This is a genomic window from Streptomyces sp. NPDC058001 (assembly GCF_042886315.1).
Taxonomy (GTDB): domain Bacteria; phylum Actinomycetota; class Actinomycetes; order Streptomycetales; family Streptomycetaceae; genus Streptomyces.
This window is the reverse complement of sequence record NZ_JBHVQT010000017.1, coordinates 1-57,346: the sequence shown is the minus strand read 5'-3', so window position 1 is coordinate 57,346 and position 57,346 is coordinate 1. Positions and strand designations below refer to the sequence as shown.

54 protein-coding genes and 1 tRNA gene (1 of these 55 cut by a window edge) are annotated in these 57,346 nt (G+C 70.2%); 38 read left to right on the top strand and 17 right to left on the bottom strand.

The genetic code is table 11. The annotated features are described in order from the left end of the window. On the bottom strand, positions 1–392 hold the 5' end (the start) of the coding sequence (locus tag ACFVT5_RS36270; RefSeq protein ID WP_389897127.1) for an alpha/beta fold hydrolase. Its footprint begins 451 nt before the window's first position; only the first 392 of its 843 coding nucleotides appear in the window; its start codon is at positions 390–392; the stop codon falls past the left edge of the window. A 156-nt stretch (positions 393–548) separates the two neighbouring features. Here ACFVT5_RS36270 and ACFVT5_RS36265 point away from each other — a divergent pair, with 156 nt between their 5' ends. Together ACFVT5_RS36265 and ACFVT5_RS36260 are read left to right on the top strand one after the other, a co-directional pair. Further along, positions 549–704, top strand: coding sequence for a hypothetical protein (locus ACFVT5_RS36265; RefSeq protein WP_389897124.1), 156 nt, complete (start codon positions 549–551; stop codon positions 702–704). A 57-nt stretch (positions 705–761) separates the two neighbouring features. Beyond that, positions 762–1,256, top strand: coding sequence for a zinc ribbon domain-containing protein (locus tag ACFVT5_RS36260; protein ID WP_389897122.1), 495 nt, complete (start codon positions 762–764; stop codon positions 1,254–1,256). 38 nt (positions 1,257–1,294) lie between these two features. Here the strand turns inward: ACFVT5_RS36260 and ACFVT5_RS36255 are convergent, their stop codons facing one another. Continuing rightward, the gene (locus ACFVT5_RS36255; protein WP_389897438.1) at positions 1,295–1,741 is read right to left on the bottom strand and encodes an anthrone oxygenase family protein; all 447 of its coding nucleotides are present in this window, start codon (positions 1,739–1,741) and stop codon (positions 1,295–1,297) included. Positions 1,742–1,861: 120 nt separating this feature from the next. On the opposite strand from ACFVT5_RS36255, the gene ACFVT5_RS36250 reads away from it, so the two are divergent. Together ACFVT5_RS36250 and ACFVT5_RS36245 are read left to right on the top strand one after the other, a co-directional pair. Beyond that, positions 1,862–2,437, top strand: coding sequence for a TetR/AcrR family transcriptional regulator (locus tag ACFVT5_RS36250; RefSeq protein WP_389897120.1), 576 nt, complete (start codon positions 1,862–1,864; stop codon positions 2,435–2,437). A gap of 115 nt (positions 2,438–2,552) precedes the next feature. Next, positions 2,553–3,248 carry a DUF2238 domain-containing protein gene (locus ACFVT5_RS36245; protein ID WP_389897435.1) on the top strand — a complete coding sequence of 232 codons (696 nt, stop codon included), beginning with the start codon at positions 2,553–2,555 and terminating at the stop codon, positions 3,246–3,248. Between the two features lie 524 nt (positions 3,249–3,772). Here the strand turns inward: ACFVT5_RS36245 and ACFVT5_RS36240 are convergent. Then, positions 3,773–3,857, bottom strand: a tRNA-Leu gene (locus tag ACFVT5_RS36240). A gap of 181 nt (positions 3,858–4,038) precedes the next feature. On the opposite strand from ACFVT5_RS36240, the gene ACFVT5_RS36235 reads away from it, so the two are divergent. The 3 genes from ACFVT5_RS36235 to ACFVT5_RS36225 all read left to right on the top strand — a co-directional run bounded on the left by ACFVT5_RS36235 (position 4,039) and on the right by ACFVT5_RS36225 (position 6,815). Further along, the gene (locus tag ACFVT5_RS36235; RefSeq protein WP_389897118.1) at positions 4,039–5,385 is read left to right on the top strand and encodes a M20/M25/M40 family metallo-hydrolase; all 1,347 of its coding nucleotides are present in this window, start codon (positions 4,039–4,041) and stop codon (positions 5,383–5,385) included. Positions 5,386–5,567: 182 nt separating this feature from the next. Beyond that, positions 5,568–5,801 carry a chaplin ChpH gene (gene chpH, locus ACFVT5_RS36230; RefSeq protein WP_389897116.1) on the top strand — a complete coding sequence of 78 codons (234 nt, stop codon included), beginning with the start codon at positions 5,568–5,570 and terminating at the stop codon, positions 5,799–5,801. Between the two features lie 204 nt (positions 5,802–6,005). Next, positions 6,006–6,815: a chaplin gene (locus ACFVT5_RS36225; RefSeq protein WP_389897113.1), complete on the top strand. Its 810-nt coding sequence runs from the start codon at positions 6,006–6,008 to the stop codon at positions 6,813–6,815. Positions 6,816–6,910: 95 nt separating this feature from the next. Here ACFVT5_RS36225 and ACFVT5_RS36220 read toward each other — a convergent pair whose 3' ends face one another. Beyond that, entirely contained in the window at positions 6,911–7,099 is a 189-nt protein-coding gene (locus tag ACFVT5_RS36220) for a DUF5703 family protein (RefSeq protein ID WP_389897110.1), read from the bottom strand. A 47-nt stretch (positions 7,100–7,146) separates the two neighbouring features. Between ACFVT5_RS36220 and ACFVT5_RS36215 the strand changes: the two genes are divergently transcribed. Next, the gene (locus ACFVT5_RS36215) at positions 7,147–7,905 is read left to right on the top strand and encodes a hypothetical protein (protein ID WP_389897108.1); all 759 of its coding nucleotides are present in this window, start codon (positions 7,147–7,149) and stop codon (positions 7,903–7,905) included. A 92-nt stretch (positions 7,906–7,997) separates the two neighbouring features. Here the strand turns inward: ACFVT5_RS36215 and ACFVT5_RS36210 are convergent, their stop codons facing one another. Further along, complete coding sequence (locus ACFVT5_RS36210; RefSeq protein WP_389897105.1) at positions 7,998–10,403, bottom strand: helix-hairpin-helix domain-containing protein; 2,406 nt, start codon at positions 10,401–10,403, stop codon at positions 7,998–8,000. Further along, positions 10,400–11,383: an aldo/keto reductase gene (locus ACFVT5_RS36205; protein WP_389897102.1), complete on the bottom strand. Its 984-nt coding sequence runs from the start codon at positions 11,381–11,383 to the stop codon at positions 10,400–10,402. The genes ACFVT5_RS36210 and ACFVT5_RS36205 overlap by 4 nt, the downstream gene beginning before the upstream one ends. A 174-nt stretch (positions 11,384–11,557) precedes the next feature. On the opposite strand from ACFVT5_RS36205, the gene ACFVT5_RS36200 reads away from it, so the two are divergent. Together ACFVT5_RS36200 and ACFVT5_RS36195 are read left to right on the top strand one after the other, a co-directional pair. Beyond that, positions 11,558–12,613, top strand: a complete 1,056-nt coding sequence (locus ACFVT5_RS36200) for an LLM class F420-dependent oxidoreductase (RefSeq protein ID WP_389897100.1) — start codon at positions 11,558–11,560, stop codon at positions 12,611–12,613. Between the two features lie 237 nt (positions 12,614–12,850). Continuing rightward, positions 12,851–13,639, top strand: coding sequence for a ferritin-like domain-containing protein (locus ACFVT5_RS36195; RefSeq protein WP_389897098.1), 789 nt, complete (start codon positions 12,851–12,853; stop codon positions 13,637–13,639). Positions 13,640–13,701: 62 nt separating this feature from the next. Here ACFVT5_RS36195 and corA read toward each other — a convergent pair whose 3' ends face one another. Beyond that, on the bottom strand, positions 13,702–14,700 hold the full coding sequence (gene corA / locus ACFVT5_RS36190) for a magnesium/cobalt transporter CorA (RefSeq protein WP_389897095.1): 999 nt from the start codon (positions 14,698–14,700) through the stop codon (positions 13,702–13,704). A 95-nt stretch (positions 14,701–14,795) separates the two neighbouring features. On the opposite strand from corA, the gene ACFVT5_RS36185 reads away from it, so the two are divergent. The 5 genes from ACFVT5_RS36185 to ACFVT5_RS36165 all read left to right on the top strand — a co-directional run bounded on the left by ACFVT5_RS36185 (position 14,796) and on the right by ACFVT5_RS36165 (position 19,488). Beyond that, positions 14,796–15,491: a histidine phosphatase family protein gene (locus ACFVT5_RS36185; protein WP_389897092.1), complete on the top strand. Its 696-nt coding sequence runs from the start codon at positions 14,796–14,798 to the stop codon at positions 15,489–15,491. A 101-nt stretch (positions 15,492–15,592) separates the two neighbouring features. After that, complete coding sequence (locus ACFVT5_RS36180; protein ID WP_389897090.1) at positions 15,593–16,183, top strand: DUF3090 domain-containing protein; 591 nt, start codon at positions 15,593–15,595, stop codon at positions 16,181–16,183. Beyond that, on the top strand, positions 16,147–16,965 hold the full coding sequence (locus ACFVT5_RS36175; RefSeq protein ID WP_389897088.1) for an SCO1664 family protein: 819 nt from the start codon (positions 16,147–16,149) through the stop codon (positions 16,963–16,965). Before ACFVT5_RS36180 ends, ACFVT5_RS36175 begins: the two co-directional genes overlap by 37 nt. A 167-nt stretch (positions 16,966–17,132) precedes the next feature. Then, positions 17,133–18,362, top strand: a complete 1,230-nt coding sequence (mshC, locus tag ACFVT5_RS36170; RefSeq protein ID WP_389897086.1) for a cysteine--1-D-myo-inosityl 2-amino-2-deoxy-alpha-D-glucopyranoside ligase — start codon at positions 17,133–17,135, stop codon at positions 18,360–18,362. A gap of 163 nt (positions 18,363–18,525) precedes the next feature. Next, complete coding sequence (locus ACFVT5_RS36165) at positions 18,526–19,488, top strand: SMP-30/gluconolactonase/LRE family protein (protein WP_389897084.1); 963 nt, start codon at positions 18,526–18,528, stop codon at positions 19,486–19,488. A 23-nt stretch (positions 19,489–19,511) separates the two neighbouring features. Here the strand turns inward: ACFVT5_RS36165 and ACFVT5_RS36160 are convergent, their stop codons facing one another. From ACFVT5_RS36160 to ACFVT5_RS36135, 6 genes are all read right to left on the bottom strand, one after another. Then, positions 19,512–20,555 carry a PAC2 family protein gene (locus ACFVT5_RS36160; RefSeq protein WP_389897082.1) on the bottom strand — a complete coding sequence of 348 codons (1,044 nt, stop codon included), beginning with the start codon at positions 20,553–20,555 and terminating at the stop codon, positions 19,512–19,514. A gap of 216 nt (positions 20,556–20,771) precedes the next feature. Further along, a complete protein-coding gene (locus ACFVT5_RS36155) occupies positions 20,772–21,443 on the bottom strand; it encodes a FadR/GntR family transcriptional regulator (protein WP_389897080.1) in 672 nt (223 codons plus the stop codon). Between the two features lie 144 nt (positions 21,444–21,587). Then, a complete protein-coding gene (locus ACFVT5_RS36150) occupies positions 21,588–23,210 on the bottom strand; it encodes an FAD-dependent oxidoreductase (RefSeq protein ID WP_389897078.1) in 1,623 nt (540 codons plus the stop codon). A gap of 49 nt (positions 23,211–23,259) precedes the next feature. Continuing rightward, complete coding sequence (gene glpK, locus ACFVT5_RS36145; protein WP_389897076.1) at positions 23,260–24,840, bottom strand: glycerol kinase GlpK; 1,581 nt, start codon at positions 24,838–24,840, stop codon at positions 23,260–23,262. Between the two features lie 54 nt (positions 24,841–24,894). After that, positions 24,895–25,695: an MIP/aquaporin family protein gene (locus ACFVT5_RS36140; protein WP_389897074.1), complete on the bottom strand. Its 801-nt coding sequence runs from the start codon at positions 25,693–25,695 to the stop codon at positions 24,895–24,897. 294 nt (positions 25,696–25,989) lie between these two features. Then, positions 25,990–26,757, bottom strand: coding sequence for an IclR family transcriptional regulator (locus ACFVT5_RS36135; RefSeq protein ID WP_389897072.1), 768 nt, complete (start codon positions 26,755–26,757; stop codon positions 25,990–25,992). A gap of 312 nt (positions 26,758–27,069) precedes the next feature. Between ACFVT5_RS36135 and metH the strand changes: the two genes are divergently transcribed. From metH to ACFVT5_RS36115, 4 genes are all read left to right on the top strand, one after another. Then, on the top strand, positions 27,070–30,666 hold the full coding sequence (metH, locus tag ACFVT5_RS36130) for a methionine synthase (RefSeq protein WP_389897070.1): 3,597 nt from the start codon (positions 27,070–27,072) through the stop codon (positions 30,664–30,666). A 249-nt stretch (positions 30,667–30,915) separates the two neighbouring features. After that, complete coding sequence (locus ACFVT5_RS36125) at positions 30,916–31,614, top strand: HAD family hydrolase (protein ID WP_389897066.1); 699 nt, start codon at positions 30,916–30,918, stop codon at positions 31,612–31,614. A 382-nt stretch (positions 31,615–31,996) separates the two neighbouring features. Next, positions 31,997–33,601: an ABC transporter substrate-binding protein gene (locus ACFVT5_RS36120; protein WP_389897063.1), complete on the top strand. Its 1,605-nt coding sequence runs from the start codon at positions 31,997–31,999 to the stop codon at positions 33,599–33,601. Between the two features lie 26 nt (positions 33,602–33,627). Then, a complete protein-coding gene (locus ACFVT5_RS36115) occupies positions 33,628–35,205 on the top strand; it encodes an ABC transporter substrate-binding protein (protein ID WP_389897061.1) in 1,578 nt (525 codons plus the stop codon). A 117-nt stretch (positions 35,206–35,322) separates the two neighbouring features. On the opposite strand, the gene ACFVT5_RS36110 is transcribed toward ACFVT5_RS36115, so the two are convergent. Further along, a complete protein-coding gene (locus tag ACFVT5_RS36110) occupies positions 35,323–35,994 on the bottom strand; it encodes a response regulator (RefSeq protein WP_389897058.1) in 672 nt (223 codons plus the stop codon). A 14-nt stretch (positions 35,995–36,008) separates the two neighbouring features. Next, positions 36,009–36,947, bottom strand: a complete 939-nt coding sequence (locus ACFVT5_RS36105; RefSeq protein ID WP_389897055.1) for a RecB family exonuclease — start codon at positions 36,945–36,947, stop codon at positions 36,009–36,011. A 109-nt stretch (positions 36,948–37,056) separates the two neighbouring features. On the opposite strand from ACFVT5_RS36105, the gene ACFVT5_RS36100 reads away from it, so the two are divergent. From ACFVT5_RS36100 to ACFVT5_RS36090, 3 genes are all read left to right on the top strand, one after another. Beyond that, complete coding sequence (locus ACFVT5_RS36100; RefSeq protein WP_389897052.1) at positions 37,057–38,640, top strand: site-2 protease family protein; 1,584 nt, start codon at positions 37,057–37,059, stop codon at positions 38,638–38,640. Between the two features lie 79 nt (positions 38,641–38,719). Further along, positions 38,720–39,625 carry a tRNA (adenine-N1)-methyltransferase gene (locus ACFVT5_RS36095; RefSeq protein ID WP_389897049.1) on the top strand — a complete coding sequence of 302 codons (906 nt, stop codon included), beginning with the start codon at positions 38,720–38,722 and terminating at the stop codon, positions 39,623–39,625. A 450-nt stretch (positions 39,626–40,075) separates the two neighbouring features. After that, positions 40,076–40,654 carry a hypothetical protein gene (locus ACFVT5_RS36090; RefSeq protein ID WP_389897046.1) on the top strand — a complete coding sequence of 193 codons (579 nt, stop codon included), beginning with the start codon at positions 40,076–40,078 and terminating at the stop codon, positions 40,652–40,654. Between the two features lie 58 nt (positions 40,655–40,712). Here ACFVT5_RS36090 and ACFVT5_RS36085 read toward each other — a convergent pair whose 3' ends face one another. Continuing rightward, complete coding sequence (locus ACFVT5_RS36085) at positions 40,713–41,021, bottom strand: ferredoxin (protein WP_389897043.1); 309 nt, start codon at positions 41,019–41,021, stop codon at positions 40,713–40,715. Between the two features lie 434 nt (positions 41,022–41,455). On the opposite strand from ACFVT5_RS36085, the gene arc reads away from it, so the two are divergent. From arc to prcA, 6 genes are all read left to right on the top strand, one after another. Beyond that, positions 41,456–43,222, top strand: coding sequence for a proteasome ATPase (gene arc / locus ACFVT5_RS36080; protein WP_389897041.1), 1,767 nt, complete (start codon positions 41,456–41,458; stop codon positions 43,220–43,222). Positions 43,223–43,465: 243 nt separating this feature from the next. Continuing rightward, complete coding sequence (dop, locus tag ACFVT5_RS36075) at positions 43,466–44,977, top strand: depupylase/deamidase Dop (protein ID WP_389897039.1); 1,512 nt, start codon at positions 43,466–43,468, stop codon at positions 44,975–44,977. A 145-nt stretch (positions 44,978–45,122) separates the two neighbouring features. After that, a complete protein-coding gene (locus tag ACFVT5_RS36070; RefSeq protein WP_389897037.1) occupies positions 45,123–45,341 on the top strand; it encodes a ubiquitin-like protein Pup in 219 nt (72 codons plus the stop codon). A gap of 42 nt (positions 45,342–45,383) precedes the next feature. Next, on the top strand, positions 45,384–45,932 hold the full coding sequence (locus ACFVT5_RS36065) for an endonuclease VII domain-containing protein (RefSeq protein ID WP_389897034.1): 549 nt from the start codon (positions 45,384–45,386) through the stop codon (positions 45,930–45,932). Beyond that, on the top strand, positions 45,884–46,726 hold the full coding sequence (gene prcB, locus ACFVT5_RS36060; RefSeq protein ID WP_389897032.1) for a proteasome subunit beta: 843 nt from the start codon (positions 45,884–45,886) through the stop codon (positions 46,724–46,726). The genes ACFVT5_RS36065 and prcB overlap by 49 nt, the downstream gene beginning before the upstream one ends. Before the next feature lie 58 nt (positions 46,727–46,784). Further along, positions 46,785–47,585 carry a proteasome subunit alpha gene (gene prcA, locus ACFVT5_RS36055; RefSeq protein ID WP_389897030.1) on the top strand — a complete coding sequence of 267 codons (801 nt, stop codon included), beginning with the start codon at positions 46,785–46,787 and terminating at the stop codon, positions 47,583–47,585. A 66-nt stretch (positions 47,586–47,651) separates the two neighbouring features. On the opposite strand, the gene ACFVT5_RS36050 is transcribed toward prcA, so the two are convergent. Beyond that, positions 47,652–48,701: a LacI family DNA-binding transcriptional regulator gene (locus ACFVT5_RS36050; RefSeq protein WP_389897027.1), complete on the bottom strand. Its 1,050-nt coding sequence runs from the start codon at positions 48,699–48,701 to the stop codon at positions 47,652–47,654. 137 nt (positions 48,702–48,838) lie between these two features. On the opposite strand from ACFVT5_RS36050, the gene ACFVT5_RS36045 reads away from it, so the two are divergent. From ACFVT5_RS36045 to tatC, 10 genes are all read left to right on the top strand, one after another. Beyond that, positions 48,839–50,098, top strand: coding sequence for an MFS transporter (locus ACFVT5_RS36045; protein WP_389897024.1), 1,260 nt, complete (start codon positions 48,839–48,841; stop codon positions 50,096–50,098). Positions 50,099–50,107: 9 nt separating this feature from the next. After that, positions 50,108–51,469, top strand: a complete 1,362-nt coding sequence (pafA, locus tag ACFVT5_RS36040) for a Pup--protein ligase (RefSeq protein ID WP_389897022.1) — start codon at positions 50,108–50,110, stop codon at positions 51,467–51,469. 126 nt (positions 51,470–51,595) lie between these two features. Then, the gene (locus ACFVT5_RS36035) at positions 51,596–52,594 is read left to right on the top strand and encodes an FKBP-type peptidyl-prolyl cis-trans isomerase (protein ID WP_389897020.1); all 999 of its coding nucleotides are present in this window, start codon (positions 51,596–51,598) and stop codon (positions 52,592–52,594) included. A gap of 57 nt (positions 52,595–52,651) precedes the next feature. Then, entirely contained in the window at positions 52,652–53,026 is a 375-nt protein-coding gene (locus ACFVT5_RS36030) for an FKBP-type peptidyl-prolyl cis-trans isomerase (protein WP_389897018.1), read from the top strand. Positions 53,027–53,162: 136 nt separating this feature from the next. Continuing rightward, positions 53,163–54,116, top strand: coding sequence for a helix-turn-helix transcriptional regulator (locus ACFVT5_RS36025; RefSeq protein WP_389897016.1), 954 nt, complete (start codon positions 53,163–53,165; stop codon positions 54,114–54,116). Between the two features lie 78 nt (positions 54,117–54,194). Beyond that, positions 54,195–55,208 (top strand): helix-turn-helix transcriptional regulator, encoded by a 1,014-nt coding sequence (locus tag ACFVT5_RS36020; RefSeq protein WP_389897432.1) that lies wholly within the window; start codon positions 54,195–54,197, stop codon positions 55,206–55,208. 53 nt (positions 55,209–55,261) lie between these two features. Next, positions 55,262–55,504: a hypothetical protein gene (locus tag ACFVT5_RS36015; protein WP_389897014.1), complete on the top strand. Its 243-nt coding sequence runs from the start codon at positions 55,262–55,264 to the stop codon at positions 55,502–55,504. Between the two features lie 9 nt (positions 55,505–55,513). Then, complete coding sequence (locus tag ACFVT5_RS36010) at positions 55,514–55,711, top strand: hypothetical protein (RefSeq protein WP_389897012.1); 198 nt, start codon at positions 55,514–55,516, stop codon at positions 55,709–55,711. A 228-nt stretch (positions 55,712–55,939) separates the two neighbouring features. Beyond that, complete coding sequence (tatA, locus tag ACFVT5_RS36005; RefSeq protein ID WP_389897011.1) at positions 55,940–56,227, top strand: Sec-independent protein translocase subunit TatA; 288 nt, start codon at positions 55,940–55,942, stop codon at positions 56,225–56,227. 47 nt (positions 56,228–56,274) lie between these two features. Continuing rightward, positions 56,275–57,231: a twin-arginine translocase subunit TatC gene (gene tatC / locus ACFVT5_RS36000; protein ID WP_389897009.1), complete on the top strand. Its 957-nt coding sequence runs from the start codon at positions 56,275–56,277 to the stop codon at positions 57,229–57,231. Positions 57,232–57,346 lie beyond the last annotated feature (115 nt).

Below are 57,346 nucleotides of genomic sequence, written 5' to 3'. Positions count from 1 at the left end.
GCGACGTCGGGAAGCAGTTCCAGCAGCGGAGGCTCGTGCGCGACGAGCGTACGTACCCGCCCGGGATGCCGTGCGACCAGCGCCAGCCCGGTCACCGCGCCGCCGCTGCTGCCGAACACGTCGGCGGACTCCGCTCCGAGCGCGCCCAGGATCGCGGCGGCGTCGTCCGCGCGCAGTTCGGGGGTCGAGTCCTGCTCGGGGTCGTCGAGGGTGCTGCCCGAGATGCCCCGCGGGTCGTGCGTGACGACGGTGTAGTCGCTCGCGAGCGCGTCGGCCAGCGGCGCGAACGACCCGGCGTCCATGGGCGCTCCGATGATGAACAGCAGCGGTCCCGCGCCCCGGACTTCGTAGTGCAGGCGCGCGCCCGGGACGGCGAGAGTGTGGGTGGTCATGACGGTCGTCCTTCCTGAGAGGTCGTCCGCGATCACGGAGACGCGATCACGGGGACGGAAGGGGGGACTCCCGCCGACGGGAAAACTCATCGGGCACCGACGCCGTCGTCGCCCCTGGCCCGGCTCTTCGCGCTGTCCTCGGTCTCCGGCCTGATCGTGCTCGTGGGCAGCGCGGGCACCGGCTCATTCCTGGACACCGGCCTTCTCCCGGCCGTGCCCTGGCTCGCCCTCGCCGTGGTCCCCCTCGCGTCGATCGCCCTGCTCCCGCGCGCCCCGCGCCGACAAGGCGGCATGCAGCAAGATGGCATGTAGCGAGGTGGGCGGGGATCGCCTGAGGGCCCGCCCGTCGTCCGTCCCAGGGAGGCACGGTTGTCCACACACGAGACGTCCCGGGTACTGGTGGACATCGACACATGTGTCGCCGGCGCGCGGGAGGCGGAGCGAGGTGCGCTGTGGCGGTTGGCGGAACAGGGCCGGCAGCTCGATGCCAACCTGGTGAGGCTGCCCGCGGGTGCCGAGGTGACCGGGCACGCCGAAACCGAACTGGACGTGCTGCTGGTCGTCGTCGCGGGTGAGGGCCGGCTCGACAACGGGGTCGAATCGCAGGCCCTGAAACCGGGTGCCGTGGCGTGGCTACCGAGGACGAGCCACCGCGCTCTGGTCGCGGGGCCGGACGGTCTCGCCTATCTGACGGTGCACCGGCGGCGGTCTGGGCTGAGCATCGGCGGGAGCAGCGGGTCGGCGGGCGGTGCGGCGGAGGGTGGCGAGGCGGCGTGCGCCCTGGACCGGGTCTGCCCGGCCTGCGGCGCCCTGCGGGCGGAAGCCGGGGCCCGATTCTGCCCTCGGTGCGGCGAAGAGCTGTGACCCGGGGCTCGGGACCCGGTCGCCGAGCCGCCGGAGTGTCACAGCAGGGCGATGGTCAGCAGGACGAACGCCGAGACGATGACGCCGACGCGGACATAGTGCAGACGGTCCCAGCGGCCCAACTGCCGCCGCCAGTCGGCCGGGACGCTGTCCTGCGTCCACCGCGCGACCCGTGAGTTGATCGGCACCAGCAGGGCGATCGACATCAGCACGCTCAGGACGAGCAGGGCGGTGGCCGTCACGACGAGTCCGGCCCCCGCGTCGCCCCATGCCGTGGCCGCCCAGGTCGCGCCGAGTACCACCGAGCCGATGTACCAGAACGGCATCACCTTGCCGAGCATCCGGGCGCCGTCGCTACGGGCCGCGAGGCCGCCGTCGCCCGGTAGCCGATCGAGTATCGGGTTGATGAACGCCGCCACCGCGAATTCCACGCCGACGAGCAGGCCGACGACCACGACCGTGAAGACGGCCAGTGTGTCGGCCAGTGTGTTCTGCATGGTGCCTCCCGAGGTCCTGGCGCTTTCGCGTTTTGCTAGCGCCGCTAGCGATTGATTCGATGCTAGACATGCCGATGCCCGATTGTCTAGCGGTGCTAGGGTCCAGGTATGTCGGTACAGGAACGCAAGGAGCGTGAGCGGGCCCACCGCCACCAGTTGATCGTCGCCACGGCACGTGAACTCGCCGAGTCCCACGGCTGGGACGCCGTGACCACGCGCCGCCTCGCCGAGCGCATCGAGTACAGCCAACCTGTGCTCTACAGCCACTTCCGCGGCAAACGGGAGATCGTCGGGGCGGTGGCCCTGGAGGGGTTCGCCGAGTTGACGGCCGCGATGCGGGACGCGGTCGTGGGTCGGCCGGAGGGGCGGCCCGCGGTCGCCGCGCTCGCCGGGGCGTACCTCGACTTCGCCGAGCGCAACCCCGCGCTGTACGACGCGATGTTCCTCCTCGACACCGGCCTCCCGTTCGCCGACGCGGCGACACCGGCGCCGCTGCGCGAGTCGTTCGGCGTCCTCCTCGACACGCTCGGCCAAGTCGCGGGGGACGCCGAACCGGCCCTGTTCGTCGAGGTGTTCTGGTCGGCGCTGCACGGCCTGATCACGCTCACCCGCTCGGGCCGCCTGCCCCGCACCGAATCCCCCCACCGACTCGACCTCCTGCTGGACCGGCTGGTGGGCCCCTGAGCGGTACGACGGGTGCCGAACCGGTATGCCCCCGAAGGGAATTGAGTACCGGTACTCAGGTCCGTGCGGCGGGGCCGCCGACACCATGGCGGACATGCGATCGAAGCAGTCCGTCATGTCCGTCGCCCGGCCCGCCCCGGAGCCACGGTCCGCCCCCGCCCCCGCCGTCCAGACGCCCGCGCTCACCGCGCGGGTACGAGGCGCCCGTCGGCTTCCCCTCGTCCTGTGTGCCGTCGTCGTCGCGGGGCTCGTCCTGTCCGCGTGGCATCCGAAGGACCCGACCACCTGGCTGCTGGAGACCGTGTGGGTGCTGGTGGGCCTGCCCCTCGCCGTTCTGCTGCGCAAGCGGTTCCCGCTGAGCGATCTGCTGTGCTGCCTGCTGGCCGCGCACGCCCTGGTCCTCCTGGTGGGCGGCCACTACACGTACGCCGAGGTGCCGGTGGGGGACTGGGTGCGCGACGTGCTCGGTCTCGACCGCAACCCCTATGACCGCTTCGGCCACCTCATGCAGGGATTCGTCCCCGCCGTCCTCGTACGGGAGATGCTCGTCCGCACCTCACCGCTGCGCGGCAGCAGGTGGCTGGCCCCGCTGACCGTGTGCGCCTGTCTCGCCTTCAGTGCGGTCTTCGAACTCCTGGAGTGGCTGGCGGCCGTCTCGGGCGGACACGCGGCCGACGCGTTCCTGGCCACTCAGGGGGACGTCTGGGACACCCAATGGGACATGTTCTGCGCCCTGATCGGCGCGATCGTCTCCCTGACCCTCCTCAGCCGCCTGCACGACCGGCACCTGGACCGACTCCCGAAGCCGTGACGCCCGAGTACGCTGCGCGGCTCGACCCGGCAACGGAAACGGAAACGGTGCCGACCGGAGTTCGATCGGCATGCACGATTTCTTGCCAGCCATGACGGGTGGGAGTTCGGGGACCGGCGCCAGTTCTGCCGCTCCTCATCTCTCTGCGCCGGCCGCTCGTCACCTACCAGGTTCCCTGGACGGACAGGCGCCAGGAGTTGGAGGCAGTGTGGTGCGCTTCGGCGCCGGTGAGGGTACCGGCTCCAGGCAAGGCTGCGGTCAGCCCGGCCGGCCCCGGAGGTGTCTCGTCGCGGTGAACAGTCGTAGTGATCCCGCCCGGTGGTGAATCCAGCGAGGGCACGGTGGCCCACCGCCGCCGCGCCGTCCATATGCGCTGACGACCCTCCCGCACCGGGTCCGGCTGACCGCCCGTCAGAACACCGGCACCGAGCAAGATCCCGATCACGCAAAACAGCTCCCAGCGCGGACGAATCGCGCTGGGAGCTGTATGAATCTGACCTGGGTGTCCGTTGAAACACCCGAAGTGTCCGAGGGGGGACTTGAACCCCCACGCCCGATAAAGGGCACTAGCACCTCAAGCTAGCGCGTCTGCCATTCCGCCACCCGGACCGGTGGTGCGCCGTGGTCTCCCTCGGCGACGGGGAAACCATAGCAAAGAATCGGACGGCCCTGATCACCCCGCCCGCCGGGCGTAAACAGCGCATGACGGGCCGGGACCGGCCTTGGGCGCGGGCGGCCGGAGAGGGAGGATATGGGGAACCACCAGCGGCGTCAGCGGGAGGAAACCAACGTGAGTGAGTCGAGCAGGGCCGGCGAGTCCGGGCCCGTCTCCAGGTCCGTCTCCGGCGAGGACGAGGTCGTCGACCTCTGCCGCGAACTGATCCAGATCGACACCAGTAACTACGGCGACCACTCGGGACCCGGTGAGCGCAAGGCCGCCGAGTACATCGCCGAGAAGCTCGCCGAGGTCGGCCTGGAGCCGAAGATCTTCGAGTCCCATCCGGGCCGCGCCTCCACGGTCGCCCGGATCGAGGGCGAGGACCCCTCCCGCCCCGCACTCCTCATCCACGGCCACACCGATGTCGTACCGGCCAACGCGGCGGACTGGACGCACCACCCGTTCTCCGGCGAGATCGCCGACGGCTGTGTGTGGGGCCGGGGCGCCGTCGACATGAAGGACATGGACGCGATGACCCTCGCGGTCGTCCGCGACCGGCTGCGCAGCGGGCGCAAGCCCCCGCGGGACATCGTCCTCGCGTTCCTCGCCGACGAGGAGGCCGGCGGTCTGTACGGGGCGCGGCACCTGGTCAACACGGAGCCGGACCTGTTCGAGGGCGTCACCGAGGCGATCGGCGAGGTCGGCGGATTCTCCTTCACGGTCAACGAGAAGCTGCGGCTATACCTCGTGGAGACCGCGCAGAAGGGCATGCACTGGATGCGGCTCTCCGTCGAGGGCACGGCGGGCCACGGCTCCATGACCAACAACGACAACGCGATCACCGAGCTGTGCGAGGCCGTCGGGCGCCTCGGCCGCCACCAGTGGCCGGTACGCGTCACCAAGACCGTACGGTCCTTCCTGGACGAACTGTCGGACGCGCTCGGTACTCCGCTCGACCCGGAGGACATGGAGGCCACGCTCGCCAAGCTCGGCGGTATCGCCAAGATGGTCGGCGCCACCCTGCGCAACTCGGCCGCCCCGACGATGCTCGGCGCGGGCTACAAGGTGAACGTGATCCCCGGCGAGGCCACCGCCCATGTCGACGGCCGTTTCCTGCCGGGGTACGAGGAGGAGTTCCTCGCCGACCTCGACCGCATCCTCGGACCACGCGTCAAGCGGGAGGACGTACACGAGGACAAGGCCCTGGAGACCAGCTTCGACGGCGACCTCGTGGACGCCATGCAGACCGCCCTCCAGGCCGAGGACCCGATCGCACGCGCCGTGCCCTACATGCTCTCCGGCGGCACCGACGCCAAGTCCTTCGACGACCTCGGGATCCGCTGCTTCGGCTTCGCGCCGCTCAAGCTGCCGCCGGAGCTGGACTTCGCGGGCATGTTCCACGGCGTCGACGAGCGGGTGCCGGTCGACGGACTCCAGTTCGGTGTCCGGGTCCTCGACCGCTTCATCGACGCCTCCTGACGGGCGGACGCCCCTCGCCTGCCCCGAATAGTGAGCTGAAACGACACTCCAATAATCGCCAGTGTGTACGGGGTTGACTTGAAAGGGTGAATCCGACCATACGCTCGTAGCTCCATTACTCCTTCCTCGTTACAGGTAGTGCGGTCCGAGGTTTGGGACCGCATTGCCAACAAGGAGGAATAATGATCAAGAAGGTCGTCGCCGCAGCGGTTGCCACCGGTGGACTCGTGCTCGCGGGTGCGGGCATCGCCGCTGCCGACGCCGGTGCCCAGGGTGCCGCCGTGAAGTCTCCCGGTGTGCTCTCGGGCAACGTCATCCAGGCGCCCATCCACGTGCCGGTGAACGTCTGCGGCAACACGATTTCCGTGATCGGGCTGCTGAACCCCGCCTTCGGCAACGCGTGCGTCAACAAGTGACGCCGCGCCTCACTCGGTGAGGCTCTGGTCCTGGCCCCGGAGTGCGTGCCATGCACTCCGGGGTCGCCGGTTCTCCCCGCGGTTCTCCGCGTACGCGTGACGAGGCGCGTGCGCTTTCCGGAAGTGATTCGGAAGCGATCCGGACGTGATCCGGACGTGATCCGGAAGCGACAAGGCGACTAGGCGACAAGGCAGGGAAAGACATTGCGACAGGGCACCCGCAAGGGTCTGATCACCGTGGCGGCAGCGACGGGTGTGCTCGCCGTGACCGGTGGTTACGCCCACGCGGACTCCGGTGCGAGGGGCGCGACATCGGGCTCACCCGGCGTTCTGTCCGGGAACACCGTGCAGGTCCCGGTGCACGTCCCGGTGAACGCGTGCGGCAACACGGTCAACGTCGTCGGGCTCCTCAACCCGGCGATGGGCAACAAATGCGCCAACACCTCCGGCGGTCACCACAAGCCGTCCGGCGGCTCCCAGACGGGCGGTCACGCCAGTGACTCACCCGGCGTGGGCTCGGGCAACCACGTACAGGTCCCGATCGACGTCCCGGTGAACGTGTGCGGCAACACCGTCAGCGTCGTCGGCCTCGGCAACGCGGTCACGGGCAACGAGTGCGGCAACGGGGGCGGGGGTACGGGGCACCACCCTCCGGGGAAGCCCGGAAAGCCGGGGGAGCCTGGGGAGCCGGGTAAGCCCGGTAAGCCCGGTAAGCCCGGAGAGCCGGGGGAACCCGGTCACCCTGGAGAGCCCGGTGAGCCTGGGGAACCGGGCAACCCTGGAGAGCCCGGCACCCCCGGAGGGCCCGGCACCCCCGAGAAGCCCGCCGGACACGCCCCCACCGGGCCCGGCACCCCGAACCACCCCGGCACCCGTACCGTCACGCGGCCCCAGGCCACCGACCAGCTCGCGCACACCGGCAGCGGTCTCCCGCTCGGCGCCGCCGTGCCGCTCGCCGCGGGCGCGCTGCTCGGGGGCGCGGTGCTCTACCGCAAGGCCCGCGCGCAGGCGTGACGCGTGATGCTCGCGTGACGCACGCGCGCGGTCACCGTCGGTGAAAACGGAGGGGCCCCGCACCGCGGGGCCCGATCCGTTTCAGCCTCTTTCCGTCACCAGGTGGCGCGTGCCTGGCGGATGATCCGCCGGCGCAGTCGCACCCTGCGGCTGCCGTCTGGATCCAGTCTGAGACGGTCCAACTCCCAGTGTCCGTACTCCGCATGGTCGGTCAGCAGGCGCGTCGTGTCCTTGCGGGACACTCCGCGCGGGACGTACACGTCGACAAATTCGTATTCCGGCATCGCATCTATTGTGCGGGCACCGGCCCGGTACGGATAGCGTCTGCACTATGTCTGATGCTGCGCAGCCCACGGCTGCCGAGGTACGCGCCGCCGCCGAGGCGGTCAAGGCCGCGCTCGACCGCCACCTTGCGGCGGTCGAGCTGAGGTCGGGTGAGGACGACACGGCCGTCTACGAGGCGTTCAATGAGCTGGCTGTCGCGGCCGAGGAGTACGACGAACTCCTCTACGACCGCTACGACGAGGTCACCCCCTTCGAGATCCCGGGCACCGAGGACGCGCTGCCGCCTTACACGGGACCCGAGGAGCCGAACGCGCTCAGCGTGCTGATCCGCCGCGACTACGCGGTGGTGGAGCCGCAGCGGCTGCTGGCACAGGCACAGCGCGTGGAGGCGGCCGAGGCCGAGGGGGCGGGCCCGTCCGACGCCGCGGGCTCCACCGTGCACGGGGCGCTCGGTGTCCTCTTCGGCGAGTTCGAGCCGGACGAGATCGCCTCGCGACACAAGGAGTTCGGTCTGGAGGAGGGCGACTCGACGCTGTGGGTGACCGCGGCCGACGAGCCCGCCGAGCCGGGGGAGTGGCTGGAGAACCCCTTCGAGCAGGCCGACCCGCAGCATGTGGTGTGCCGCTTCGACGTCAGCGCGGTCTTCGACGACGAGTCCGACGACGACCTGGACACGGATCTCGACGCCGATCTCGACACCGATGCCGACCCGCGCCTGCGCGGAGACCTCGACGCGGGCATCGACTCCGAGGCCGACATCGAGGCCGACGACGAGGGCCTGGAGCGCCTCGACGCCGACCGCTGACCCCCGCCGCCGGCCGTGCCGGTGACACACGAGGTGCCCGTACCCCCAGGGGTACGGGCACCTCGTGCGCTGTACGGTCCGCTGTCCGCGCGCTACGGCGTCGTCGGCGGTACCTGCGTCCGCAGCAGCACCGGCAGCCGCGTCACCCGCGGTGCCGGCAGGGCCTCCGCCACCGCGCGCGGCAGCGCCTGCTCGACGCCGTGCACCACGGACAGATGCCGCTCACCGCGCCCGAAGGCGGTGTACACCCAGGGCCTGGTCAGCACCTGCGCCGCGTCACCGGGCAGCACCACGACCACGGCGGGCCACCGCTGCCCCACCGCCTGATGCGCGGTGAGCGCCCACCCCTGCCGCACCGACTGCTCGACCCGCTCCTTCGGTACGACGACGGGCCCGCCGTCGCACTCCAGATGCAGGCCGTCCGCGTCGGCCTTCACGACCCGCCCCGGAACCGCGCGGCCCGGCGCCGGGGCATACGCGACCCGGTCACCCGGGTCGAAGCCGCCGAACCGGCCCGGACCCGGGTTCAGCCGCTCCTTCAGCGCCGCGTTCAACGCGCGCGTGCCCGCCGCGCCCCCGTGCCCCGGGGTGATCACCTGGGTGTGCTCGGGGGGTACGCCGATGGCCCTCGGGACCGAGTCCGCGACGAGCTGGACCGTGCGGTGGACCGCCTCGCCCGCGTCCCGCACGGGGACGATCACGACCTCTTTGCCGGGGGCCGCGACCTGGTTCAGTTCGCCGATCCCGATGCCCGAGACCAGCTCGCCGATGGGCCCGGGGTCCGGGGTGCGGGAGGCGATCTGGGGGCAGACGCGGGCCGCGAGCAGATCGGCGAAGACCCGCCCCGGGCCCGCCGACCAGAGCACCGCCGGGTCGCCGCTCAGCACGAGGCGCGCGCCGTCCGGCAGCGACTCGACGAGCATCGCGGCGGTCTCGACGTCCAGTTGGGGCGCGTCGAGGACCACGAGCAGATCGGTCAGGAGCGCGCCTTCGGCGTCCCGGCCCGGTCCCTCGGCGCCCGACAGCAGCCCCGGCACGGTGGCGACCACATCGGCCGGTACGGAGCCGGAAACGGAACCCTCCGCCGCCCCGGACGCGGCCTCCAGGAGGGCCGCGAAGCGTCGCCTGCCGTCCGCCGTGTGCGTGGCCGCGAGGACCCGCAGGCCGAGGCCGCGTGCCGCCGTGACCAGCGCGGCGGGCTCGGCGCGGGACGCCTCGCCGCCGGTGTGCAGCACCAGCCCGTGCGCGCCGCAGGCCCGGATCAGCTCGGCGGCCGAACCGGAACCCCCGCGTGAGCCGGACCCCGATCCCGTACCGGAACCGGAAGCGGAGGCCGCCGACTCCCAGTCCGCGGTCTCCGAACCGCTCTCCTTGGACAGCGAGTTGACCACGCGCGCGAGGCCGTCGGCCAGGCTCTCCTCCGCCAGCGCGTAACGCTCCAGACCGACCAGGACCCGTACCGGACGCTCCGGCTCCGTCTCATCCGTCTCGTCCGCCCCGCCCGTCTCCTCCGTACCTTCGGCCGCCGCTCCGGTGTTTGGTGCGGCGCCCTGACTCGTGGCAGGCGCGCCCGGTTCGGAATCCAACGCGTCCTGGAACACCAGCACTTCGCCCTCCGCGACGGCGCTCTGCACGGCCGCCTCGGGGTCGGGCACCGAACGCCGGGTGAGCGCGGACGCGAGTGCGGTCGCCTCCAGCGCCGTGTGTCCGGTGAGCGCGGCCTGTTCCAGGAGCCAGACCGTGAGGGCACGGCCGCGCCGCTCGTCGTCCGGGCCGCACTCGGGGCCGAGCAGCGCGCGGGCGAACCCGTCGGCCTGCTCGGGCCGCACCCCCGGCACCCGCAGCAACTGCCAGGGGTCCTCGCGCACCAGGTCTTCCGCTTCCTCGCCGAGCGTCGCGGCGGTCGGCTCGGCCAGCGCCTCGGGGGCACCGCCCGCCGCCAGCACGGCCCGCACCGCGTCGACCGCCTCCGGTACGGGGGCGGCGGCGCCGGCGTGTGCCGCCGCGACGGGCCTCGGCGCGGGCGCGGGCGCCGGGGCGGGCCTGCGCGGGGCGGCCGTGGGCTCGGCGAAACTGGCCGCGGGCTTCTCGCCGCTCTCGACGGCGCGGACGGCAGCCAGCAGATCGGCGGCCGTGCCACTCAGTTTGGCGCCGCTGTCGATGGGGCCCTTCTTCTCGGCCTTCCGCTTCTCGATCCGCTCCAGCATCTCCCGCTGGGCGGCCAACTCGGCCTCGGCCTCGGACACTTCACCACCGGCCGCGCCCGCGTCACCGGCGCCTTCCGCAGCGGCGCCTTCGGACCCGTCGGCAGCCCCGGCAGCCGTGTCGTCCCCCTCGGTCTCCTCGGCTCCTGTGACCTCCGCGCTCTCCTGCGCCCCTTCCGCTCCTGCCGGCTTCGCCGTCCCCTCGGTCTTCTCGAACTCGCCGGACGCGTCGGCCCCCTCGGCCCCCGGGCCGGTCGGCTCCGGTCCCTCAGCGGCAGCGGACTCCGTACTCACAGCGTGCTCCAGTCCTGGTCGGGGTAGTGGTGCACGGGCGCCGACACATCGTCGAGCGCACCGCAGATCTCGTCAGGAAGACTAAGGCTCTCCACTGACAACGCGGCCGTGAGCTGCTGCGCGGTGCGCGCGCCCACGATCGGGGCCACGACACCGGGCCGGTCGCGCACCCACGCCAGGGCCACCTGGAGCGGGGTCGCCGCGAGACCGTCGGCCGCGGTCGCCACGGCGTCCACGATCCGGCTCGCCGCGTCGTCCAGATACGGCGCCACGAACGGCGCCATGTGCTCGGACGCGCCCCGCGAGTCGGCAGGCGTGGCGTGCCGGTACTTGCCGGTCAGCACCCCGCGTCCCAGCGGCGACGACGGCAGCAGTCCGACACCGAGGTCCAGCGCGGCGGGCAACACCTCGCGCTCGATGCCCCGCTGGAGCAGCGAGTACTCCATCTGCGTACTGGCGAGCGGGGAGCGCACACCGGTTCCGGCGAGCTGCCAGGTGGCCGCCTTCGCGAGCTGCCAGCCGCAGAAGTTGGACACGCCCGCATACCGCGCGCGTCCGCTGCTGATCGCGATGTCGAGGGCCTGGAGCGTCTCGTCCAGCGGGGTCGCCAGGTCGAAGGCGTGCAGCTGCCAGAGGTCGACGTGGTCCGTGCCGAGCCGGGCGAGTGAGGCGTCGAGCGCGCTCAGCAGATGGCCGCGTGAGCCGTCGAACCTGCGGTCCGGGTCCGGCACGCTGCCCGCCTTGGTCGCGATGACCAGGTCACGGCGCGGCACGAGGCGTTCTATGAGCCGTCCCAGCAGATACTCCGCCTCGCCGCCGCCGTACACATCGGCCGTGTCGATGAGGCTGCCGCCCGCTTCCCAGAAGACCTTCAACAGGTCCGCGGCGTCGTTCTCGTCGGTGTCGCGGCCCCAGGTGAGGGTGCCGAGCCCGATCCGGGACACACGCAGGCCGGTACGGCCGAGATGCCTCTGCTCCATGGGCGCTGAGATTACTGGCCGGATGACCAAGGGCGCGGGGCCTGTGGACAACCCACGCCGAACCCGTGCGGGAACCCCCTGCACGGGTGGCGCCGTTCCCGCCCTGACGGATCCGGCGGGAGCGCGCTAGGGTCTGGCGCACAGGGACGTTACTGACGAGTAAGGGGATCGGCCATGCAGCTCGGGATCAACCTCGGCTACTGGGGCGCCGGGATGGACGCGGACAATCTCGCCGTCGCCAAGGAGGCCGACCGGCTCGGCTACGCGGTCTGCTGGGCCGCCGAGGCATACGGCTCCGACGCCGCGACCGTGCTGTCCTGGGTCGCCGCGCAGACCGAGCGCATCGACATCGGTTCCGCCATCTTCCAGATCCCGGCGCGTCAGCCCGCGATGACCGCGATGACCGCCGCGACCCTCGACTCGCTCTCCGGTGGCCGGTTCCGCCTCGGCATCGGCGTCTCGGGCCCGCAGGTCTCCGAGGGCTGGTACGGCGTCCGGTTCGACAAGCCACTCGCCCGCACGCGTGAGTACGTCGAGATCATCCGCAAGGCCATGACCCGCGAGCGCCTCTCGTACGACGGTGCGCACTGGACGCTGCCGCTGCCCGGCGGCCCCGGCAAGCCGCTGAAGCTGACCGTGCACCCGGAGCGCGAGCACATCCCGCTGTACATCGCCGCGATCGGCCCGAAGAACCTGGAGCAGACCGGTGAGATCGCCGACGGCGCCCTGCTGATCTTCCCGGCCGCCGAGCACCTGGAGGAGACCGCGCTGCGCCACCTCCGCGCGGGCCGCGAGAAGGCCGGCAAGACGCTGGAGGGCTTCGACGTCGTCCCGACGCTGCCGCTGGCCCTCGGCGACGACAAGGACGTCCCCGCGCTCGCCGACATGTTCCGCCCGTACACCGCCCTGTACGTCGGCGGTATGGGCAGCCGCAAGCAGAACTTCTACAACCAGCTGGCGCAGCGCATGGGCTATGAGCGGGAGGCCGCCGAGATCCAGGACAAGTACCTGGACGGCGACAAGAACGGCGCCGCCGCCGCCGTACCGCACGAGCTGATCGACTCGACGACGCTGCTCGGCTCGGTGGACCGCATCGCGGACCGGATGAAGGCGTACGCGGCGGCCGGGGTCACCACGCTCACACTGGCCCCTGCGGGCCTGACGCTTGACGACCGGATCGCGTCCCTGCGGGCGGGCTCCGACGCCCTGGAGCGTGCGGGCCTCGCCTGAGCGAGCGCGCGGGGAGTCGGCGGGTGCGCGGGGGGTTTCCGCGGCCGTGGTGGGGGCTCGGGGGTCTTCCCCGCCACGGCCGTCACGCAGAACAACGCGCCGGCGCCCGCGCGGTCACGCCTCCTCACGCGCGCGGCGCTTCGTTCATTTGGCGGAGCGCGCGCACAGTGCTGTTGCCGTCCCCCGTGACGCGCATTTGACTCGGTCCTTGCGGGACACCGCAGGGAGGTGGCAGTGATGCTTTCGGCAAAGAGCCTGTTCGAGGAGATCCTCCACGACGACGAGGCGTTCCGGCTGTTCTGTTCCATCGCGGCGAGCGGCGAGTCCCAGGGCGGCTGGGAGAACGGCCGTATCGCGGCGCTCGTCCCCGAGAGCGAGCGGGAACTGGCCCCCAAGGTGGCCCGGCATGGCGCCGACGAGGACAAGCACGGACGCATCTTCCGCGCACTGATGAAGAAGCGTGGCCTCACCCCTGTGGACGTCCCCCACGAGACCGACTACACGATGCTCCTGGAACAGCACGGCATCGGGCTCGCCCACGGCCGGCTGAGGCGCGAGCAGCAGCTCGGGGTGCCGGACATCGTCACGTACCTCGCGCACAGCCGGGTCACCGAACAGCGTGCGTCGGAGCAGATGGACCTGCTCCACAGGTACTTCGCCGACCACCCGGACATCGGCCGCGCGGTCAAGATGATCTCCCAGGACGAGGACAACCACCTCGCGTACTGCCACGAGGAACTACTGCGCCTCGCGTACGCCGGGCACGGGCGGACCATCCAGCGGACCCTGCGGACCTGCGCGCTCGCCGAGATCCGGATCTACCGCAATGTCAGCCTCGCCGTGATGGACCACATGGGACGCCTCCTGGGCTGGCCCCGGGCCAAGTCCGCGCTGCTCGCGGCCGGCATCCACGCGGTGTACGCGTACGAGCGGGCCGTCGGATGGCGGCGGATGGTGTCCCTGCGGATGCCCGAGCGGCGCGACGCGCTGGGCGGCCCGGCGCTGACGGCGGCCGAATTCGCGTGACCCCCCGATTCGCGTGACCTCCACGATGCGCGTGAGCCCGCGCGCGTGGGGCACGGCACTCCTCAGAGCCAGCCGTTCCGCTTGAAGAGGCGGTACAGGCCGATCTCCAGGACCACCATCAGCAGGATGACCGCCGGATACGACACCACCCAGTGCAGTTCGGGCATGTGGTCGAAGTTCATGCCGTAGATCCCCGCGATCATCGTGGGGACGGCGGCCATGGCTGCCCACCCGGAGATCTTCCGCATGTCGTCGTTCTGCCGGACGCTGATCTGCGCGAGATGCGCCGCCAGGATGTCCGACACCAGCCGGTCGAGGCCCTCGACCGATTCGTTGACCCGGCTCAGATGGTCGCTGACATCGCGGAAGAACGGCCGCGCGGTGTCGTTCACGAACGGCACCGGCGTCTCGAAGGGCCCCAGCCCCGCGAGCCGCCCCAGCGGCGCGGCCAGCGGCACCGTCGCCCGGCGGAACGCCAGGATCTGCCGCTTGAAGGTGTAGATCCGCGACGCCGTGGTCACGGAGCCGCCGCCGTCGGGCGAGAACACCTCCGCCTCCAGCTCCTCCAGGTCCGTCTGCAGCTCCGTGGCCACGTCCAGGTAGTGATCCACCACCGCGTCCGAGATCGCGTACAGGGCGGCGGTGGGGCCGTTCTTCAGCAGCCCGGGCTCCGCCTCCAGCCGGTCACGCACCACCCCGAGCGGCGCCCCCTCGCCGTGCCGGACGGTCACCACGAAGGAGTCGCCCAGGAAGAGCATCACCTCGCCGGAGGACACCGTGTCGCCCTCCGGCTCGTACACCACCGGCTTGAGCACCACGAACAGTGAGTCGTCGTAGACCTCCAGCTTCGGCCGCTGGTGCGCGTTCAGGGCGTCCTCGACCGCCAGCGGATGCAGCCCGAACTCCTCCCTGACGTGCTCGAACTCGGCGTGCGTCGGCTCGTGCAGCCCGAGCCAGAGAAACGCGTCACCGGTGGCACGCGCCTCGGACAGGGCGTCGGAGAAGTCGGCGGGCCCGTCGGTCCTGCGCCCGTCCCGGTAGATGGCACTGTCGACAATCACGCAGCGACGTGTTCCCGAAGCCCGCCGACGGCACACTTTCCGCCGGAGCAAGCCCGCCGACGGCACACCCCCCGCCGCCGCCTACCCTGGGCGTCATGCCCACGCTGATCCTCGTCCGGCACGGACGCTCCACCGCCAACACCGCGGGCCTGCTCGCCGGGTGGACGCCCGGCGTCGCCCTGGACGAGCGGGGCGCCGCCCAGGCCGCCGCGCTGCCCGCCCGGCTCGACGGCGTGCCCGTCGCGCAGGTCGTCACCAGCCCTCTGCAACGCTGCCAGGAGACCCTCGCGCCGCTCCTCACGGCCCGGCCCGGCCTCCCGGTGCACACCGACGACCGGATCGGCGAATGCGACTACGGCGACTGGTCGGGCCGCAAGCTCGCCGAGCTGAACGACGAGCCGCTGATGCAGGTCGTCCAGCAGCACCCGTCCGCCGCCGCCTTCCCCGGCGGTGAGTCGATGCGCGCGATGGCCACCCGCGCCGCCGAGGCGGTACGCGAGTGGAACGCGCGCGTGGCCGACGAGCACGGCGCCGACGCCACGTATCTGATGTGCTCGCACGGCGACATCATCAAGGCGCTCGTCGCCGACGCGCTCGGACTGCACCTCGACCTGTTCCAGCGGGTGTCCGTGGAACCGTGCTCCGTCACCGTCATCCACTACACGCGCGTGCGCCCCTTCCTCGTACGCCTCGGGGACACCGGGGACTTCGCCTCGCTGATGCCGCGCGAGAACCCGCCGGACGCCTCCGGCGGGGATGCCGCGGTGGGGGGTGGTGCGGGCGCACCGTGATCGTCGGCCGCAGTAGGGTGAAGCGGTCGGAGTAGGCCAGTTGCCGTCGCGGTCGCCTTCCGGCAGCCGATCCCGCCATCGATTCCCAAGGGAGACAGGACGTGTCCCGTCAGGTGTTCCTCTACGACCCTCCGGAGCGGTTCGTGGCCGGTACGGTCGGATTGCCCGGACGCCGTACGTTCTTCCTCCAGGCTTCCTCCGGTCCGCGGGTGACGAGTGTGGCCCTGGAGAAGACCCAAGTGGCCGCGCTGGCCGAGCGGATGGACGAACTCCTCGACGAGGTCGTCCGGCGCAGCGGCGGCAGCGCGGCGGTCCCCGCGGTGGTGCCGACCGAGGTGGCGGACACCGCGCCCCTGGACACACCCGTCGAGGAGGAGTTCCGCGTCGGCACCATGGCGCTGGCCTGGGACGGCGACGAACAGCGCATGATCGTCGAGGCCCAGGCGCTGGTCGAACTGGACGCCGAGTCCGACGAGGACCTCGCCGAGGCCGAGGAACGGCTCCTCCAGGACGAGGAGAACGGCCCCCCGATGCTCCGCGTCCGGCTCACCGGCGCCCAGGCGCGGGCCTTCGCCAAACGCGCCCTGGACGTCGTCAACGCGGGCCGCCCGCCGTGCCCCCTGTGCAGTCTGCCGCTCGACCCGGAAGGACACGTATGTCCGCGCCAGAACGGATACCGCCGCGGAGCGTGACCTCCACCGACCTGCTCACCCGCGGCGAGCTGACGGTACGCGGACGCATCCGCGAGGCGTCCAACGCGGTCCTGTTCTGCGCGGTCGTCCACGACGGCGAGCGGGCCGAGTGCGTGTACAAGCCGGTCGCCGGGGAGCGGCCCCTGTGGGACTTCCCCGACGGCACGCTCGCCCAGCGCGAGGTCGCCGCGTACGAGGTGTCCGAAGCGCTCGGTTGGGGGCTCGTACCGCCGACCGTGCTGCGCGACGGACCCTACGGCGAGGGCATGTGCCAGCGCTGGATCGAAGCGTCGCCCGACACCGAACTGCTGGCCCTGGTCGAGGGTGAGGAACCCGAACCCGGCTGGAAGGCCATCGGCTTCGCCGACGTCGGCGAGGGCCGCACCGCACTGCTCGTGCACGCCGACGACGCGCGGCTGCGCCGGCTCGCCGTCTTCGACGCCGTGATCAACAACGCGGACCGCAAAGGCGGCCATCTGCTGCCCGACGCGGACGGCCGTCTCTACGGCATCGACCACGGCGTCAGCTTCAACGCCGAGAACAAGCTGCGCACCCTGCTGTGGGGGTGGGCGGGGGAGTCGCTGACCCCGGAGGCCGTGGCGGCGCTCAAGGCGCTGCGCGCGGCCCTGGAGCCCGGCGCGCCGCTCGCCCTGCGACTGGCGGAGCTGATCACCCCGGTGGAGGTCGACGCCACCCTCGCGCGCGTGGCCGCCCTCCTCACCTCAGGGAAACACCCCGAACCGTCCGGCGAATGGCCGTCGATCCCGTGGCCGCCGGTATAGGTCGAGTGCGCGCCCCGAAGGGGCGCGGGGAACTGCGCGACCAGCCACGACGACGCGGCAGCCAAAAGACGGCGCATCACGGCTCGTACAGCAGAGCGCGAGCGTTCCGTGGCGTTCGGACCAGGTCCGGTTCGTATCCGGAAGCATCGTCCGGTTACGCTCATGACATGTATGCCTGGCCCGCTTCTGAGGTTCCCGCCCTGCCCGGACGGGGCCGCGACCTCCGGATCCACGACACCGCGACCGGGGGTCTCGTCACCCTCGACCCCGGTCCCGTCGCCCGTATCTACGTCTGTGGCATCACGCCCTACGACGCCACCCACATGGGACACGCGGCGACCTACAACGCGTTCGACCTCGTGCAACGCGTCTGGCTGGACACCAAGCGGCAGGTTCACTACGTGCAGAACGTGACCGACGTCGACGACCCGCTCCTGGAGCGCGCCGTCCGCGACGGCCTCGACTGGGTCGCGCTCGCCGAGCGTGAGACCGTCCTGTTCCGCGAGGACATGACGGCGCTACGGATGCTGCCGCCGCGCCACTACATCGGTGCCGTGGAGGCCATACCGGGCATCGTCCCGCTGGTGGAACGGCTCCGGGACGCGGGCGCCGCCTACGAACTCGAAGGCGACGTCTACTTCTCCGTGGAGGCCGACCCGCACTTCGGCTCGGTGTCCCACCTGGACGCCGCCGCGATGCGTCTGCTGTCCGCCGAGCGCGGCGGGGACCCGGACCGTACGGGCAAGAAGAATCCGCTCGACCCGATGCTGTGGATGTCCGCCCGTGACGGTGAACCGAGTTGGGACGGCGGCTCGCTCGGCCCCGGCCGGCCCGGCTGGCACATCGAGTGCGTCGCCATCGCCCTGGACCACCTCGGCATGGGCTTCGACGTGCAGGGCGGCGGCTCCGATCTCGCCTTCCCGCACCACGAGATGGGCGCCTCGCACGCCCAGGTGCTGACCGGCGAGTTCCCGATGGCCAAGGCGTACGTCCATGCCGGCATGGTCGCTCTGGACGGCGAGAAGATGTCCAAGTCCAAGGGCAACCTCGTCTTCGTGTCGGCGCTGCGCCGCGCCGGTGTCGACCCGGCGGCCATCCGGCTCGCGCTGCTCGCGCACCACTACCGGTCCGACTGGGAGTGGACGGACACCGTGCTGGACGACGCGGTCGCGCGCCTCGGACGCTGGCGTGCCGCCGTCTCCCGCCCGGACGGCCCCGACGCCGAGCCGCTGGTCGAGGAGGTACGCACCGCCCTCGCGCACGATCTCGACGCCCCGGCCGCACTCGCCGCCGTCGACCGCTGGGCCGCGCTCCAGGAGGAGCGGGGCGGCACCGACGAGGGGGCACCCGGCGTGGTCTCGCGCACTGTCGACGCACTGCTCGGAGTCGCGCTCTAGGGCCGGTCCCTGGCGGCTGATCAGCCTGACATGGCGTCAGGCGTCTTCAGGCGTACGGGAGTTCGCCATGCACACACTGCGGGGGAACGGGTCATGTGGTGAGGTAGGAGCGTCTGTTGACCCTCCGGCCGGCGGATCGCCGGCCTCGGTGGAAGGACGCACCATGACCCGTTCCTTCGCACGACGCGACCTGCTCGGCGCCTCGGCCGCCACGGTCGTCGGACTGGGCCTCGCCGGCCCTCTCGCGTCACCCGCCCGCGCGGCCGGTTCCGGTGAGGGCGCCTGGCCCCGCCAATTCCCGCTCCCCGACGGCTTCCAGCCCGAGGGCATCACCATCGGCCCCGGCCCGTACGCCTACTTCGGATCGATCGCGAGCGGCGACGTGTACCGCGTCGCCCTCGCCACCGGCACCGGCAGTCTCGTCAGTGAAGGGCTCGGCCCCGCGCACCCGGTGATCGGGCTCAAGTCCGACGGCCACTCCCGGCTGTTCCTGTCCGGCGGGGCCAGCCGCGAATTACGCACCGTCGACCGCCGCACCGGACGCATCGAGGACATCTGGACCGTCGGCTCCGACGGCACCTTCGTCAACGACGTGGTGCTCACCCCCGGCGCCGCCTGGTTCACGGACTCGTTCGCGCCCCAGCTCTACCGGCTCTCCCTCGACCGGCACGGCACACCCGGCACCGTACGGACCGTGCCGCTCACCGGCGACTGGGCACAGGGCCCCGACTTCACGGCCAACGGCATCGCCCGCACCCCGGACGGCGGCGCGCTGCTCGTGGTCAACCAATTCGTGGGCGGCGGCGGCCTGATGCGCGTCGACCCGCGCACCGGAGCGGCCCGCGCCGTCGACCTCGGCGGGTCCACGCTGCCCAACGGCGACGGGCTCCTGCTGCTCGGCCGCACCCTGTACTGCGTGCAGCAGCGGCAGAACGCGATCGACGTGTTCCGTATGAATGCCTCCGGCACCCGGGGCACCCCGCTCACCCGTATCACCGACCCGCGGTTCCGGATCCCGACGACCGTGGCGTCCTGGGGCGACCGGCTCTATCTGCCGAACGCCCGCTTCGGCACCCCGCCGGGCCCCACGACGGATTACGACGCGGTGGCGGTGGCCCGGGTCTGACCCCGATCGCCCGCCCGGTCGCCTCAGTCGTCTGAGTCGTCGTCCGGCTTCCCGTCGGTGTCGGCTTCGGCGTCCTCGCCGCTCGCCTTGGCCGGGCCCCCGTCGTCGGTCTCCGTCTCCGGACGGGACGGCTTCGCGGGCCTGGCCTGACCGCCCGGGTTGTCCCGCAGATACGCGGTGTCGCCCCCGTCAGTGGCCAGCCCGGGACCGCCGGGACCGGCCGGACCACCGTCCCTGCGCCGCAGATACCGCTCGAACTCACGCGCGATGGCCTCGCCCGACGCCTCCGGCAGTTCGGCGGTGTCCCGGGCCTCCTCCAGCGACTGGACGTACTCGGCGACCTCGCTGTCCTCGGCCGCGAGCTGATCCACGCCCACCTGCCAGGCCCGTGCGTCCTCCGGCAGCTCACCGAGCGGAATCCGCAGGTCGATGAGGTCTTCCAGACGGTTGAGGAGCGCCAGCGTCGCCTTCGGGTTCGGCGGCTGCGACACATAGTGCGGGACGGCCGCCCACAGGGACACGGCCGGGACACCCGCGTGCGTGCACGCCTCCTGGAGGATGCCGACGATGCCCGTCGGACCCTCGTACTTGGTCTCCTCCAGGTCCATGCTGCGGGCCAGGTCCGGATCGGATGTGACCCCGCTGACCGGGACCGGACGGGTGTGCGGGGTGTCACCGAGCAGCGCGCCCAGGACGACCACCAGCTCCACGCCCAGTTCGTGCGCGAAACCCAGCAGTTCGTTGCAGAACGAGCGCCAGCGCATCGACGGTTCGATCCCGCGGACCAGCACCAGGTCGCGCGGCTTCTCACCGCCGACCCGGACCACCGAGAGCCGGGTCGTGGGCCAGGTGATCTTCCGGACACCGTTGTCCAGCCAGACCGTCGGGCGGTTGACCTGGAAGTCGTAGTAGTCCTCGGCGTCCAGTGCGGCGAAGACCTCGCCCTTCCACTCCCTGTCGAGATGCGCGACGGCAGTGGAGGCGGCGTCCCCGGCATCGTTCCAGCCCTCGAACGCGGCCACCATGACCGGGTCGATCAGCTCGGGAACCCCCTCCAGCTCGATCACCCAGTGCCTCCTTCTGATCTGCCCTCACGTACGCCCCAACCTTACGACTCCCGCGGGGTCGCGCCGCAGCCCCCTCGCTGGGGGAATGACCGGACTCTGCCCCGGTGGAGCGCCCGGAACACCCCGAACAGTTATCCGAGCTGTACCGGGGACGGGTCGGCCTGACCTCGGGGGACGCCGGTCAGGGGGTGGCGTGCGGTGTTCAGGGGGTGGCGGTCAGAGGGTGGAGCGCAGCCACTGTTCGACGCTGGCGATGTGCACGGTCGCCCAGGACCGCGCGGCCTCGGCGTCCCGGTCCCGCAGCGCGGTCAGGATCGCGCGGTGCTCGTGAAGGGTCCGGCTGACCGCGTCCTCCTGGGTGAGACCCCGCCAGACCCGGGCCCGCGTCGTCGGCCCCGACAGGCCGTCCAGGAGCGAGCAGAGGACCGAGTTGCCGGACGACTGCACGATGCCCCGGTGGAACTCCAGGTCGCACGCCACCAGTTCCTCGACCGACGGCGCGGCACCGAGCGCGTCCAACTGCGCGGCCAGCGCGTCGATCTCGGCCTCACCGATCCGGGTACTCGCCATCGCCGTCGCGGCCGGCTCCAGGATGCGGCGCACGGCCAGGAACTCCAGGACCGTGTCGTCGCGGTGGAAGTCGACGACGAAACTCAGCGCCTCAAGCAGGAGTTGCGGATCGAGGCTCGTGACATACGTACCGTCACCCTGTCGTACGTCCAGGATGCGGATCAGGGACAGCGCGCGCACCGCCTCCCGCAGGGAGTTGCGGGACAGGCCCAGCTCGGCCGCCAGCTCACTCTCCTTGGGGAGCCGGTCGCCGGGCCGGAGCGCGCCGGAGACGATCATGCCCTTGATCTTCTCGATGGCCTCGTCGGTGACAGCCATGGGGACCTCGCCTCGCCATTCATCCGATGTATCGGACGATTATGACGCGTACCGAGCCCGTTGGATACGGGGTCCCTCTTCTCACGGGATTCTCACGCGTGACGCGCTGCCCGTTCCAGGGTCGGGCGTCCCGAGTCCCCAGGGTCAGCCGTCGAGCACGTCCCGTACCTTCGCGCGTATCTCGGCGGTGTCCAGGCCGCGGATCGTCAGCGTGGTGCGGCGGCGCAGGACGTCGTCCTCGGTGGCGGCCCACTCGTGGTCGCGGGCGTAGACGACCTGGGCCCAGATCTCGGGGGCGTCGGCGTGGACGCGTTCACCGAGCGCCGGGTTCTCGTTGGCGAGGCGCGCGATGTCGAAGGCGAGCGAACCGTAGTGCGTGGCCAGGTGCTTCGCGGTGTCGGCCGCCATCCGCGGGCCGGGTGTTCCGCCGTCCACGAGGAGCCGGTGGGCGACCGCGTGCGGGTTGGCGATTCCGGGCAGCGGCAGCCGCCTGGGCAGCCGCGACATGGGCTCCATGTCGTCGCCGAGCGGGTGCCCCGGCAGGGCGGCCAGCTTGTTCATGACCGTACGGCCGATGTGCCGGAACGTCGTCCACTTGCCGCCGGCCACGGACAGCATCCCGCCCCGGCCCTCGCTGACGACGGTCTCGCGCTTGGCCTTCGAGGTGTCGCCTGGCCTGCCGGGCAGCACCCGAAGACCCGCGAAGGAGTACGTGACGAGGTCCCGGGCGAGTTGCTGGTCGCGGACCGAGTGGGCGGCCTCGTCGAGGATCTGCGCGGTGTCCCGCTCGGTCACGGACACTTCGGACGGGTCGCCGTCGAATTCCTCGTCGGTGGTGCCGAGCAGCAGCATGTCCTCCCAGGGGAGGGCGAAGGTGATGCGGTACTTGTCGATCGGGGTCGCCAGCGCCGCCTTCCACGGCGAGGTCCGCCGCAGCACCAGATGCGCCCCCTTGGACAGCCGGATCGACGGCGCCGCGGCCGGGTCCTCCATCCGGCGCAGGTGGTCGACCCACGGTCCGGTCGCGTTCAGCACGAGTCGCGCGGATATCCCGAACTCCGTACCGTCCCCACGGTCCTTGAGGTCGGCGCCCGTGACCCGGCCCCGGGTGAAGCGCAGCCCGGTGACCTCGGCGTGGTTGAGGACGGTCGCGCCCGCGTCGACCGCCGCGCGGACCGTCATCAGGGCCATCCGGGAGTCGTTCATCTGGCCGTCGCCGTACACGGCGACGGCCCTCAGGTTCTCGGTGCGCAGTTCCGGCACGTCCTGCCGGGCCCGCGCGGGCGACAGCAGATGGCCGACGCCGTCACCGAACGCGGAGAGCGCCGAGTACGCGAAGACGCCCGCCCCGAGCTTCGCGGCGCCGTGCGGTCCGCCCTTGTACACGGGCAGGTAGAACGTGAGCGGGTTCGCCAGGTGCGGTGCCACCTGTGTGGACACCGCACGGCGTTCGAAGTGGTTCTCGGCGACGAGTTTCACGGCACCGGTCTGCAAGTACCGCAGACCGCCGTGCAGCAGCTTCGACGAGGCCGACGAGGTGGCGCCGGCGAAGTCACCGGCGTCCACCAGGGCCACCCGCAGACCCGACTGGGCGGCGTGCCAGGCCGTGGAGATGCCCAGGATGCCGCCACCGATCACCAGGAGGTCGTAGGTCGCCCTGGACAGCTGTTCCCGGGTCTCGGCCCGGCTCGGGTGGGAGCCGGCGGACGGGTGCAGCCCGAGCGCCGGGTAGGCGGGGCCGCTCTGGCGGGTGGGCAGGGTGGTCATCGCGTGGTGCTCCTCGTCAGCGGACAGCGGCCGAATCCCGGCCGCGTCCTCAGCTCTCGTCTTCTTCGAGCCAGCCCATGGTCCGCTGTACGGCCTTGAGCCAGTCCTTGTACTCGCGCTCCCGCTTGTCCGCGTCCATCTGCGGGGTCCACTCGGCGGCCCGGCGCCAGTTGGCCCGCAGCGTGTCGGTGTCCGGCCAGAAGCCGACGGCAAGACCTGCCGCGTAGGCCGCGCCGAGGCAGGTCGTCTCGGCGACCAGGGGACGCACCACCGGCGCGTCCAGGAAGTCCGCGAGGGTCTGCATCAGCAGGTTGTTGGACGTCATGCCGCCGTCGACCTTCAGCGTGGTCAGCTCGACGCCGGAGTCCTTCGTCATCGCGTCGGCGATCTCCCGGGTCTGCCACGCGGTGGCCTCCAGGACGGCGCGCGCGATGTGCGCCTTGGTGACGTACCGGGTGAGACCGGCGATCACACCGCGGGCGTCGGAGCGCCAATAGGGCGCGAACAGCCCGGAGAACGCCGGGACGAAGTACGCCCCGCCGTTGTCCTCGACCGACGACGCGAGAGTCTCGATCTCGGCGGCGGAGTTGATCAGGCCCATCTGGTCGCGCATCCACTGCACAAGGGCGCCGGTGATGGCGATGGACCCTTCGAGCGCGTAGACGGGCGGCTGGTCGCCGATGCGGTAGCCGACGGTGGTCAGCAGGCCCGAGTACGAGTTGATGGGCTTGCCGCCGGTGTTCATCAGCATGAACGTGCCGGTGCCGTAGGTGGACTTGGCCTCCCCCTCGCTGAAGCAGGTCTGGCCGAACAGGGCGGCCTGCTGGTCGCCGAGCGCCGACGCGACCGGGACTCCGCCGAGTAGCTCGCCGAGCGGGCCGCCGGTTACCTCGCCGTACACCTCGGACGACGAGCGGATCTCCGGGAGCATTTCCATCGGTACGCCGAGGGAGGAGGCGATCTTCGGGTCCCAGGCCATGGTGTGGAGGTTCATCAGCATGGTGCGGGACGCGTTGGTGACGTCGGTGACGTGGTGGCCGCCGTTCACGCCGCCGGTCAGGTTCCAGATGACCCAGGTGTCCATGGTGCCGAAGAGGATGTCCCCGGACTCCGCGCGCTCCTTGAGGCCCTCGACGTTGTCCAGCAGCCAGCGGGCCTTGGGCCCGGCGAAGTAGGTGGACAGCGGCAGACCGGTCTCCCGGCGGAAGCGGTCCTGGCCGACGTTGCGGCCCAGTTCCCGGACGAGCGCGCCCGTACGGGTGTCCTGCCAGACGATGGCGTTGTGCACCGGAAGGCCGGTGTTCTTGTCCCAGAGCAGCGTGGTCTCACGCTGGTTGGTGATGCCGATCGCCTTGATGTCGTCGCGGGTGATGCCCGCCTTGGCGATGGCCCCGGCGACGACGGCCTGCACATTCGTCCAGATCTCGGTGGCGTTGTGCTCGACCCAGCCCGGCCTGGGGAAGATCTGCTCGTGCTCCTTCTGGTCGACGGCGACGATGCGGCCGTCGCGGTCGAAGACGATACAGCGGCTGGACGTGGTGCCCTGGTCGATCGCCGCGATGAAGGGGCCTGCGCCATGCGAGTGACTGCCCGCCTCGGTGGAGGGGGTCGCGTGGGGTGCGTCGGTCACGGTGTGCTCCTGATTTCTCGGGTGTCGTCCGGGTCGGAACGGGGCGGCCTACTTCTACTTGAAGGCGATGTTGTAGATACCGCCCGCGACGGCGCCGCCAATCAGCGGACCCGCCACCGGGACCCATGCGTAGGCCCAGTCGGAACCACCCTTGTTCGGAAGCGGCAGAAGCGCATGCACAATCCGCGGTCCGAGGTCGCGCACCGGGTTGATGGCGTACCCGGTGGGGCCGCCGAGCGAGAGGCCGATACCGACGACGACCAGCGCGGTGACCAGGGCGCCGAGTACGCCGAGGCCGTTGCCCTGGTCGTTGAGGCCCTGGGTGAGGATCGCGAGGACCAGGACGACGGTCGCGATGATCTCGGTGGTGAGGTTCTGGACGGCGTTGCGGATCTCCGGCGCGGTCGAGAAGACGCCGAGGACGGGACCGGGGCCGCTCCGCGCGGACTTCTGGGCGACGGGTGCCAGGGTGTCCTGCGCGCCGGGACCGCCGACGATCTCGCGGTCGGTGAGATGGGCCTGGAACTGGCCGTAGTACGTCAGCCAGACGAGTACGGCGCCGATCATGGCGCCGAGCAGCTGTGAGGCGAGATAGAGCGGTACGTCGCTCCACGGGGTGCCGCCCTCTATGGCGAGACCGAGCGTGACCGCCGGGTTGAGATGGGCGCCGGACACACCGCCGGCGAGATAGGCGGCGGTCAGCACACCGAAGCCCCATCCGAAGGTGATGGCGAGCCAGCCGGCGTCGCGTGCCTTCGAGCGCTTCAGCGTGACGGCGGCGCACACACCACCGCCCAGCAGGATGAGTACGGCGGTCCCGATGGTCTCGCCGATGAAGATGTCGGAGCTGGACACCCGCGACTCCTTTGTCCTTCGTCCAGGGATCGTTGCCGGTCCTTGGCGTTGTCACACCCTAGCGCGTATTGCCGTCAGGTGTTCGACAATGCCGACCGATGGACGGGAGTCTTGCTCTGGGATCGCGGGCGCGTCAAGGGTCCAGTTATCGAAATTGCGATCGTTATTGATCGGGAAAGGCGATCGGTGGTCGGGAGCGGTGCTCGACCGACGCGGCCGTACGCGGGCAGGGTTGGGCCCGGAGGGATGGGCGCCGTAAAGGGGAGGGGCGGTGTCGTCGGGCGACCGTGGTCCTCAGAAGCGGCTGGCGCCCAGGTCCCGTGACACGGCGCGCGCACAGTCCCGTACGGCCGCGATCAGCTCGGGCCGCAGGTCGCCGTCGTCCTTGCAGACCCGCTCCACGGCGCCGGTGACCCCCACCGCGCCGACCGGCATCCGGCGCCGGTCGTGAATGGGCGCCGCCACCGAGGCGACGCCTTCCCAGGTCTCCTCTATGTCCGCCGCGTAGCCCCGCGCGCGGGTCAGGTCGAGGACGCCCTCGAAGTCCTCAAGGCCGGTCACGGTGTGCGCCGTGAACGACTTCCGCTCGACCTCCTGGGCCTGGCTGTGCGCGACCGGGTCGTACGCGGCGAGCACCTTGCCGAGCGCCGTGCAGTGCAGCGGCTGCATGGCCCCCACCTCCAGGACCTGGCGGCTGTCGTCGGGCCGGAAGACATGGTGGACGATCAGGACGCCGTGCTGATGCAGGACACCGAGGTAGACGCTCTCGCCGCTGGACCTGGCCAGGTCGTCGGTCCACACCAGGGCGCGGGCCCGTAGCTCGTGCACGTCCAGGTAGCTGTTGCCCAGGCGCAGCAGCTCGGCGCCCAGTTGGTAGCGGCCCGACGTGGGGTCCTGCTCCACGAAGCCCTCCGCCTGGAGGGTGCGCAGGATGCCGTGCGCCGTGCCTTTCGCGAGGTCGAGGGAGGTGGCGATGTCCGAGAGGCCGAGCCGGCGCTCACCGCCCGCGAGGAGGCGCAGCATCGCCGCCGCCCGTTCCAGCGACTGGATGTTGCGTGCCATCGTGGCCCCCTCCTCCGTCCTCGTGGAATGGTGCCGCCCCACCGGACGGCGCCGACCGCGGCCCTCCAGGGGCGTTCGGCAATGCTGAACAGTATCGGTCGTTGCCGACCCTCCGCTAACCGGCGGACGCCGAGTATCCCCCCGGCGCTTCACTCTCCTACCGCCCGGGGGAAGCCCCTGGATCCCGCCCCGCCGCCGTCCCGTCCCCTGGACGCTTCCGCCCCGTTTCGCCGGTCCCGGCTACTCTGGCGGGGTGCGCCTTCCACCGGAAGTCGCAAAGCCGACAGCCGTCGCACTCCTGGGAGCTTCTTCATGGCCTCGTCGCCAACCCCTTCGAACGCGTCCGCCGCGTCCACCCCGTCCACGGTGCCCACCGCGGGTCCCGCGTCCGCCGCCGCCGGATCCAGCGCGCCGACCGCGGTGGCCGAGAGCCGGACCCGGACCGACGCCCTGCGCGCCGCGCTCGCCGCCCGCGTCGTGGTGGCCGACGGCGCGATGGGCACCATGCTCCAGGCGCAGGACCCCAGCCTCGACGACTTCCAGAACCTGGAGGGGTGCAACGAGATCCTCAACGTCACGCGCCCCGACATCGTCCGCTCGGTCCACGAGGCGTACTTCTCGGTGGGCGTCGACTGCGTCGAGACCAACACGTTCGGGGCCAACCTCTCCGCGCTCGGCGAGTACGACATTCCCGACCGCGTACGCGAACTCTCCGAGGCCGGCGCCCGGATCGCCCGCGAGGTCGCCGACGAGTTCACCGCCGCCACCGGGCAGCAGCGCTGGGTCCTCGGCTCCATGGGCCCCGGCACCAAGCTCCCCACCCTTGGCCACGCCGCGTACGGCGCCCTGCGCGACGCCTTCCAGCAGAACGCCGAGGGCATGATCGAGGGCGGCGCCGACGCGCTCATCGTCGAGACCACGCAGGACCTCCTCCAGACCAAGGCCGCCATCCTCGGCGCCCGCCGCGCCCTCGACGTCACCGGCACCGACCTGCCGCTGATCTGCTCCGTCACCGTCGAGACCACCGGCACCATGCTCCTCGGCTCCGAGATCGGCGCGGCCCTGACCGCCCTGGAACCGCTCGGCATCGACATGATCGGACTGAACTGCGCCACCGGACCCGCCGAGATGAGCGAGCACCTGCGCTATCTCGCCCGGCACTCACGCGTCCCCCTTTCGTGCATGCCGAACGCCGGTCTCCCCGTACTCGGCAAGGACGGCGCCCACTACCCGCTCACCGCGCCCGAGCTGGCCGACGCCCAGGAGACCTTCGTCCGCGAGTACGGCCTGTCCCTGGTCGGCGGCTGCTGCGGTACGACGCCCGAGCATCTGCGCCAGGTCGTGGAGCGGGTCCGGGGCATCACCCCGCCCGAGCGCTCCCCGCGCCCCGAGCCCGGCGCCGCGTCGCTCTACCAGACGGTGCCGTTCCGCCAGGACACCTCGTACCTCGCGATCGGCGAGCGCACCAACGCCAACGGCTCGAAGAAGTTCCGTACGGCCATGCTCGAAGGCCGCTGGGACGACTGCGTCGAGATGGCCCGCGACCAGATCCGCGAAGGCGCGCACATGCTCGACCTGTGCGTCGACTACGTCGGCCGGGACGGCGTCGCCGACATGGAGGAACTCGCCGGACGCTTCGCCACCGCCTCCACGCTGCCGATCGTCCTGGACTCCACCGAGATCGACGTACTGCGCGCGGGCCTGGAGAAGCTCGGCGGACGCGCCGTCATCAACTCCGTCAACTACGAGGACGGCGACGGGCCCGAGTCCCGCTTCACCAAGGTCACCGCGCTCGCCAAGGAGCACGGCGCCGCCCTGATCGCCCTGACCATCGACGAGGAGGGCCAGGCCCGCACCGCCGAACACAAGGTCGCCATCGCCGAACGCCTCATCGACGACCTCACCGGCACCTGGGGCATCCATGAGTCCGACCTCCTCATCGACACCCTGACCTTCACCATCTGCACCGGTCAGGAGGAGTCCCGCAAGGACGGCATCGCCACCATCGAGGCGATCCGCGAACTCAAGCGCCGGCACCCCGACGTACAGACCACGCTCGGCCTCTCCAACATCTCCTTCGGCCTCAACCCGGCCGCCCGTGTCGTCCTCAACTCCGTGTTCCTGGACGAGTGCGTCAAGGCGGGCCTGGACTCGGCGATCGTCCACGCCTCCAAGATCCTTCCGATCGCGCGCCTCGACGAGGAGCAGGTCACGACCGCGCTCGACCTGATCTACGACCGCCGCGCCGAGGGCTACGACCCCCTCCAGAAGCTCATGGAGCTGTTCGAGGGCGTCAACATGAAGTCGATGAAGGAGGGCAAGGCCGAGGAACTCGCGGCACTGCCCCTGGACGAGCGCCTCAAGCGCCGCATCATCGACGGCGAGAAGAACGGCCTCGAAGCCGACCTCGACCTCGCCCTCACCGAACGCCCCGCCCTGGACATCGTCAACGAGACCCTCCTGGACGGCATGAAGGTCGTCGGCGAACTCTTCGGCTCCGGCCAGATGCAGCTGCCCTTCGTGCTCCAGTCCGCCGAGGTCATGAAGAAGGCCGTCGCCCACCTCGAACCGCACATGGAGAAGTCCGACTCCGAGGGCAAGGGCACCATCGTGCTCGCCACCGTGCGCGGCGACGTCCACGACATCGGCAAGAACCTTGTCGACATCATCCTGTCCAACAACGGCTACAACGTGATCAACCTGGGCATCAAGCAGCCCGTCTCCGCGATCCTGGAGGCCGCCGAGGAGCACCGCGCCGACGTCATCGGCATGTCGGGCCTGCTGGTCAAATCCACGGTGATCATGAAGGAGAACCTGGAGGAGCTGAACCAGCGCGGGCTCTCCGCCGACTATCCGGTCATCCTCGGCGGCGCCGCCCTGACCAGGGCCTACGTCGAACAGGACCTGCACGAGATCTACCAGGGCGAGGTCCGCTACGCCCGTGACGCCTTCGAGGGACTGCGCCTCATGGACGCCCTCATCGCCGTCAAGCGGGGCGTGCCGGGCGCCGTCCTGCCCGAGCTGAGGCAGCGCCGGGTACGGCCCGCGGCCACCGCCGTCGAGGAGCGCCCCGAAGAGGGCGCCGTCCGCTCCGACGTCGCCCTGGACAACCCGCTGCCGACCCCGCCGTTCCTCGGCACCCGCGTGATCAAGGGCATCCAGCTCAAGGAGTACGCGTCCTGGCTGGACGAGGGCGCCCTGTTCAAGGGGCAGTGGGGCCTCAAGCAGAGCCGCGCCGGTGACGGACCCACGTACGAGGAACTGGTCGAGACCGAGGGCCGGCCCCGGCTGCGGGGCTGGCTGGACAAGCTCCAGACGGAGAACCTCCTGGAGGCCGCCGTCGTCTACGGCTACTTCCCGTGCGTCTCCAAGGGCGACGACCTGATCCTCCTGGACGACCAGGGCAACGAGCGCACCCGCTTCACCTTCCCGCGCCAGCGCCGGGGCCGCCGACTCTGCCTGGCCGACTTCTTCCGCCCGGAGGAGTCCGGCGAGATCGACGTCGTGGGGCTCCAGGTCGTCACCGTCGGATCGAGGATCGGCGAGGCCACCGCCGAGCTGTTCGAGGCCAACTCCTACCGCGACTACCTGGAGCTGCACGGACTGTCCGTACAGCTCGCCGAGGCCCTCGCCGAGTACTGGCACGCGCGGGTCCGCTCCGAGCTGGGCTTCGCGGGCGAGGACCCCGCCGAGATCGAGGACATGTTCGCCCTGAAGTACCGTGGCGCCCGGTTCTCGCTCGGTTACGGAGCGTGCCCCGAGCTGGCCGACCGGGCGAAGATCGCGCGGCTGCTGGAGCCGGAGCGGATCGGCGTGGTGCTCTCGGAGGAGTTCCAGCTGCACCCGGAGCAGTCCACGGACGCCATCGTGATCCACCACCCCGAGGCGAAGTACTTCAACGCCCGCTGAGACGTCACCGCACGCGTGGGCGTCGCCGTACGCCGACGCCGCACTGCGGCGCCCGCAGAGGCGCCGACGAGGTCTCTCCCGGGCCCCGAGCGCCCGGAGCACCCAGAGGGCTTGGGGGAGACCTCATCGGGTGGCGTTCAACGCGCGTTCACCCGCACACGTCGTACACTGGTCGGTCCAGCGCAGGCCGGTTGCCTTCTCCCGTGGAGTGGCGGCCGGCCTTCTCGTCCCCCATGGAGGTGTGCCCGGATGACCAGTACGGTCCGCGCTCTCGGTACTCGAACGGCCGAAGGTTCCGCGCTCCAGGCTGTCCTCCTCGACATGGACGGCACCCTGGTCGACACCGAGGGGTTCTGGTGGGACGCCGAGGTCGCGGTCTTCGCCGGACTCGGGCACGCCCTGGACGAGTCCTGGCGGGACGTGGTCGTCGGCGGGCCCATGACCCGCAGTGCCGGCTTCCTCATCGAGGCGACCGGCGCCGACATCACGCTCCCCGAGCTGACCCAGCTCCTGAACGACGGGTTCGAGAACCGCATCAACGGTTCGCTGCCGCTGATGCCGGGCGCCGCCCGCCTCCTCGCCGAGCTGGCGGCCCACAGGGTGCCGACCGCCCTGGTGTCCGCCTCGCACCGGCGGATCATCGACCGGGTACTGCACTCGCTCGGTCCGCGGAACTTCGCGCTGACCGTGGCCGGGGACGAGGTGGAGCGCACCAAGCCGTTCCCCGACCCGTACCTGATCGCCGCCGCCGGGCTCGGCGCGGACCCGGCCCGGTGCGCGGTCGTGGAGGACACCGCGACCGGTGTCGCCGCCGCCGAGGCGGCCGGCTGCCAGGTCGTCGTGGTGCCGTCCGTCGCACCGATCGCGGCGGCGGCCGGGCGGACCGTGGTGACCTCCCTCGAAGAGGTCGATCTGCCCTTCCTCCAGGGTCTGGTGCCCCTCCCCTGAACCTCCCGAACGGACCATTGCATGCAATGGGCAACCGGCCGGACGAATTGCCTTTCCGGGCAATGAAGTTGAAGGTGTGACCTTTCCCACGTTTCGGAGGGTCGACAGAGGGGTGATCCTGTGCCGTCGACCCGGGAGTGCGGAGAACGCGTGTGCCTTTGTGTCCTGATTGGTGAGAAGGTGCACGAAACCTTCCACTGTCGGGTTTTCGGTGCGTCCGCGCCCGGTTTCACTGCGTGATGAACGAGCAACTCCGGTCCTGTGAGGCGGCCGTGGCCGGTCACACTAATGTCGTCGCGAGAACATCGCCGTAACCCCCGTGTCCCGTCACCACACCCCCGTTGCCGGGTCGCGGGATCGACAGCTCTGGAGAACGTCGAGCATGAACCGCAAGAGTTTGGTGCTGCCGGCCGTCATCGGTCTGCTGGCCCCGGTCCTCGCAGCATGTGGCGGAACGGACGGTGCCGGCAAGAGCGACGGCTCCATCGTCGTCGGCACCACCGACCAGTTCGCGGCGTCGAAGAAGGCCCCGGCCCCCTTCGACCCGGCGTACGCCTACGACGCCGGGTCGTGGAACGTCCTGCGGCAGACCCTCCAGACGCTGATGGCGCTGCCCCGCGGTGGCGGCGAGCCCGTCCCCGAGGCCGCCCGGCAGTGCGGCTTCACCGACACCGGCAACGAGCGCTACGAGTGCACCCTCCGTGAGGGCCTCACGTTCTCCGGCGGCGACGCGGTCACCGCGGCCGATGTGAAGTACTCCATCGACCGGGTACGGGCCATCAACGCGGACAGCGGTGTCTCCGGCCTCCTCGCGAACATCGACACCGTCGAGACCCAGGGCGAGAGCAAGGTCATCTTCCATCTGAAGACCGCCGACGCGACGTTCCCGTTCAAGCTGGCCACCCCCGTCGCGGGCATCGTGCACCCCGCCGACTACTCCAAGTCGAAGCTCCGCGAGGGCTTCGACATCGACGGCTCGGGCCCCTACAAGGTGTCGGCGCAGGTCAAGGACGACGTCGTCGTCAAGGTCGTGTTCACCAAGAACGCGAACTACAAGGGCCAGTTGAACCCGAAGAACGGCAAGGTCGAACTCCGCTCCTACCTGGACGCGGACGACATGGGCGTAGCGCTCGAAAAGGGCGACATCGACCTGATGACGCGCACCATGTCGCCGACGCAGATCCAGAAGCTCTCCGACGACCCGGGCAAGAACATCAACCTGATCGAGACGCCCGGTCTGGAGATCCGCTACCTCGGCTTCAACACCGACGCGCCCGGCGCCCGCACCAAGGCCGTCCGCCAGGCCATGGCCCAGCTCATCAACCGCGGTGAACTCGCCTCCAAGGTCTACGGCACGCAGGCCGAGCCGCTCTACTCGCTGGTCCCGGCCACCATCACCGGACACGCGAACTCCTTCTTCAACAAGTACGGCGACCCGAGCGTCGACAAGGCGAAGCAGATGCTGGAGCAGGCCAATGTCACCACTCCGGTCAAGCTGACGCTCAACTACACCACCGACCACTACGGAGAGGGCACCGAGAAGGAGTTCGAGCAGCTCAAGAAGCAGCTCAACGCCAGCGGCCTCTTCGACGTGACCATCAAGGGCACCAAGTGGACCGAGTTCCGCCCCAACGAACTGGAGGGCAAGTACGCGGTCTACGGCCTCGGCTGGTTCCCGGACTTCCCGGACGCCGACAACTTCGTCGCGCCCTTCCTCGACAAGGGCAACTTCCTCGCATCGCCCTACGCGAACAGCACGATTCGTAACGAACTGATTCCGGAGTCGCGTCGCCAGGCAGACCGGTTGACGGCGTCGAAGAGCCTGGAGAAGATCCAGAGCATCGTCGCCGACGACGTACCGGTGCTGCCGCTCTGGCAGGGCAAGCAGTACGTGGCCGCGCGCGACGACATCCAGGGGGTCGAGTGGGCGCTCGACTCCTCGTCGAACCTCCAGCTCTGGGAGCTCAGCCGAGGCGTGAAGGGCTGATGCCCCCTGTACCGACAAGGTAGAACGTGAAACTTCGCACCCCGTGGCCGGTCCTGTCCGTCGTGGCAGGGCTGGCCGCAGCCACGCTGACCGGATGCGGTTCCGAACAGGGCGGTTCAGGAGGCAAGGGGGTCGTCGTCGGCATGTCCGACGACGTCCAGGCGACCGACCCCGCCTCCGGGTACGACCCGGGCTCCTGGCTGCTGTTCAACAACGTCTTCCAGTCCCTGCTGAGCTTCCCGATCGCCGGGGTGGAACCGGAGCCGGAGGCCGCCCGCAGTTGCGGGTTCACCGACACGGACACCAAGGTCTTCAGCTGCACCCTGCGCGACGGCCTCACGTTCAGCAACGGCGACGCCCTCACATCGGAGGACGTGAAGTTCTCCTTCGACCGCATGATGAAGATCAACGACGACGCCGGACCGGCCATCATGTTCCCGATGCTGGACAAGGTCGAGACGCCGGACGCCAAGACCGTCGTCTTCAAGCTGAACGTGCCGGACGCCACCTTCCCCAGCAAGATAGCCTCCGGCGCGGGGTCGATAGTCAACCGCCGTGACTACCCGGCGGGCAAGCTGCGCACCGACGGCAAGGCGGTCGGCTCGGGCCCCTACAAGCTCGACTCCTTCGACAAGAACCGCGCCGTCTTCTCCGTCAACCCCGACTACAAGGGCACCGCCCGGGTCAGGAACTCCGGTGTCACGCTCCGGTTCTTCCACGGCGACCAGGGCTCCCTCAAGAAGGCGCTGCTCAGCAAGGACGTCGACGTCGCCTACCGCGGACTCGCCGCCAAGGACATCGCCGACATCGAGCAGAACACCGCCACCAGCAAGGGCATCGACGTCGTCGAAGGCACCAGCGCCGAGGTGCAGCACCTGGTCTTCAACATGAAGGACCCCGTCGTCGGCAAGCTGGGCGTCCGCAAGGCGATGGCGTATCTGATCGACCGCGAGGCCGTCGTGCAGGAGGTCTACGACAGCACCGCCGCGCCGCTGTACTCGATCATCCCGGCGGGCATCAGCGGCCACAACACCGCCTTCTTCGACCTCTACGGCTCCCGCCCGCAGCGCGCCAAGGCCCAGGACGCACTGCGCGCCGAGGGCATCACCGGCAAGGTCAAGCTGACCCTCTGGTCCACCCCCTCGCGCTACGGACCGTCCACGGACCAGGAGTTCGAGGCGATGGCCAAGCAACTCAACAGCAGCGGCCTGTTCGACGCCCAGGTGAAGTCCGTCGACTTCAGCCAGTACGAGAAGGACGTCCACAACGGCAAGTACGGCGTGTACGTGAAGGGCTGGGTGCCCGACTATCCGGACCCTGACAACTTCACCGCCCCGTTCTTCGGCAAGGGCAACGTCCTCGGCAACAACTACGAGAACCGGACCATCACCGACGAGATCATCCCGGCCACCGCGGCCGAGAGCGACCGCGGCGCCGCCGGCAAGGACTACGACCGGCTCCAGCGACTCGTCGCCCAGGACCTCCCGATCATCCCGCTCTGGCAGGCCAAGCAGTACGCGGTCGTCGGCGACAACGTGTACGGCCTGGAGAACTGCCTCGACGCGTCGACGGTGTTCCGGTTCTGGGAGATCAGCAAGGGCTGAGCCCCTACCCGTACAAGCAAGAAACGGCCGCCCTTACGGGGGCGGCCGTTCCGTTTGCTGCTTGTACGGGTGCTGCTTGTACGGGTGTTACCGGCACGCGTGTTACCGGCACGGGTGTCACTGGGCGCCGGGACGCACCAGACCGCTCTCGTACGCGTACACCGCGGCCTGCACCCGGTCGCGCAGCCCCAACTTCGTCAGCACATGACCCACATGTGTCTTCACGGTCGTCTCGCTCACGAAGAGGTCCGCCGCGATCTCCGCGTTCGACAGGCCGCGTGCCACCAGCTTCAGGACCTCGACCTCGCGCTCGGTGAGGGTGTGCAGCGTGTTCGGCACCGGGTCGTCGCCCGAGGGCAGATGGTCGGCGTACTTGTCGAGCAGCCGCCGGGTGATGCTCGGCGCGAGCATCGCCTCGCCCGCGGCCACCACCCGGATCGCCTGGACCAGCTCATTGGCCGGGGCGTCCTTGAGCAGAAAGCCGCTCGCGCCCGCCTTCAGCGCCTCCACCACGTACTCGTCGAGATCGAACGTGGTCAGTACCAGTACCTTCGCCGGACCGTCCCGGCCGGGCCCGGTGATCTGCCGGGTCGCCTCGACGCCGTCCATACGCGGCATACGGATGTCCATGAGGACCACATCGGGCTGGAGCGCCCGCACCTGGTCGAGAGCTTGCAGGCCGTCTCCGGCCTCGCCGACGACCGCCAGGTCCGCCTCCGCCTCCAGAATCATCCGGAAGCCGGTGCGCAGCAGCGGCTGGTCGTCGACCAGTAGGACGCGGATGGCCACGTAAGTCTCCTTCGCTAGTCCGGCCCCATTCTGCCCTGCTCGGTATCCGCCGACTCGGGCGCCCTGACAGGCAGCGGATACGGCGGGGGAGTGCCGCCGAATTCCGGGCAGTGGGCCCGGTGGTCGCACCAGCCGCACAGCTTGGTCTGCCGGGGCCGCCACTCCCCGCTGTCGGTGGCCTGCCGGATCGCGTCCCACAGCGCGTGCAGCTTGCGCTCGACCCGCTCCAGATCCGCCACCACCGGGTCGTACGTCAGCACGTCACCGCTGCCCAGATAGACGAGCTGGAGCCGGCGCGGCACCACACCCTTCAGCCGCCACACCACCAAGGCGTAGAACTTCATCTGGAACAGCGCGCCGTCCGCGTACTCAGGGCGGGGGGCCTTGCCCGTCTTGTAGTCCACGATGCGGACCTCACCCGTCGGCGCCACGTCGACGCGGTCGATGATGCCGCGCAGCCGCAGGCCCGAAGGCAGCTCGGTCTCCACGAACAGCTCACGCTCGGCGGGCTCCAGACGGGTCGGGTCCTCCAGGGTGAACCATCGCTCGACAAGTTGACCGGCCTCCGCGAGCCACCGCTCCAGCCGCTGTGCGGGGTCCGAGGGATCGGCCGGCTGTGCGGGGTCGGTGGACCCCGGGGGGTCGGTGGGCTCGGCGGGGTCGGCGAACAGCTCCGCCAGCTCCGGCTTCGCCTCCCGCAGCCGGTCCCACTGGCCCGGGATCAGCGCCTTCGCGCGCGGTGCCGTCCGCTCGGCGGCCGGGGCGTCGAAGAGCCGCTCCAGGACCGCGTGCACCAGCGTGCCCCGCGTCGCCGCCGGGCTCGGCTTCTCGGGCAGCTTGTCGATCACCCGGAACCGGTACAGCAACGGGCACTGCATGAAGTCACTCGCGCGCGAGGGCGACAACGACGCCGGGCGCGCGGGTGTCCCCGGATCGCCGATGCTGGTTTCCATGACGACAGACCCTACGGCCCGCCACTGACACCCCGACGCATACCATCGACGGCAGACCCTCCCGCCCTGCATGATCGGGAGCGAGGGACGTACCGAACGAGGGGACATCGTGAACGAGAGCGGCGGGAGCGGGCAGCCGCAACCGGGCAGCAGCGACGCGGACGACCACCGCGAGGTCCGGCCGGGTCCCGGCGACCCGGGCGAAACGCCGGCCGCGGACCGCCCGGAGCACGCCCCGGCCGACGGTCCGCATCCCGGCACGCCCGACCGCCAGGACCCGGAAACGACACCGTCCGCCTCGCCGGACCCGCCCGATCTGCGCAAGAAGCCCGAAGCCGCGCGTCCGCACGCCGACCGGCCGGACCACACCCGGCAGGGCGACCAGCACAAACACGACCCCGCCCCTCCGCATGACCGGGCGCCCGGCTACGCGGTGGCGCACACCGATCACCACGACGGACCACAGGGCCAGGGACACCACCAGGGCCCGGCACTCGGACAGGGGCCCGACGGGGAACAGGGCAAGCCCAAGCGGCCCCGCGGACCCGGCGGCGGCATCCTCATGGGCCGCCCCTTCGGCGTCCCCGTGTACGTCGCCCCCAGCTGGTTCCTCGTCGCCGCCCTGATCACCTGGGTCTTCGGTGGACAGCTCGACCGCGTGCTGCCCGAGCTGGGCGCCGCCCGCTATCTCGTCGCGCTGTTCTTCGCCGTCGCGTTCTACGGCTCCGTCCTCGTCCACGAACTCGCCCACACCGTCGCGGCCCTCCGCTTCAAGCTCCCGGTGCGCCGGATCCAGCTCCAGTTCTTCGGCGGGGTCTCGGAGATCGAGAAGGAGGCCGAGACACCCGGCCGGGAATTCGTCCTCGCCTTTGTCGGACCGCTGCTCTCCCTCGTACTCGCCGGGGTGTTCTACGCCTCGATGCAGGTCGTGGAACCCGGCACCGTGCCCGGTGTGCTGCTCGCCGGCCTGATGATCTCCAACCTGATCGTGGCCGCCTTCAACCTGCTCCCCGGCCTGCCCCTGGACGGCGGCCGGATGCTGCGGGCCGTCGTCTGGAAGATCACCGGCAGGCCCATGAGCGGCACCGTCGCCGCCGCCTGGGTCGGCCGCGCGCTTGCCGTCTCGGTCCTCATCGGCCTTCCGCTGCTCACCCAGTCCGGCGCCCTCGGCCCCACCAGCCAGAACATGGGCGCCATGGACACCGTCACGGATGCCCTGCTCGCCGCGATCCTCGCCGCGATCATCTGGACCGGTGCGGGCAACAGCCTCCGCATGGCCCGGCTCCGCGAACACCTGCCCGACCTGCGGGCCCGTACGCTGACCCGCCGCGCGGTCCCCGTCGAGACCAGCACGCCCCTCTCGGAGGCCCTGCGCCGCGCCAACGACGCGGGGGCGCGCGCCCTTGTCGTCGTCGCTCCGGACGGCGAACCGCTCGCCGTGGTGCGCGAGGCGGCCATCGTCGGCGTCCCCGAACACCGCCGCCCCTGGGTCGCCGTCAGCGGCCTCGCGCAGGACCTCACGGACGGCATGCGTGTCTCCGCCGAACTCGCGGGCGAGGAACTCCTCGACGTGCTGCGCGCGACTCCGGCCACCGAGTACCTCGTCGTGGAGGAGTCCGGGGAGATCTACGGGGTCCTGTCGGCGGCCGATGTGGAGCGCGCCTTCGTCAAGGCGATGGCCCGCCCCAACTGACCCACCCGTCCCACCCGTCCCACCCTTCGGACCCCCGGCCATGGTCTTCGGGCCCTGGTACGCCCGGTAGGCTGGTCACATGTCCGAACCGACCGGTGCCGCCCGCCGCCGCGGGCCCTTCAAGGTCGGGGACCAGGTTCAGCTGACCGACCCCAAGGGCCGCCACTACACGTTCACGCTCGAAGCAGGGAAGAACTTCCACACCCACAAGGGTTCTTTCCCGCACGACGAGCTGATCGGCGCTCCCGAGGGCAGCGTTGTCCGCACCACGGGGAACGTCGCCTATCTGGCACTGCGCCCCCTGCTCCCCGACTACGTCCTGTCCATGCCCCGCGGCGCCGCCGTGGTCTACCCCAAGGACGCGGGGCAGATCCTCTCGTTCGCCGACATCTTCCCCGGCGCACGCGTCGTAGAGGCGGGCGTCGGCTCCGGCTCCCTCAGCAGCTTCCTGCTCCGCGCCGTCGGCGACCAGGGCATGCTGCACTCCTATGAGCGCCGTGAGGACTTCGCGGACATCGCCCGGCAGAACGTGGAGCGCTACTTCGGCGGTCCGCACCCCGCCTGGCAGCTCACCGTCGGCGATCTCCAGGACAATCTGTCCGACACCGAGGTCGACCGCGTCATCCTGGACATGCTCGCCCCCTGGGAGTGCCTGGAGGCCGTCTCCAAGGCGCTGGTGCCCGGCGGCATCCTCTGCTGTTACGTCGCCACGACCACACAGCTCGCCCGTACCGTCGAGTCCATCCGCGAGATCGGCGGCTTCAACGAGCCGACCGCGTGGGAGTCGATGGTCCGCAACTGGCACATCGAGGGCCTCGCCGTCCGCCCCGACCACCGCATGATCGGCCACACCGGCTTCCTCCTCACGGCCCGCCGCCTCGCGGACGGCGTCGAACCCCCCATGCGACGTCGCCGTCCGGCGAAGGGGGCGTACGGGGAGGACTACACGGGCCCCAACGCGGACGGCGGCATGCCGACGTCGTAACCGGTACGGCGCCCCTCCGGGGTGACCGCGGCTGGACCCCGCTGCCGGGTGGTCCCCCTGCCGGGGAGGCGCCCTGCCGGGCGGGGAGGTGCCCTACCGGCGGAGATGCCTCCGGCGGAGTTCACCCGGGCTGACACCGTCGCCGATGCCGCCGGTCACTCGCCGTCGTGGTAGATCGCCGTCGCGGCGGGATTTGGCTTCGGCGGAGGTTGTTGGGATTGCGGCGGGGTTCGGCTTCGATGTCGGGCTTGGGTTTGTGGGGTCTTGAGGGATTGTTCGCCGTTCGCCTGGTCAACGGTGGCGTGGGGTGGGTGAGTTCCCGTTCCGTGCAGGGAAGTCGCCCGTGTCGCCGCATTCTTGAAGGGGCGCCCCCGGCGTTCCGTGGCGTCGTCACGTGTGGCACGATGCTGGCCACCCTCACCGGCACAGCCCTCACAGGAGACACTCCTCGTGCAGCAATCCGTTGTTCCGGAACTCGCGCACACGCAGACAAGCGCCATGCACTGGGTCGCCACGGCCGCCGCCCTGGCCGCCGTCGTCGCGGGCACGTCCTTCCTCCAGCCCGACGCCGCCACCGCCGCCCAGAGCGGTACGAAGACCCACTCCCGGGCCGCCACGGACCCGGCACCCGACCCGGCCGGCGTCACCTTCCCGCTCGACTGCGGCCAGGTCGAACCCGTCGTCCTGAAGAAGGCGTCCGGCGACCTCGACGGGGACGGCCACCCGGAAACCGTCGCCGTGGCCCGCTGTGACGCCGGCATGGGCACCCCGCCCAGCGGCGTCTACGTGATCACCAAAGGCACCGACGCGACCGCCCCGCCCCGCGTCGTCGCCACTCTCGTCGATCCGAAGGACCGGTACAGCGTCACCGACTTCGCGGTCGGCTCCGGCGCCGTCACCGCGACCCTCCTCGGCTACTCGTCGCCCGAGGTGCCCAACTGCTGCCCCGACGAGCAGCAGAAGGCCAAGTGGCAGTGGAAGAACGGCGCGTTCGTCCGCTCGACGCCGTCCGAGGCGCACAGCGTCTGATCCGCGCGGCGGGCCCTTCGCGACCGACGGCCCGCCGTGACGTGGCGTGTTCGTGTGGTTACGCCGCGTCAGGCCCGTAGACCTCGACCTTGTCCGCGGTGCGCCGCACATGGATGCAGTCGCCGGGACACTCCTTCGCGGAGTCGGCGACGTCACGAAGGAGCGGCAGCGGAACCGGCGTCGTGGCCCCCGGCGTCTGGAGCAGCTCGTCGTCCGCGCTCTTCACATACGCCAGACCGTCGATGTCCAGCTCGAAGACCTCCGGCGCGTACTGCACACAGATCCCGTCGCCCGTGCACAGGTCCTGGTCGATCCAGACCTCCAGATCGTCACTGCCCTGGCTGCCGGACCGGTCGTCGTGCTGCACGGTCGTATCTCCTGCCGTATCCCGCGTGTGTTGGACGCCTCGACGATACAACCGCCCCTCCGCACCACCGCGGCGCCGACCTCGGCACCCCGGCAGTCACCCTGCGTCGCCACGCACGCGCCCTGAGTCGGCCGGAACACACGGCGGACGGCCGCCCCGCGCGCGGGGCGGAAGATCGCCCAGGGCCTCCGGTCCGCCGGTCGAAAGGTGCGACCATGGCACAAGTCGGCCGTGCTCTGATGGGTGTTGAACAGTTCACGGGCATACCAGCCCGCTTTCCGATGTTGTTGGGTGGGTATTCCACTGGCGTGAGGGAGAGCGCAAGGGTGAAGATCGGACACACCCCGACCGTCTTTGTGATCTAGGGGTTTCAATCGACACCCACCCAGGTAGGGTCTGGAAGCGTCCAGCTCCCCTTGGAGGAGGTGAGGACCGTGGCAGCCCACGACGACGACATGAACCGCGGCATCCGCCCGGGTCGAGGGTCCGACGACCCCGCCGGTCAGATTGCCTATCTTGAGCAGGAGATCGCCGTCCTGCGACGCAAGCTCGCCGACTCTCCGCGGCACACGAGGATTCTCGAAGAGCGAATCGTCGAGTTGCAGACGAATCTGGCGGGCGTCTCCGCTCAGAACGAGAGACTGGCGAACACGCTCCGTGAGGCCCGCGACCAGATCGTGGCCCTCAAGGAAGAGGTCGACCGGCTGGCACAGCCGCCTGCGGGGTTCGGCGTCTTCCTGCTGGCGAATGAGGACGGCACCGCCGACATCTTCACCGGAGGCAGGAAGCTCCGGGTGAACGTCAGCCCCAGCGTCGACCTCGACGAGCTGCGGCGCGGCCAGGAAGTGATGCTCAACGAGGCGCTCAACGTGGTCGAGGCCATGGAGTACGAGCGGCACGGCGACATCGTCACCCTCAAGGAGATCCTGGAGGACGGCGAGCGTGCCCTGGTGGTCGGGCACACCGACGAGGAGCGGGTCGTCAGGCTCGCCGAACCCCTCCTCGACATCACCATCCGCCCCGGCGACGCCCTCCTGCTCGAACCCCGCTCCGGCTACGTCTACGAAGTCGTGCCCAAGAGCGAGGTCGAGGAACTGGTCCTCGAAGAGGTCCCGGACATCGGCTATGAACAGATCGGCGGCCTGGGCAACCAGATCGAACTGATCCGTGACGCGGTCGAGCTGCCGTACCTCTACCCCGACCTCTTCAAGGAGCACGAACTGCGGCCCCCGAAGGGCGTCCTGCTCTACGGGCCTCCCGGCTGCGGCAAGACGCTCATCGCCAAGGCCGTCGCGAACTCGCTGGCGAAGAAGGTCGCCGAGGTCACCGGGCAAGCCTCGGGGAAGAGCTTCTTCCTCAACATCAAGGGCCCCGAACTCCTCAACAAGTACGTCGGTGAGACCGAGCGCCAGATCCGGCTCGTCTTCCAGCGCGCTCGCGAGAAGGCCAGCGAGGGTACCCCCGTCATCGTCTTTTTCGACGAGATGGAGTCCCTCTTCCGCACCCGTGGCTCCGGTGTCAGCTCGGACGTGGAGAACACCATCGTCCCCCAGCTGCTCGCCGAGATCGACGGCGTGGAGGGCCTGGAGAACGTGGTCGTGATCGGCGCCTCGAACCGCGAGGACATGATCGACCCCGCCATCCTGCGGCCCGGCCGGCTCGATGTGAAGATCAAGATCGAGCGGCCCGACGCCGAGGCCGCGAAGGACATCTTCGCGAAATACCTCACCGAGCGTCTCCCGCTCCACGCGGACGACCTCGGCGAGCACGGCGGCGACCGCTCGGTCACCGTCCAGGGCATGATTCAGACAGCCGTCGAGCAGATGTACGCCGAATCCGAGGAAAACCGCTTCCTGGAAGTGACGTACGCCAATGGTGACAAGGAAGTCCTCTACTTCAAGGACTTCAACTCCGGCGCCATGATCGAGAACATCGTCGGCCGCGCCAAAAAAGCGGCCATCAAGGCATTCCTCGAACAGAAGCAGAAGGGCCTCAGGGTCTCCCACCTCCTCCAGGCATGCGTGGACGAGTTCAAGGAGAACGAGGACCTGCCGAACACCACCAACCCGGACGACTGGGCCCGGATCTCCGGAAAGAAGGGCGAGCGGATCGTGTACATCCGCACCCTTGTCACCGGAAAGCAGGGCGCGGACACCGGACGCTCCATCGACACAGTGGCGAACACCGGTCAGTACCTGTAAAAAGCCAGGACGGCTGCGGGTGTCCTTCACGGGTACCCGCAGCCGACTGCTTTGTGGCGCACGATCAGCCGAACACCGACCAGCAATGACGCAAATGATCTCCCCACCAGCGCAGAGGCGTTCTAGGCTCTTTCGTACCGCCGGGTCGCGCAGTGCGGGGACGGGCACCGCACACGCACCGGAGCACCAGCGGTACTTGAGCGCCGCCCCCGCCTGGGGGCGCCGCCGGGCAAGGAGGGCCGCATGACCGTACGGCGAGTAATGGGCATCGAGACGGAGTACGGGATCTCCGTCCCCGGCCACCCCAACGCCAATGCCATGCTCACCTCGTCCCAGATCGTCAACGCCTACGCGGCGGCGATGCACCGGGCGCGCCGCGCCCGCTGGGATTTCGAGGAGGAGAATCCGCTGCGGGACGCGCGAGGCTTCGACCTCGCACGCGAGGCCGCCGACTCCAGCCAGCTCACCGACGAGGACATCGGCCTCGCCAATGTCATCCTCACCAATGGAGCGCGCCTCTACGTCGACCACGCCCACCCCGAGTACAGCTCCCCGGAAGTCACCAATCCGTGGGACGCCGTCCTCTGGGACAAGGCCGGCGAGCGGATCATGGCCGAGGCGGCCGAGCGGGCCGCACAGCTGCCCGGCGCCCAGCCGATCCACCTGTACAAGAACAACACCGACAACAAAGGCGCGTCCTACGGCACGCACGAGAACTATCTGATGAAGCGCGAGACCGCGTTCTCGGACATCGTGCGCCACCTCACGCCGTTTTTCGTGTCCCGCCAGGTCGTCACCGGCGCCGGACGCGTCGGTATCGGCCAGGACGGCCATGAACACGGCTTCCAGCTCAGTCAGCGCGCCGACTACTTCGAGGTCGAGGTCGGCCTGGAGACCACCCTCAAACGGCCCATCATCAACACCCGGGACGAACCTCACGCGGACGCCGAGCGGTACCGGCGCCTGCATGTGATCATCGGCGACGCGAATCTCTCGGAGATCTCCACCTATCTCAAGCTGGGCACCACCTCACTCGTCCTGTCCATGATCGAGGACGGCTTCATCGCGGTCGACCTGGCCGTCGACCAGCCGGTGCGCACCCTGCACCAGGTCTCCCACGACCCGACCCTCAAGCATCTCGTCACCCTCCGTAGCGGACGCACTCTGACGGCCGTACAGCTTCAGATGGAGTACTTCGAGCTGTCCAGGAAGTACGTGGAGGAGCGGTACGGCTCGGATGCCGACGACCAGACCAAGGACGTCCTCACCCGCTGGGAGGACGTACTGAACCGCCTGGAGAACGACCCGATGAGTCTCGCCGGGGAGCTGGACTGGGTCGCCAAGCGGGAACTCATGGAGGGCTACCGGCGCCGTGACGACCTCGACTGGGACGCCGCCCGGCTCCACCTGGTCGACCTCCAGTACGCCGACGTACGGGCCGAGAAGGGCCTGTACAACCGTCTGGTGGCGCGCGGCAGGATGCAGCGGCTCCTGGACGAGCCCGACGTCGAGCGGGCCCGTACGAAGCCGCCGGAGGACACCCGCGCGTACTTCCGCGGCCGGTGCCTGGAGCAGTACGCGGACGATGTGGCCGCGGCGTCCTGGGACTCGGTGATCTTCGATCTGCCGGGCCGTGACTCGCTCCAGCGGGTGCCGACGCTGGAACCGCTTCGCGGAACGCGTAATCACGTGAAGGAGCTGCTCGACCGGTGCCGTACGGCCGAGGATCTGGTCAGGGTCCTATCCGGAGGCTGACCCACGGCTGAAAGGTGCCCGGTCCGGGAATCATGGTGATGGCCCCCGGACGTTGTAGGAACTGCGGGGCCGATGTCGGACCCTGCTTGTAGGGTCTGATCTTGACCGATCGAACTGAGCGGGCGAACCGAGCGGGGTGAGGGTGATGGCGACCAAGGACACCGACGGCGGACAGCAGAAGGCCACGCGGACCACTGAGGACGTCGAGGAGCAGGCGCAGGACGCGCAAGCCTCGGAGGACCTCAAGGAACGCCAGGAGAAGCTGAGCGACGACGTCGACTCGGTCCTGGACGAGATCGACGACGTACTCGAGGAGAACGCCGAGGATTTCGTGAGGTCCTTCGTTCAAAAGGGCGGACAGTAGTCACGTATATGAACGGCGAAGAAGTGCTCGACCTGCCAGCAGGTGCTTCCGGCCAGCGCATTCGCGTCGAACAAGTCGCGCACCGACGGTCTCCAGACGGTCTGCCGCGAATGCGCTGCGGAGTACTACAGGCGACGCCAGGAGTCTCGCGGCAGAACGGTGCGAGTCAAGGTGTCTGTGCCATCGGGGCACAAGCGGTGCCCCGAGTGCGGCGAGGTGAAGCCGCATGACGCCTGGGAACGCAACAAGTCCTCGTCCGACGGATGGGCGAGCTACTGTCGAGCCTGCCGGGCGGAGCGTAATCGGATCAGCTACTTCCGACGCAAATACGGCCTCACGCCAGCCGAGTTGGACCACATGATCGCCGAGCAACGGGGAATCTGCTGTATCTGCCTCGATGCGCCGGCGGCCCATGTGGATCACTGCCATGAGACGGGTAGTGTCCGTGGCGTACTGTGCTTCAGCTGTAACGCAGCCCTGGGGCACCTCAAGGATCGGCCGGATGCCATCAGGCGTGCAGCCGCATATCTGGAAGGAAACGCGTGGAAGCCAACACTCGTAGCACCGGGCGTCTACCGGCTGCCTTCCTGACGCCAGGGTCGTCGTCCTTTGTGGACTTTCTCTCCGCGCATCAGCCCGAAATGCTTCCGGGCGGGCGGGTGTTGCCCGTGAAGGGGGCCATCGAGGCGCCGCACGGTACGACGATCGTCGCGACCGCCTTCCCGGGTGGTGTGGTGCTCGCCGGTGACCGCCGGGCGACCATGGGCAACATGATCGCCCAGCGCGACATCGAGAAGGTCTTCCCGGCCGACGAGTACTCCGCGGTCGGCATCGCCGGCACCGCCGGTCTCGCCGTGGAGATGGTCAAGCTGTTCCAGCTGGAGCTGGAGCACTTCGAGAAGGTGGAGGGCGCCCAGCTCTCCCTGGAGGGCAAGGCGAACCGCCTGTCCACGATGATCCGTTCCAACCTCGGCATGGCCATGCAGGGCCTCGCCGTGGTCCCGCTCTTCGCGGGCTATGACGTGGACCGCGGTAAGGGCCGCATCTTCTCCTACGACGTGACGGGCGGCCGGTCCGAGGAGCACGGCTTCGCGGCCACCGGCTCCGGTTCGATCTTCGCGCGCGGGTCGATGAAGAAGCTCTACCGCGAGGACCTGACGGAGGAGCAGGCCACGACGCTCGTCGTCCAGGCGCTGTACGACGCCGCGGACGAGGACTCGGCGACCGGCGGCCCCGATGTGGCCCGGCGGATCTACCCGATCGTGACCGTGATCACCGACGACGGTTTCCGCAGGGTGACGGAGGACGAGTCCTCCGCGATCGCCCGCTCGATCCTGGAACGGCGCCTGGAGCAGCCCGACGGCCCGCGCGCGGCGCTGCTCTGACGCCCTGGCCCCTGGCCCGAAACCCTAATCGCCACTGACAGAAAGGGACGGACAGCCGGTGTCGACGCCGTTCTATGTCTCACCCCAGCAGGCCATGGCCGACCGGGCGGAGTATGCGCGCAAGGGCATCGCCCGGGGCCGCAGCCTGGTCGTCCTCCAGTACACCGACGGCATCGTGTTCGTCGGCGAGAACCCGTCCCGCGCACTGCACAAGTTCAGCGAGATCTACGACCGTATCGGCTTCGCCGCGGCCGGCAAGTACAACGAGTACGAGAACCTCCGTATCGGCGGTGTCCGCTACGCCGACCTGCGGGGCTACACCTACGACCGTGACGATGTGACGGCGCGCGGTCTCGCCAATGTCTACGCGCAGACGCTCGGCACCATCTTCTCCAGCTCCGCCGAGAAGCCGTACGAGGTGGAACTGGTCGTCGCCGAGGTCGGGGACGGGCCCGAGGGCGACCAGATCTACCGGCTGCCGCACGACGGCTCGATCGTCGACGAGCACGGCTCGGTGGCGGTCGGCGGGAACTCCGAGCAGATCAGTACCTACCTGGACCAGCGCCACGAGGACGGCATGACTCTGGCGGCGGCGCTCAAGCTCGCCGTGCAGGCCCTGTCGCGGGACACCAACGGCAGTGAGCGGGAGATCCCCGCGGAGCGCCTTGAGGTGGCCGTCCTGGATCGTACGCGCCCGCAGAAGCGGAAGTTCAAGCGCATCGTCGGTCCGCAGCTCTCCCGCCTCCTGGAGGGGAACGGGACGGCGGTGTCGGCGACCGAGGAGTCTTCGGCGGCCGACGACGACGTGGACTCCGGCTCCGGTCCGGACTCGGGTTCGGATGCCGGCTCCGACGACTAGCGCGTACCCCGGTTCGTCCCGAGCCCCGGTCGGTGTCCGCCGACCGGGGCTCGGTCGTCCCTGGGCTCAGTGGGTCGCCGGTGGGGCCGATGAGCCCCGTACCACCAGGTTCACCGGCAGGGCCACCGGCGGGGGCCGCTCGCCGTCGAGCACGGCCAGCAGGGCCCGCATGCCGTGCTCGCCGAAGTCCTCGGCGGGCAGCCGGACCGTGGTGAGTTCCGGTTCGACCGCCGACGCCAGGGTGAGATCGTCGAAGCCGGTCACCGTCAGATCCTCCGGCACCCGCAGCCCGAGCCGGCGCGCGGCCTTGCAGGCGCCGGCGGCGAGCATGTCGTCGTCACTGACCAGCGCCGTCGGCCGGGGTCCGCCCGAGGTGAGGGCCGCCTCGGTGACCACCCGTGCGCCCTCCACGGTCAGTGGCGCCGCCACCCGGCGTATCGACACGCCCGTGCCCCGGGTGGCGTCCGCGAGGGCGCGGGCGCGTACGTCGAAGGTCCAGGACGGCACCGCCGACGCCAGATGCAGCAGGCTGCGGTGGCCGAGGGACAGCAGATGTTCCGTCACCTGACGCATGCCGTCGGCGATGTCGAGGTTGACGACGGCGGCGCCGGGGCTGCCCGCCGGGTCGGAGTCGAGCATCACGAGCGGCAGTTCGTCGCCGTGGATCGTGGCGAGCGCGTCCGACGCCATGGACGAGGCGATGACGCCGTCGAGTGCGGCGCGTGCCGAGTCGAACGGGTCGCGGGCCGGACCCACGCCCTCGGGGGAGGGGTACAGGACCACGCCGAAGCCGTGCTCGGCGGCGACCCGTGACGCACCGGTGTAGACACGGGCGAAGAACTCGTTCGTCAGGGCGGGTACGACGAGCAGCGCGGTACGGGTCCTGCCGAGCCGGAGGTTGCGGGCGGCGAGATTGGGTCGGTAACCGAGTTCGCGCGCGGCGGTCCGTACCCGCTGGGCGGTGGCCTCGGCGACCCGGCCGCGCCATTTGTCGCCGAGGACCAGCGACACGGCCGCCTGCGAGACCCCGGCGGCCCGCGCCACGTCCCGGCTGGTCGCCGCCCGGCCCCCGCTCCCGCCTGCCGGCCCCTTCGAGGTCGTCCCCGAGGTCGTCACGTATGCCCTCCGCAGTGCTGGATCCCGTCCGTGAGCTGGACCGGCGGACTGGGGCCATGGTACGTATGACCCCGCACGTTATACGTAACACTGCACCGCGGAACACCCTGCGGGGCCGAGTGAAGGCAGGCACGCCCATGGCCGCGGGATACGCGGAGATCCTCAGAACGCGCTACGCCACACGGCTGCTCGCCGGCACCCTGGTGGGCCGGCTGCCCAACGCCACGGCGGCGATCGCGATCGTGCTGTTCATCCGGGCGGAGGGCGGCACGTACAGCCTCGCCGGAGCGCTCGCCGCGGTGTACGGCCTCTCCAACGCCGTGGGGCAGCCCCTCCTCGGCCGTCTGGTCGACCTGTACGGGCAGCCGCGCGTCCAGCTGCCCGCCGCGCTCGTCTCGGCACTCGGCATGGTCGCCTTTGCCTTCACCGGCACCTCGGCGCTCGCGCTGTCCTACCTGGCCGTGGGCGTCGCGGGCCTCTTCACACCGCCGCTGGAAGGCGGTCTGCGGGCGCTGTGGCCGAGTGTGCTGCGTCGCGAGGAGCAGGTCCACACGGCGTACGCCATGGACGCCGTCGCCCAGGAGATCATGTTCACCGTCGGGCCCCTCCTGGTGACCCTCTGCGTGTCCCTGTGGTCCGCGCAGGCGGCTCTCCTGGTGCTCAACGCGATCGGCGTCGCCGGAGCCCTCTCCGTGGTCGTGTCGCGGCCCTCGCGTGCGTGGCGCTCGGCACCCCGAGAGGCCCACTGGCTGGGTGCCCTGCGCTCACCGGGCCTGCTGGCGCTGCTCGCCGCCTACCTGTTCATCGGCATGGCCCTCGGCTCCATCACCGTCGCCGCTCTCTCCTACGCGGACGAGCACGGCGGTGACGCGGTCTACGGCCGCCTGATGGCCGCGATCGGCCTGGGCGCCCTCGTCGGCGGCCTGGCGTACGGGGCACGGCAGTGGTCCGGCGCGCCCGAGCGGCGGCTGCGGATCCTGGTGGCCCTTCTGGCGCTCTGTTATCTGCCGCTCGTGCTGGTGCCCGGCGAGGTCGCCATGATGGCCCTGACGACCCTCGCGGGCGTGTTCCTGGCGCCGTCACTCGCCTGCGCGTTCATCGTCGTCGACCGGCACGCGCCACGCGGCACGGTCACCGAGGCGTTCTCCTGGTTCGTGACGACGTTCACGGTCGGCGCGTCGGCGGGTACGGCCCTCGCGGGGCCCGTCGTGGAGTGGGGAGGCACCCGCTGGGCCTTCGCCGTTCCGGGCCTCGTTGGGCTCGGCGCGCTGGCCGTTCTGCTGGCCACCGGACGGGTCCTCGCAGCTACCGGGCGTACGACAGGTGTCGCGGGGTCATCGGAAAATGATCGAAACGGTGCGGCCGAACCCGGTTTCAGTGCAGGGCATCAGGCGTAATGTTCAGTCATGGACCGCCGCATTTTCGGGCTGGAGAACGAGTACGGCGTCACATGTACGTTCAGGGGACAGCGCCGTCTGTCTCCTGACGAGGTGGCGCGGTACCTCTTCCGCCGTGTCGTGTCATGGGGCCGCAGCAGCAATGTCTTTCTGCGGAACGGCGCCCGTCTGTACCTCGATGTCGGATCACATCCGGAATATGCAACCCCCGAATGTGACAATGTGACCGAGCTGGTCACGCACGACAAGGCCGGCGAGCGCATTCTGGAAGGCTTGCTCGTCGACGCCGAACGCCGCCTGCACGAGGAGGGAATCGCGGGCGACGTCTATCTCTTCAAGAACAACACGGACTCGGCAGGCAACTCCTACGGCTGCCACGAGAACTATCTGGTGGCCCGCCACGGAGAGTTCTCACGCCTCGCGGACATCCTCATTCCCTTCCTCGTCACCCGTCAGCTGCTGTGCGGCGCGGGCAAGGTGCTCCAGACCCCGCGCGGCGCCGTCTACTGCGTCAGTCAGCGCGCCGAGCACATCTGGGAGGGCGTCAGCTCCGCCACGACCCGCTCCCGGCCCATCATCAACACCCGCGACGAGCCGCACGCCGACGCCGAGCGCTACCGCAGGCTGCACGTCATCGTCGGTGACTCGAACATGTCCGAGACGACCATGCTCCTCAAGGTCGGCGCCACCGACCTGGTGCTGCGCATGATCGAGGCGGGCACCGTGATGCGTGACCTGACCCTGGAGAACCCGATCCGGGCCATCCGCGAGGTCAGCCACGACATCACAGGCCGCCGCAAGGTGCGCCTGGCCAGCGGCCGTGAGGCGTCCGCCCTGGAGGTGCAGCGCGAGTACTACGAGAAGGCGCTGGACTTCTGCGAGCGGCGCGGCATCCGCACCGGCGTCGTCGAGCAGGTCCTGGAGCTGTGGGGCCGCACTCTCGACTCCATCGAGTCCGAGGACCTCGACCGGATCGGCACCGAGATCGACTGGGTCATGAAGTACAAGCTCATCGAGCGTTACCGCGCCAAGCACAACATGACCATGTCGCACCCCCGGGTCGCGCAGATAGACCTCGCCTACCACGACATCCACCGCCGTCGTGGCCTCTACTACCTGTTGGAGAAGCGCGGTCAAGCAGCCCGGATCTGCAATGACTTGAAGATCTTCGAGGGCAAGTCCGTGCCGCCGCAGACCACTCGGGCGCGACTGCGCGGCGACTTCATCCGGCGCGCCCAGGAACAGCGCCGTGACTTCACGGTGGACTGGGTGCATCTGAAGCTCAACGACCAGGCGCAGCGCACCGTGCTGTGCAAGGACCCGTTCCGTTCCGTCGACGACCGGGTGGAGAAACTCATCGCCGGAATGTGATCAGTCATCCGGACCCTGTTCCGGAACGCAACGCGGGGCGCCGTACCTTCCGGGTACGGCGCCCTTTGCAACCCGTAGAGTTGCGCGCACGCCATCAACAAGATCGATCGATACGAGGCCCCCACCGTGCGCCGACGTTCCCTTCTCATCGCCGTTCCGGCCGGACTGCTCACGCTGGCCGGATGTGGCGACGACAAGTCCGACAAGAGCAAGTCCAGCAGCAGTTCGTCCCCTTCGCCGTCGGGTTCCGCCGAACCCACCGCGAAGATCGTGAACGGTCCGGTGCCCGACATCACCGCGGGCACCAAGTTCGGTGAGAAGCCCACCGTCGCCAAGGGCACGGGCACCCCGTCGTCGGACCTCGCGGTCAAGACGGTCATCGACGGCACGGGCACCGTCGTCGCCAAGGGCGATTACCTCCAGGCCAACTACCTGGGGCAGATCTGGGACACCGCGAAGGTCTTCGACAACTCCTACGACCGCGGCGCACCGACCCTCTTCCCGATCGGCGTCGGCCAGGTCATCCCCGGCTGGGACCAGGCGCTGGTGGGCAAGAAGGTCGGCAGCCGTGTCGAGCTGGCCATCCCGCCGGCCCTCGGCTACGGCAAGGAGGGCAACGCGCAGGCCGGTATCAAGGGCACCGACACGCTGGTCTTCGTCGTCGACATCGTGAACACGTACAACGGGAAGAGTTCCGCGAAGGGCAAGGACGTTCCGCAGGACAACGCGGACCTGCCGAAGGTCGGGACCAACACCGACGGCAAGGCCCCGTCCATCGACGTACCGAAGAAGCCCGCGCCCACCGCGCTGGTCTCGGAGTATGTGATCGAGGGCGACGGCGGCGAGGTCAAGGACAGCGACCAGCTCCTCGTGCAGTACAAGGGCGTCCTGTGGGCGGACGGCAAGGAGTTCGACTCCTCGTACCAGCGGGACCAGCTCGCGCAGTTCTCGCTCCAGCAGGTCGTCAAGGGCTGGGCGCAGGGGCTCACCGGCAAGAAGGTCGGCAGCCGGGTGCTGATCGTGGTCCCGCCCGCGCTGGGCTACGGCGACAAGCCGCCGCAGGGCAGCGCGATCAAGAAGGACTCCGTGCTGGTCTTCTCCGTCGACATCCTGGCGAAGATGTAAGGGCGAGGATGTAAGACTGTCCGTGTTGCCGATCCGTACCAAGCAGGAGCATGTGACGTGAGCATCGAGAAGCCCGAGATCGACTTCCCGGATGGCCCGGCCCCGACGGACCTCGAAATCGTGGAGATCTGGGAAGGCGACGGCCCGGTGGCCAAGGCGGGCGACACCGTCTCCGTCCACTATGTCGGCGTGGCCTTCTCCAGCGGCGAGGAGTTCGACGCGAGCTGGAACCGCGGCACGCCGCTCCAGTTCCAGCTGGGCGCCGGCCAGGTCATCGCCGGCTGGGACCAGGGCGTGGCGGGCATGAAGGTCGGCGGCCGTCGCAAGCTGACCATCCCCTCGCACCTCGCGTACGGCGACCGTGGCGCCGGCGGTGGCCGGATCGCCCCGGGCGAGTCGCTGATCTTCGTGTGCGACCTGGTCGCGGTCTGACCGCAGCCGTTACCGATCACTTACGGTCAGGAGTGGGGCCCATGCCTTCCGGCGTGGGCCCTCGGCTTTTGCCACGGGACTTCGGGGCGGTACGGTCATCGGGCGGAAGGGGCGAACGAGAGGACGTAAGGCGTCGATGGCCATCTCCAAGGCCGAGCGGCTGATGAATCTGGCGCTGTGTCTGCTCGGCACGCGGCGTCCCCTGAGCAAGCGTGAGCTGCGCGAGTCCATCGAGGCGTACCTGGAAGCCGGTTCCGACGAGTCCTTCAGCCGGATGTTCGAGCGCGACAAGGACGACCTGCGCGAACTCGGCCTGGTCATCGAGACCGTGGAGAACCTCGACGGCGACGTCGGCTATCTCGCCCGCCGCGACAGCAACCGGCTGCCCCCCGTATCGCTCGACGCCGAGGAGGCCGCGGCGCTCGGTCTCGCCGCCAAGGTCTGGCAGCAGGCCCGTCTCGCCGGGGCCGCCAGCGGCGCCCTGCAGAAGCTGCGCGCCGCCGGACTGCCCGAGGACGTCGACCCGTACGAGGCGCACAGCGCCCTCGAACCCCGGATCCCGGTGCACGAGGCCGCCTTCGAACCGCTGATGCTCGCCTGCCGTGACCGGCGGACCGTGCTGTTCGACTACCGCAAGGCGACCGCCGCCCGCCCCGAACCCAGGCAGGTCGAACCCTGGGCTCTGGAGTGCTGGCGCGGCCACTGGTATCTCGCGGGCTGGGACCGTGACCGGGGCGCCGAGCGGGTCTTCCGGCTCTCCCGCATCACCGGCCGGGTCCGCACCCGCGCGGGGAAGTTCACCGCCGCCGTACCGGATGTGGTCACCGTGCGCGAGACCGTCGCGAGCTGGGCGGGCGAGGGGGCCGACCGCAGCGCCCGGATCAGGCTGCGTACGGGCTCCGGGTACCCCCTTCGGGCGAAGGCCGAGTCGGTTCGGGAACTCGGCGACGGGTGGGACGAGTTGGAGATTCCGTACGGGCACGGGCTGGACGCGTGGCTCGTCGAGTTCGGACCCGACGTGGTGGTCCTGGAACCCGCCGAGCTGCGGTCCGACGTGCTGGACCGGCTGCGTGCCGTGGCCAAGGACTGAGGGGGGAGACGGACGACCGTGGCAGCGAAACCGACCAGACCCGCCCGCCCGGCGAACGCCATCGACCAGACCCGCCGCATGCTCTCCCTGGTCACCTATCTCCGGGAGCGGCCCGGCGCCCGCGTCGAGGACGTCGCCCGTGCCTTCGGGATCACCGAGGACGAGCTGATCTCCGATCTCGACGTGCTGCCGCTGTGCGGGACCAGTTTCCGCGGCGGGGACCTCCTCGACATCGACACCGACGGCGACCGCATCTGGTGGCGCAATCCGGGCGCCCTCAGCGCGGAGGCCGCCGCGCCGCTGCGGATCTCCGCCGACGAGGCGACCGCCCTGCTCGTCGCCGCCCGTGCCGTGACGACCCTGCCGGGGCTGCGGGAGAGCGACCGGCAGGCGCTGCTGCGGGCCACCGCCAAGCTGGAGGCCGCGGCGGGTGAGGCAGCGGGCGCCAGCTCCCGGCTCTCGGTCACCTTCGAGTCCGAGGGCGGCGTCTTCGCCGATGTCGACCGGGCGATCTCCGAGCGCCGCCGGCTGTGGATCCGGTACTACTCGCCCGCGCGCGACGAGGTCACCGAGCGGGAGATCGACCCCATCCGCCTGGTCAGCGTCGGGCACACCTATGTCGAGGCGTGGTGCCGACGCTCCGAGGCCCGGCGCACCTTCCGGCTCGACCGGGTCGCCGAGATCAAGGTCCTCGACGAGCCGTCCGCGCCGCCCGAGATAGAGCTGCGCGACCTCTCCGAGGCACTGGTGCAGCCCGCCGCCGAGGACCCCGAGGTGATCATCGAGGTGAGCCCCGGGGGCCGCTGGGTCGCCGAGTACTACCCGCACGACAGCGCCGAGGAGTTGGCCGACGGGGGGCTGCGGATCACCTTGCGTACGCCCGATCCCGCGTCGCTGCGGCGGCTCGGCCTGCGGCTCGGCGGGGACGGGCGGATCGTGGCGCCGCAGGATCTCGCCGACAGCGCGCGGCAGGCGGCGCGGGAGGCGCTCGCGGCCTACGAGGAGGCCGGGGCGGAGCCCGAGGAGGCAGGAACGGCGCCTCGGGGGGCCGTGTCCGAAGGGACCTACGACCGGCAGGAGCCAGGACGTTGAGCGAGTCACCGATGTCGCCCACCAAGGTACTGAAATCTCATGAAGTAGCCGGAATGTCTGGCTTGTCGTGTGAGGTTCCCGCACTCTTCAAGGCCGCCTGCCCCGACTGCCGCGCCTACTTCGAACTCTCCGCCGGGGCCCTGCGCCTGGCCATCGGCGCCTCCCACCGCACCACCTTCTACTCCTTCACCTGCCCCGAGTGCGGCGCCGCCGTCCGCAAGCCCGCGGGGGACCGCATCGTCGAACTCCTCACCGGTGGCGGGGTCCGGACGCTCCGGCTCCACTCGACCGTCTAGGCTCGGCGCATGTTCTGGGCGATGCTCGCGATCGCAGTCGGCTTCCTCGGCCTCGCCGTACTCGGCGTGCTCGCCGTCCGCGTCTTCCTGGAGGCCCAGCGCCTCGGCCGCCAAGTCACCGACGCGGCAAGCAGGATCAACCGCGCCGCCGACGATCTCGAACGGGCCGCGGCCGGTGCCGCACGCGCCGGCCGTGACGCCGTGTGAACGTGTCGATCAAGTCGGTGCCGTCACCTGTTGGGTGTAGAGGGTCGGCAGGTAGGCTGCTCGCACGGCCCGACGAACGAGGCGCGGGCCGCGAACTGGGAGTACGCACAGGGATTGCCCAGCGTTAACCCCTGCGCGTTACGATCGCTGCCAGCACGGCGGTCGGACGTCAGTCCGACCGATCGGGCAGCACCCCGCCCACGCCGCCTCGGTGAGAAGGTAACGCTTATGTTCGGAAGGCTCGGCCCCCTTGAGATCACTCTGATTCTCGTCGTCATCCTGCTCCTCTTCGGCGCGAAGAAGCTTCCTGACATGGCCCGCTCCCTTGGCAAGTCGGCCCGCATCCTCAAGAGCGAGGCCAAGGCGATGAAGTCCGAGGGCGGCGAGCAGAACGCCCCGGCCGACCCGCCGAAGCAGGAGCAGCCCGCCGCCGCACCGCGGACGATTCAGGCCGCGCCCGGTGACGTGACCAGCTCGCGCCCGGTGACCGAGCCGACGGACACGACGCAGCGCTGACGCAAGGCCGGTCGCCACCGGCCTGCCGCACGAGATGAGGACGTGGGTTGCTCAAGTCTGCCCGCAAGAAGGAGATGGATCCCGAGGGGCGGATGCCCCTCGCGGAGCATCTGCGTGAGCTACGCAACCGGCTCGCCAAAGCCGTACTGGCCATCATCGCCGTCACGATCGTGGCCGCCTTCTTCTACAAGGACATGATCGAGTTCTTCACGAACCCGATTCTGAACGCCGTGGGATGCGAGGTCAGCTTCTCGGAGCTGGCGAAGCAGCGGAGCGGCACCTGTGCCCGCATCGTCCTGAACGGTCTGCTCACCCCGTTCACGCTGGCCCTGAAGGTCTCGCTCACCGCCGGAGTGGTGTTCGCCTCACCGGTCTGGCTGTACCAGCTGTGGGGATTCATCGCCCCGGGTCTGCACCGGCACGAGAAGAAGTACGCGATGGCGTTCGTCGCCACCGGCGCTCCGCTCTTCCTCGGCGGCGCCTTCTTCGCCTACAAGACCCTGCCGACGATGGCGAAGGTCCTGCTCGACTTCTCGCCCGCCGACCTCGACAACCAGCTACCGCTCGATGATCTGCTCGACCTGATCACCCGCATGGTGATCGTCTTCGGGCTCTCCTTCGAACTGCCGCTGCTCCTGGTGATGCTCAATCTCACCGGCATCCTCACCGGCAAGCGGATGCTCGGCTGGTGGCGGGGCATGATCATGGGCATCACGGTCTTCGCCGCCGTCGCGACGCCCAGCACCGACCCGCTGACGATGATGGCGCTCGCCGGACCGATCTGGGTGCTGTACTTCCTGGCCACCGGGTTCTCGCTGCTCAACGACCGGCGCAAGGCCAGGGTCGAGGCCGCGGGACCGGACGACGACGAGGCGTCCGACCTGGACCTCACCGTGGAGGACGTCGACGCGGCCGAGCCCGTCTCCGCCCACCGGGCGCTGCCCGAGCAGGCGTCGTCCGACCGCGACCGGGACCGGATCAACGGCTTCGACGATGTGACGTGAGCCATAGGTGACCTGACTCGCCGGAACCGTGAAACGGCCGGCCACGCCCCCGGGGGGGGGGGGGGGGGGGGTGGTGGGGGGGCGGGTGGGCCCCCCGGGGCCCCCCGCCGGAGGC

Excerpts from the sequence above, each read along its gene's own strand:
- ACFVT5_RS36025 (WP_389897016.1), top strand. The coding sequence starts at position 53,163 with ATGGCCATCTCCAAGGCCGAGCGGCTGATGAATCTGGCGCTGTGTCTG.
- ACFVT5_RS36135 (WP_389897072.1), bottom strand. The coding sequence starts at position 26,757 with ATGGCACGCAACATCCAGTCGCTGGAACGGGCGGCGGCGATGCTGCGC.
- ACFVT5_RS36205 (WP_389897102.1), bottom strand. The coding sequence starts at position 11,383 with ATGGAGCAGAGGCATCTCGGCCGTACCGGCCTGCGTGTGTCCCGGATC.
- ACFVT5_RS36105 (WP_389897055.1), bottom strand. The coding sequence starts at position 36,947 with ATGGAAACCAGCATCGGCGATCCGGGGACACCCGCGCGCCCGGCGTCG.
- ACFVT5_RS36215 (WP_389897108.1), top strand. The coding sequence starts at position 7,147 with ATGTCTGATGCTGCGCAGCCCACGGCTGCCGAGGTACGCGCCGCCGCC.
- pafA (WP_389897022.1), top strand. The coding sequence starts at position 50,108 with ATGGACCGCCGCATTTTCGGGCTGGAGAACGAGTACGGCGTCACATGT.
- ACFVT5_RS36120 (WP_389897063.1), top strand. The coding sequence starts at position 31,997 with ATGAACCGCAAGAGTTTGGTGCTGCCGGCCGTCATCGGTCTGCTGGCC.
- ACFVT5_RS36250 (WP_389897120.1), top strand. The coding sequence starts at position 1,862 with ATGTCGGTACAGGAACGCAAGGAGCGTGAGCGGGCCCACCGCCACCAG.
- ACFVT5_RS36220 (WP_389897110.1), bottom strand. The coding sequence starts at position 7,099 with ATGCCGGAATACGAATTTGTCGACGTGTACGTCCCGCGCGGAGTGTCC.
- ACFVT5_RS36020 (WP_389897432.1), top strand. The coding sequence starts at position 54,195 with ATGCTCTCCCTGGTCACCTATCTCCGGGAGCGGCCCGGCGCCCGCGTC.
- ACFVT5_RS36045 (WP_389897024.1), top strand. The coding sequence starts at position 48,839 with ATGGCCGCGGGATACGCGGAGATCCTCAGAACGCGCTACGCCACACGG.
- ACFVT5_RS36015 (WP_389897014.1), top strand. The coding sequence starts at position 55,262 with ATGTCTGGCTTGTCGTGTGAGGTTCCCGCACTCTTCAAGGCCGCCTGC.
- chpH (WP_389897116.1), top strand. The coding sequence starts at position 5,568 with ATGATCAAGAAGGTCGTCGCCGCAGCGGTTGCCACCGGTGGACTCGTG.
- ACFVT5_RS36070 (WP_389897037.1), top strand. The coding sequence starts at position 45,123 with ATGGCGACCAAGGACACCGACGGCGGACAGCAGAAGGCCACGCGGACC.
- ACFVT5_RS36165 (WP_389897084.1), top strand. The coding sequence starts at position 18,526 with ATGACCCGTTCCTTCGCACGACGCGACCTGCTCGGCGCCTCGGCCGCC.
- ACFVT5_RS36200 (WP_389897100.1), top strand. The coding sequence starts at position 11,558 with ATGCAGCTCGGGATCAACCTCGGCTACTGGGGCGCCGGGATGGACGCG.
- ACFVT5_RS36010 (WP_389897012.1), top strand. The coding sequence starts at position 55,514 with ATGTTCTGGGCGATGCTCGCGATCGCAGTCGGCTTCCTCGGCCTCGCC.
- ACFVT5_RS36125 (WP_389897066.1), top strand. The coding sequence starts at position 30,916 with ATGACCAGTACGGTCCGCGCTCTCGGTACTCGAACGGCCGAAGGTTCC.
- ACFVT5_RS36195 (WP_389897098.1), top strand. The coding sequence starts at position 12,851 with ATGCTTTCGGCAAAGAGCCTGTTCGAGGAGATCCTCCACGACGACGAG.
- dop (WP_389897039.1), top strand. The coding sequence starts at position 43,466 with ATGACCGTACGGCGAGTAATGGGCATCGAGACGGAGTACGGGATCTCC.
- ACFVT5_RS36150 (WP_389897078.1), bottom strand. The coding sequence starts at position 23,210 with ATGACCACCCTGCCCACCCGCCAGAGCGGCCCCGCCTACCCGGCGCTC.
- ACFVT5_RS36245 (WP_389897435.1), top strand. The coding sequence starts at position 2,553 with ATGTCCGTCGCCCGGCCCGCCCCGGAGCCACGGTCCGCCCCCGCCCCC.
- ACFVT5_RS36095 (WP_389897049.1), top strand. The coding sequence starts at position 38,720 with ATGTCCGAACCGACCGGTGCCGCCCGCCGCCGCGGGCCCTTCAAGGTC.
- ACFVT5_RS36185 (WP_389897092.1), top strand. The coding sequence starts at position 14,796 with ATGCCCACGCTGATCCTCGTCCGGCACGGACGCTCCACCGCCAACACC.
- ACFVT5_RS36155 (WP_389897080.1), bottom strand. The coding sequence starts at position 21,443 with ATGGCTGTCACCGACGAGGCCATCGAGAAGATCAAGGGCATGATCGTC.
- tatA (WP_389897011.1), top strand. The coding sequence starts at position 55,940 with ATGTTCGGAAGGCTCGGCCCCCTTGAGATCACTCTGATTCTCGTCGTC.
- metH (WP_389897070.1), top strand. The coding sequence starts at position 27,070 with ATGGCCTCGTCGCCAACCCCTTCGAACGCGTCCGCCGCGTCCACCCCG.
- mshC (WP_389897086.1), top strand. The coding sequence starts at position 17,133 with ATGTATGCCTGGCCCGCTTCTGAGGTTCCCGCCCTGCCCGGACGGGGC.
- ACFVT5_RS36175 (WP_389897088.1), top strand. The coding sequence starts at position 16,147 with ATGTCCGCGCCAGAACGGATACCGCCGCGGAGCGTGACCTCCACCGAC.